General features: G+C 61.4%; 57 protein-coding genes and 1 pseudogene (1 of these 58 cut by a window edge). 42 read left to right on the forward strand and 16 right to left on the reverse strand.

The window, feature by feature from the left end; translation table 11 throughout:
* The 19 genes and pseudogenes from GR138_RS26930 to GR138_RS27015 all read left to right on the forward strand — a co-directional run.
* Positions 1–1,197, forward strand: a 1,197-nt coding sequence (locus tag GR138_RS26930; RefSeq protein ID WP_210253455.1) for a nucleotidyltransferase family protein, incomplete at its 5' end; no start/stop codon positions are given.
* Between the two features lie 119 nt (positions 1,198–1,316).
* Positions 1,317–3,935: a hypothetical protein gene (locus GR138_RS26935; protein ID WP_160862354.1), complete on the forward strand. Its 2,619-nt coding sequence runs from the start codon at positions 1,317–1,319 to the stop codon at positions 3,933–3,935.
* The gene (locus GR138_RS26940; RefSeq protein ID WP_160862355.1) at positions 3,932–4,981 is read left to right on the forward strand and encodes an N-acetylneuraminate synthase family protein; all 1,050 of its coding nucleotides are present in this window, start codon (positions 3,932–3,934) and stop codon (positions 4,979–4,981) included. Before GR138_RS26935 ends, GR138_RS26940 begins: the two co-directional genes overlap by 4 nt.
* Positions 4,978–5,625: an acetyltransferase gene (locus GR138_RS30990; protein WP_160862356.1), complete on the forward strand. Its 648-nt coding sequence runs from the start codon at positions 4,978–4,980 to the stop codon at positions 5,623–5,625. Before GR138_RS26940 ends, GR138_RS30990 begins: the two co-directional genes overlap by 4 nt.
* Before the next feature lie 3 nt (positions 5,626–5,628).
* Positions 5,629–6,570, forward strand: a complete 942-nt coding sequence (locus GR138_RS26950; RefSeq protein WP_160862357.1) for a GNAT family N-acetyltransferase — start codon at positions 5,629–5,631, stop codon at positions 6,568–6,570.
* 10 nt (positions 6,571–6,580) lie between these two features.
* Positions 6,581–7,750: a UDP-N-acetylglucosamine 2-epimerase gene (gene neuC / locus GR138_RS26955; RefSeq protein WP_160862358.1), complete on the forward strand. Its 1,170-nt coding sequence runs from the start codon at positions 6,581–6,583 to the stop codon at positions 7,748–7,750.
* Positions 7,747–8,430 (forward strand): PIG-L deacetylase family protein, encoded by a 684-nt coding sequence (locus tag GR138_RS26960; protein ID WP_160862359.1) that lies wholly within the window; start codon positions 7,747–7,749, stop codon positions 8,428–8,430. Before neuC ends, GR138_RS26960 begins: the two co-directional genes overlap by 4 nt.
* Positions 8,431–8,599: 169 nt before the next feature.
* On the forward strand, positions 8,600–9,823 hold the full coding sequence (locus GR138_RS26965; RefSeq protein ID WP_160862360.1) for a glycosyltransferase family 29 protein: 1,224 nt from the start codon (positions 8,600–8,602) through the stop codon (positions 9,821–9,823).
* Complete coding sequence (locus GR138_RS26970) at positions 9,820–10,773, forward strand: Gfo/Idh/MocA family oxidoreductase (protein WP_160862361.1); 954 nt, start codon at positions 9,820–9,822, stop codon at positions 10,771–10,773. Before GR138_RS26965 ends, GR138_RS26970 begins: the two co-directional genes overlap by 4 nt.
* Complete coding sequence (locus GR138_RS26975) at positions 10,758–11,747, forward strand: Gfo/Idh/MocA family oxidoreductase (RefSeq protein ID WP_160862362.1); 990 nt, start codon at positions 10,758–10,760, stop codon at positions 11,745–11,747. The genes GR138_RS26970 and GR138_RS26975 overlap by 16 nt, the downstream gene beginning before the upstream one ends.
* Positions 11,744–12,757, forward strand: a complete 1,014-nt coding sequence (locus GR138_RS26980) for an NAD-dependent 4,6-dehydratase LegB (protein WP_160862363.1) — start codon at positions 11,744–11,746, stop codon at positions 12,755–12,757. The genes GR138_RS26975 and GR138_RS26980 overlap by 4 nt, the downstream gene beginning before the upstream one ends.
* A 1-nt stretch (position 12,758) precedes the next feature.
* Positions 12,759–13,934: a LegC family aminotransferase gene (locus GR138_RS26985; protein ID WP_160862364.1), complete on the forward strand. Its 1,176-nt coding sequence runs from the start codon at positions 12,759–12,761 to the stop codon at positions 13,932–13,934.
* Entirely contained in the window at positions 13,931–14,917 is a 987-nt protein-coding gene (locus GR138_RS26990; protein ID WP_160862365.1) for an SGNH/GDSL hydrolase family protein, read from the forward strand. Before GR138_RS26985 ends, GR138_RS26990 begins: the two co-directional genes overlap by 4 nt.
* A gap of 8 nt (positions 14,918–14,925) precedes the next feature.
* Positions 14,926–15,810 carry a Gfo/Idh/MocA family protein gene (locus GR138_RS26995; protein WP_160862366.1) on the forward strand — a complete coding sequence of 295 codons (885 nt, stop codon included), beginning with the start codon at positions 14,926–14,928 and terminating at the stop codon, positions 15,808–15,810.
* A complete protein-coding gene (locus GR138_RS27000) occupies positions 15,807–16,520 on the forward strand; it encodes an acylneuraminate cytidylyltransferase family protein (RefSeq protein ID WP_160862367.1) in 714 nt (237 codons plus the stop codon). The genes GR138_RS26995 and GR138_RS27000 overlap by 4 nt, the downstream gene beginning before the upstream one ends.
* Positions 16,517–17,323 (forward strand): SDR family oxidoreductase, encoded by an 807-nt coding sequence (locus GR138_RS27005; RefSeq protein ID WP_160862368.1) that lies wholly within the window; start codon positions 16,517–16,519, stop codon positions 17,321–17,323. The genes GR138_RS27000 and GR138_RS27005 overlap by 4 nt, the downstream gene beginning before the upstream one ends.
* A 112-nt stretch (positions 17,324–17,435) precedes the next feature.
* Positions 17,436–17,801, forward strand: a pseudogene (locus GR138_RS27010) (IS3 family transposase); the annotation flags it as partial.
* Between the two features lie 18 nt (positions 17,802–17,819).
* Positions 17,820–18,011, forward strand: coding sequence for a hypothetical protein (locus tag GR138_RS30380; RefSeq protein ID WP_202402883.1), 192 nt, complete (start codon positions 17,820–17,822; stop codon positions 18,009–18,011).
* Between the two features lie 170 nt (positions 18,012–18,181).
* Complete coding sequence (locus tag GR138_RS27015) at positions 18,182–18,370, forward strand: YegP family protein (protein WP_069059796.1); 189 nt, start codon at positions 18,182–18,184, stop codon at positions 18,368–18,370.
* Between the two features lie 59 nt (positions 18,371–18,429).
* Here the strand turns inward: GR138_RS27015 and GR138_RS27020 are convergent, their stop codons facing one another.
* Positions 18,430–18,978: a cupin domain-containing protein gene (locus GR138_RS27020; RefSeq protein ID WP_160862369.1), complete on the reverse strand. Its 549-nt coding sequence runs from the start codon at positions 18,976–18,978 to the stop codon at positions 18,430–18,432.
* A gap of 143 nt (positions 18,979–19,121) precedes the next feature.
* On the opposite strand from GR138_RS27020, the gene aptA reads away from it, so the two are divergent.
* Together aptA and GR138_RS27030 are read left to right on the forward strand one after the other, a co-directional pair.
* The gene (gene aptA, locus GR138_RS27025) at positions 19,122–20,459 is read left to right on the forward strand and encodes an omega-aminotransferase AptA (protein ID WP_160862370.1); all 1,338 of its coding nucleotides are present in this window, start codon (positions 19,122–19,124) and stop codon (positions 20,457–20,459) included.
* A 58-nt stretch (positions 20,460–20,517) separates the two neighbouring features.
* Positions 20,518–20,877, forward strand: a complete 360-nt coding sequence (locus GR138_RS27030; RefSeq protein ID WP_160862371.1) for a winged helix-turn-helix domain-containing protein — start codon at positions 20,518–20,520, stop codon at positions 20,875–20,877.
* A gap of 16 nt (positions 20,878–20,893) precedes the next feature.
* Here the strand turns inward: GR138_RS27030 and GR138_RS27035 are convergent, their stop codons facing one another.
* The 5 genes from GR138_RS27035 to GR138_RS27055 form a co-directional block, all read right to left on the reverse strand.
* Complete coding sequence (locus GR138_RS27035) at positions 20,894–21,301, reverse strand: VOC family protein (RefSeq protein ID WP_160862372.1); 408 nt, start codon at positions 21,299–21,301, stop codon at positions 20,894–20,896.
* A gap of 130 nt (positions 21,302–21,431) precedes the next feature.
* Positions 21,432–22,505, reverse strand: a complete 1,074-nt coding sequence (gene modC, locus GR138_RS27040; protein ID WP_160862373.1) for a molybdenum ABC transporter ATP-binding protein — start codon at positions 22,503–22,505, stop codon at positions 21,432–21,434.
* Positions 22,502–23,203, reverse strand: a complete 702-nt coding sequence (gene modB, locus GR138_RS27045) for a molybdate ABC transporter permease subunit (protein ID WP_160862374.1) — start codon at positions 23,201–23,203, stop codon at positions 22,502–22,504. The genes modC and modB overlap by 4 nt, the downstream gene beginning before the upstream one ends.
* A 227-nt stretch (positions 23,204–23,430) precedes the next feature.
* On the reverse strand, positions 23,431–24,204 hold the full coding sequence (gene modA / locus GR138_RS27050; RefSeq protein WP_160862375.1) for a molybdate ABC transporter substrate-binding protein: 774 nt from the start codon (positions 24,202–24,204) through the stop codon (positions 23,431–23,433).
* A gap of 167 nt (positions 24,205–24,371) precedes the next feature.
* Positions 24,372–26,039 (reverse strand): chemotaxis protein, encoded by a 1,668-nt coding sequence (locus GR138_RS27055; protein ID WP_160862376.1) that lies wholly within the window; start codon positions 26,037–26,039, stop codon positions 24,372–24,374.
* 420 nt (positions 26,040–26,459) lie between these two features.
* On the opposite strand from GR138_RS27055, the gene GR138_RS27060 reads away from it, so the two are divergent.
* From GR138_RS27060 to GR138_RS27105, 10 genes are all read left to right on the forward strand, one after another.
* Entirely contained in the window at positions 26,460–26,786 is a 327-nt protein-coding gene (locus GR138_RS27060; RefSeq protein ID WP_160862377.1) for a hypothetical protein, read from the forward strand.
* Entirely contained in the window at positions 26,786–27,154 is a 369-nt protein-coding gene (locus tag GR138_RS27065) for a response regulator (RefSeq protein ID WP_160862378.1), read from the forward strand. Before GR138_RS27060 ends, GR138_RS27065 begins: the two co-directional genes overlap by 1 nt.
* The gene (locus GR138_RS27070; protein ID WP_160862379.1) at positions 27,151–29,145 is read left to right on the forward strand and encodes a chemotaxis protein CheA; all 1,995 of its coding nucleotides are present in this window, start codon (positions 27,151–27,153) and stop codon (positions 29,143–29,145) included. The genes GR138_RS27065 and GR138_RS27070 overlap by 4 nt, the downstream gene beginning before the upstream one ends.
* A complete protein-coding gene (locus tag GR138_RS27075; protein WP_160862380.1) occupies positions 29,142–29,660 on the forward strand; it encodes a chemotaxis protein CheW in 519 nt (172 codons plus the stop codon). Before GR138_RS27070 ends, GR138_RS27075 begins: the two co-directional genes overlap by 4 nt.
* 16 nt (positions 29,661–29,676) lie before the next feature.
* Positions 29,677–31,377 carry a methyl-accepting chemotaxis protein gene (locus GR138_RS27080; protein WP_160862381.1) on the forward strand — a complete coding sequence of 567 codons (1,701 nt, stop codon included), beginning with the start codon at positions 29,677–29,679 and terminating at the stop codon, positions 31,375–31,377.
* Positions 31,378–31,570: 193 nt separating this feature from the next.
* A complete protein-coding gene (locus GR138_RS27085; protein WP_160862382.1) occupies positions 31,571–33,379 on the forward strand; it encodes a methyl-accepting chemotaxis protein in 1,809 nt (602 codons plus the stop codon).
* A 2-nt stretch (positions 33,380–33,381) separates the two neighbouring features.
* On the forward strand, positions 33,382–33,876 hold the full coding sequence (locus tag GR138_RS27090; RefSeq protein ID WP_160862383.1) for a chemotaxis protein CheW: 495 nt from the start codon (positions 33,382–33,384) through the stop codon (positions 33,874–33,876).
* Positions 33,877–33,892: 16 nt separating this feature from the next.
* Positions 33,893–34,744: a CheR family methyltransferase gene (locus tag GR138_RS27095; protein ID WP_160862384.1), complete on the forward strand. Its 852-nt coding sequence runs from the start codon at positions 33,893–33,895 to the stop codon at positions 34,742–34,744.
* Positions 34,744–35,832, forward strand: a complete 1,089-nt coding sequence (locus GR138_RS27100) for a protein-glutamate methylesterase/protein-glutamine glutaminase (RefSeq protein ID WP_160862385.1) — start codon at positions 34,744–34,746, stop codon at positions 35,830–35,832. Before GR138_RS27095 ends, GR138_RS27100 begins: the two co-directional genes overlap by 1 nt.
* A gap of 159 nt (positions 35,833–35,991) precedes the next feature.
* Positions 35,992–36,699, forward strand: a complete 708-nt coding sequence (locus GR138_RS27105; protein WP_160862386.1) for a ParA family protein — start codon at positions 35,992–35,994, stop codon at positions 36,697–36,699.
* A 424-nt stretch (positions 36,700–37,123) separates the two neighbouring features.
* Here GR138_RS27105 and GR138_RS27110 read toward each other — a convergent pair whose 3' ends face one another.
* Together GR138_RS27110 and GR138_RS27115 are read right to left on the reverse strand one after the other, a co-directional pair.
* On the reverse strand, positions 37,124–37,270 hold the full coding sequence (locus tag GR138_RS27110) for a DUF1127 domain-containing protein (RefSeq protein ID WP_160862387.1): 147 nt from the start codon (positions 37,268–37,270) through the stop codon (positions 37,124–37,126).
* 178 nt (positions 37,271–37,448) lie between these two features.
* Positions 37,449–38,585: an aminotransferase gene (locus tag GR138_RS27115; RefSeq protein ID WP_160862388.1), complete on the reverse strand. Its 1,137-nt coding sequence runs from the start codon at positions 38,583–38,585 to the stop codon at positions 37,449–37,451.
* 76 nt (positions 38,586–38,661) lie between these two features.
* On the opposite strand from GR138_RS27115, the gene GR138_RS27120 reads away from it, so the two are divergent.
* Positions 38,662–39,219, forward strand: a complete 558-nt coding sequence (locus GR138_RS27120; protein ID WP_246200750.1) for a helix-turn-helix domain-containing protein — start codon at positions 38,662–38,664, stop codon at positions 39,217–39,219.
* Between the two features lie 4 nt (positions 39,220–39,223).
* On the opposite strand, the gene chrA is transcribed toward GR138_RS27120, so the two are convergent.
* Complete coding sequence (gene chrA / locus GR138_RS27125; protein WP_160862390.1) at positions 39,224–40,624, reverse strand: chromate efflux transporter; 1,401 nt, start codon at positions 40,622–40,624, stop codon at positions 39,224–39,226.
* 130 nt (positions 40,625–40,754) lie between these two features.
* On the opposite strand from chrA, the gene GR138_RS27130 reads away from it, so the two are divergent.
* From GR138_RS27130 to GR138_RS27140, 3 genes are read left to right on the forward strand one after another with little or no spacing between them, the layout of a single operon-like run.
* Positions 40,755–41,096, forward strand: coding sequence for a metalloregulator ArsR/SmtB family transcription factor (locus GR138_RS27130; protein WP_160862391.1), 342 nt, complete (start codon positions 40,755–40,757; stop codon positions 41,094–41,096).
* Between the two features lie 11 nt (positions 41,097–41,107).
* The gene (locus GR138_RS27135; protein ID WP_160862392.1) at positions 41,108–41,566 is read left to right on the forward strand and encodes an SRPBCC family protein; all 459 of its coding nucleotides are present in this window, start codon (positions 41,108–41,110) and stop codon (positions 41,564–41,566) included.
* Between the two features lie 10 nt (positions 41,567–41,576).
* Positions 41,577–42,002, forward strand: a complete 426-nt coding sequence (locus GR138_RS27140; RefSeq protein ID WP_160862393.1) for a GFA family protein — start codon at positions 41,577–41,579, stop codon at positions 42,000–42,002.
* Here GR138_RS27140 and GR138_RS27145 read toward each other — a convergent pair.
* Positions 41,965–42,465, reverse strand: a complete 501-nt coding sequence (locus tag GR138_RS27145) for an SRPBCC domain-containing protein (protein ID WP_160862394.1) — start codon at positions 42,463–42,465, stop codon at positions 41,965–41,967. The genes GR138_RS27140 and GR138_RS27145 overlap by 38 nt on opposite strands.
* Positions 42,466–42,640: 175 nt before the next feature.
* Here GR138_RS27145 and GR138_RS27150 point away from each other — a divergent pair, with 175 nt between their 5' ends.
* The 3 genes from GR138_RS27150 to GR138_RS27160 all read left to right on the forward strand — a co-directional run bounded on the left by GR138_RS27150 (position 42,641) and on the right by GR138_RS27160 (position 47,020).
* Positions 42,641–43,579: a GlxA family transcriptional regulator gene (locus GR138_RS27150; protein WP_160862395.1), complete on the forward strand. Its 939-nt coding sequence runs from the start codon at positions 42,641–42,643 to the stop codon at positions 43,577–43,579.
* 93 nt (positions 43,580–43,672) lie between these two features.
* On the forward strand, positions 43,673–44,275 hold the full coding sequence (locus tag GR138_RS27155) for a glutathione S-transferase C-terminal domain-containing protein (protein ID WP_160862396.1): 603 nt from the start codon (positions 43,673–43,675) through the stop codon (positions 44,273–44,275).
* Between the two features lie 183 nt (positions 44,276–44,458).
* The gene (locus GR138_RS27160) at positions 44,459–47,020 is read left to right on the forward strand and encodes a GcvT family protein (RefSeq protein WP_160862397.1); all 2,562 of its coding nucleotides are present in this window, start codon (positions 44,459–44,461) and stop codon (positions 47,018–47,020) included.
* A gap of 301 nt (positions 47,021–47,321) precedes the next feature.
* Here the strand turns inward: GR138_RS27160 and GR138_RS27165 are convergent, their stop codons facing one another.
* From GR138_RS27165 to GR138_RS27180, 4 genes are all read right to left on the reverse strand, one after another.
* A complete protein-coding gene (locus tag GR138_RS27165) occupies positions 47,322–48,521 on the reverse strand; it encodes an amidohydrolase family protein (protein WP_160862398.1) in 1,200 nt (399 codons plus the stop codon).
* A 91-nt stretch (positions 48,522–48,612) separates the two neighbouring features.
* Positions 48,613–49,317: a L,D-transpeptidase family protein gene (locus tag GR138_RS27170; RefSeq protein ID WP_160862399.1), complete on the reverse strand. Its 705-nt coding sequence runs from the start codon at positions 49,315–49,317 to the stop codon at positions 48,613–48,615.
* Positions 49,318–49,332: 15 nt separating this feature from the next.
* The gene (locus GR138_RS27175; RefSeq protein WP_202402877.1) at positions 49,333–50,376 is read right to left on the reverse strand and encodes a L,D-transpeptidase family protein; all 1,044 of its coding nucleotides are present in this window, start codon (positions 50,374–50,376) and stop codon (positions 49,333–49,335) included.
* Between the two features lie 267 nt (positions 50,377–50,643).
* Complete coding sequence (locus GR138_RS27180; protein ID WP_160862400.1) at positions 50,644–51,150, reverse strand: hypothetical protein; 507 nt, start codon at positions 51,148–51,150, stop codon at positions 50,644–50,646.
* A gap of 106 nt (positions 51,151–51,256) precedes the next feature.
* Between GR138_RS27180 and GR138_RS27185 the strand changes: the two genes are divergently transcribed.
* Positions 51,257–51,673, forward strand: coding sequence for a MerR family transcriptional regulator (locus GR138_RS27185; protein ID WP_160862401.1), 417 nt, complete (start codon positions 51,257–51,259; stop codon positions 51,671–51,673).
* On the opposite strand, the gene GR138_RS27190 is transcribed toward GR138_RS27185, so the two are convergent.
* The gene (locus GR138_RS27190; protein ID WP_160862402.1) at positions 51,670–52,239 is read right to left on the reverse strand and encodes an SCO family protein; all 570 of its coding nucleotides are present in this window, start codon (positions 52,237–52,239) and stop codon (positions 51,670–51,672) included. The genes GR138_RS27185 and GR138_RS27190 overlap by 4 nt on opposite strands.
* Positions 52,236–54,506: a heavy metal translocating P-type ATPase gene (locus GR138_RS27195; RefSeq protein WP_160862403.1), complete on the reverse strand. Its 2,271-nt coding sequence runs from the start codon at positions 54,504–54,506 to the stop codon at positions 52,236–52,238. Before GR138_RS27195 ends, GR138_RS27190 begins: the two co-directional genes overlap by 4 nt.
* A 173-nt stretch (positions 54,507–54,679) precedes the next feature.
* Between GR138_RS27195 and GR138_RS27200 the strand changes: the two genes are divergently transcribed.
* The 3 genes from GR138_RS27200 to GR138_RS27210 all read left to right on the forward strand — a co-directional run.
* Positions 54,680–54,919 carry a hypothetical protein gene (locus GR138_RS27200; RefSeq protein ID WP_160862404.1) on the forward strand — a complete coding sequence of 80 codons (240 nt, stop codon included), beginning with the start codon at positions 54,680–54,682 and terminating at the stop codon, positions 54,917–54,919.
* Between the two features lie 116 nt (positions 54,920–55,035).
* Positions 55,036–56,136, forward strand: coding sequence for a carboxynorspermidine decarboxylase (locus GR138_RS27205; RefSeq protein WP_160862405.1), 1,101 nt, complete (start codon positions 55,036–55,038; stop codon positions 56,134–56,136).
* Between the two features lie 32 nt (positions 56,137–56,168).
* Positions 56,169–56,197, forward strand: partial view of a saccharopine dehydrogenase family protein gene (locus GR138_RS27210; protein WP_160862406.1) — the 5' end (the start) only. It continues 1,210 nt past the right edge of the window; the window shows 29 of its 1,239 coding nt (coding positions 1–29); it begins with the start codon at positions 56,169–56,171; its stop codon lies off the right edge, out of view.

A 56,197-nucleotide genomic window follows, 5' to 3' on the forward strand; every position in this document is an offset into this window, starting at 1 on the left:
CGTCTGAGGCAAGACTGCCTGAAATTCGATATCGACAGTTGCAATTGCCTGGATATTTTGAGAAGTGACGGGGTAAATGACCATTTGGTGAGGGATGCAATGCACGATGATCAGTCTTTGAAGCCGGTCTTGCACTCGGCCGAGTCGCTTCTGATGAAACCGAATGCAAGCATCTTGGACGCCATCCGCGTCATCGATGCGGGAACGCAGCAGATTGCTATAGCCGTCGCAGAAGATGGGCGTCTCTTGGGCGTCGTGACCGATGGCGATATCCGAAGGGCAATCTTGCGGGGTATCGACCTTTCAGAAAAGGTATCTCAGATACTCAACAACAAGCCGACCATATGTAAACTCGCGGCAACTAGAGAACAGCTTGCCAGAACCCTGTTGAGCCAGCAGCGTATTACGCGCCTGCCCGTTGTCGATAATGACGGATTTGTGGTTGGGCTGTATCGGACTGAAGACCTTGTTGCCAACCCGCTAAGCCACGAATTCCCGGTTGTCTTGATGGCCGGTGGGCTTGGAACCCGTCTGCGCCCGTTTACCGACACCATGCCCAAGCCGATGATTGATGTCGGTGGGCAGCCTATCCTCGAACACATCATCCAAAGGTTTGTCAGCCAAGGGTTCAAGCGCTTTTATATTTCCGTCAATTATCTTTCCCACGTGATTAAGGACCATTTCGGTGACGGCAACGCATTCGGCGCGGAGATCGTCTACCTCGAGGAAACGGAGCGTCTTGGCACTGCTGGCAGCCTTCGCCTACTGCCAAGGGATTTCGACGGGCCGTTTTTCGTCATGAACGGAGATCTGTTAACGGCCGCGAATTTCGGAGCCATCGCGAACTACCATCTGGAAGCCGGCGTCGATGCGACGATGTGCCTGCGTGAATACACTGTACAAGTGCCCTACGGAGTAGTAGAGCAAGCCGGTGGGCGCTTTGTCGGGATCGAGGAAAAGCCGATGCATCGCCACTATGTGAACAGCGGCATCTATGTGCTAGATACAGCGATAATAGACTTGCTGCCGGACAGCGGCTACTTCGACATGCCTTCACTTTTCGGCACCCTCATGCAGAAGGATCCAAGCTCCGCTGCCGTATTCCCTTTGCGGGAGTACTGGTGCGACATTGGCCAAGTTTCCGATCTGGAGCGCGCACGACGGGAAATTGCCAAAATTTCCGATTATAAAAGCTGAATGGCGGTCAGGGCGCGGCCAGTACTGCTATGCAGATAGTTAAATCTGACTGTATTCCGGTTGCGGGTTCAGCATCAACTTGAACCGCAGCGCGACTACATGGGAAAAGGTGCCAGAATTTGAAATCAATAGTTGCTCATCTGGGTAGATTTGAACGACGCTTCTCCCAGTCGACTCTGGCTATCATACTTACCTTGCTTGGTGCAAGGGCAGCCGAACAATACCTCAGCCATTCGCCAATCGTTCGCCGGACTCAAGCCCGCATTCTCTGGCTCCACAAGCGTATTTTGTTGCGCAAGGGACGGGATGCGGCGGATAGGTTTGCGATCGACTATCTCTCCGCTCGGCCAAGAGTTCAGGATTACAGCACCATTTTGGTGGGAACTGGGGAAGCCTCCCTGACCACCGATAGACTCACGGCATCTCTGCCGGCGATCACGACAGTCGCCAGAAAAAGCGCCGCTACATATATAGCGTTAATTTCAACCCTCCTTGAGCGCGGCGAAATCGAGCTCGTATCCGAGCAAATAAATGACGCGCCCAGCAATTCGTCCGCGGCCTGGCATTCGTTGCTTATGTCGCTCACCCCCCAACCTTTATTTGGGACCGAGGCCAGCGACGGCGACGTGGTGACCGCGAAGAATCTGCAACCGCCCCCGTGCAAGAGCCGGCTGATCATTATGGACGAGGAGCTGTCGCCGGCTACCATCAGAAGCCTTGCAGACGGGGCCGAAAAAGTCACACTCCTGCAATACAGGGATCTTTATGGGCGAATCGATCTCAACGCCATTCAGACCGAGTTGCCAGACTGCGAGATATCGATCGAGCATGCACGCTCCCGGGTGGACCGCTTCCACCAACGATATTTCGAATTGCATCAAAAGACGCTTAATGCGGCGGAAACACTGAGCCGAAGCTTTATCCAGAAAACACCCTGGCTTAGAGAGCTTGTTCCCGGCCTGAAGGATCTTGACAAAGACCTGACACTCGAACTCGCCGACAAGCTGTTTTTCAAGGCATTGCGCCTGGAAGGGGTGCATCGGGCGGTGCTCGATCCGTCGTTCGACAGCGTTATTGTTTCTTTCGGCGATGGATTTGAACTGTATCGCTTGTTCTATTCTGACCCAGCACTCTGGCAAGATCCGCGCATCAAAGGCTGCTGCCGCTCGAAAAAGATCAAGACTGTAAGAAAGTTCGCCTCGCGCATTTCCGGAATGCAACACCGAGCGATCGTTGGAAGTACGGCACCGATACTTGGGCATATCGCATCGCTGAAGGAAAACGGGCAGACAACTGCCAGCCAATTTCCACCGGAAGACGTGGCCCGCTACCTGAAATCTGCAAGCAAAATCCCAAGCGCAACGAGATCGAGCCATCTGCCGGACCACCAGACCATAGCATTCGTCGCCCAGGAGGGCCGCGCCTATGGTTCTACAGCCGTTCAACTGGCCACTCATCTCCACGCGAAATATAATGTAGACATCATCCTCACGCTTGGTAGCGGAAACAGGCTTCAAAAATCCGTGTCTTCTGCGCAGGAAGACCCTTACTTGCCAATCCAGGCGAGAGGTCGTCAGCCGAGTTATTTAAAGTTCGCGGCCCCTGCCCCTAGCCAGGCAGCAACTGGAGTTTTCTCTCGCCAATTTAATGTAACCTTGCAGGACACGATCACGACGCTGCTTTGGGCCAACCAGCAAGATCTTGCCGTGTATTCAGCGCTAGATTTCTTGCTGACATCCGGTTTGCCAGAGGCCATTTTGAGCGTATTGGCCAATGCGCGTGCTGTCGCTGCCCTGCTGGAGCGGGAAAAATACGCAGCAATTGCTATATCACCGATACGAACCCCACGTAATGCCCAGTTCACGACGCTTGCACGCGAAGCTGGAATACCCTCGATCGCCGTGGAACCGCATTGCCTGAATGCAGCCTATTGCCGCTACGGCACGGTCCTCAGTGACTATGCCGCCGTCTATTCCGACTATTATTCCGAAGAATACGATCGCCACTTTGGTATCTCCAAGGCTCGCTGCTACCTATTTGGCTCACCACGAATCCTGCGACCGATCGGCTATGACCCGATCGCCTCTCGCATGAACGCACGTCGACGCATTGGCCTGCATCAGGGGGATCCGCCAGTGATTGCAGTGCCGACACAGCCCATGCCCACCGATTACATCCTTGGGGTTTGGAGAATGATCATTCGTGCGGCTAAGTCGCTCGATATGCCGATGCGAATCTTACTTAAAACCCATCCTGAAGAAGGCGCCGGCCACATCAACCGCTACCGTCAGGTAATCGCGGAGGAAAATGCGATGCATCTTTGCTCCGTAGCCGACGTAGACATAAAGGACCTATTGATGGCTAGTGAGCTCGTGCTTACCGCCTACAGCGTTACGGCTCTGGAAGCGACCGTGCTTGAACGGAATGTGGCGATCGTCGGAAAGGCTGGGGTTGCCTATCCCACGGAGTACGACAAGATACTGGGCATTCCATTTTGTGACACGGAGCAGAAAACGAAGGATACTATCCTGGAGGCCTTGAGCTTGGGCCGGGACGCACGATCCGGGGCGAAGGACTTCATTGCAGCGAATCCGTATCTATTCAATAATTCATCCTTCGACCGTCTCGCCAGCGCGCTAGAAGACATTATAGCCAAGGGCCCCGACGGCATCCGGCGCCACGAGGATTTGCCCTCATCGCTTTTCGTAACCGCCCCATTCCAAGAGTATCTGGTATGAACAAGTCATTTTCGATTGCCGATAGAACTATTGGCCAGCGCCAACCCTGCTTCATCATTGCCGAGGTTGGCGTTAACCATAATGGCAACCCGGACCTCGCTGCCAAACTGATCAGTGCGGCTCGCCACGCCGGCGCCGACGCGGTGAAGTTCCAGACTTTTAAGGCCGATCAACTCGTGGTGCGCGCCACTCCAACGGCGGCCTACCAGAAGGCCAATACCAATCTGACCGACCAGCATGCTATGCTCGCCGCGCTGGAACTGAGCGAGGGTGCACATCTGGCCCTGCTTGAACAATGCCGCGCCGAGGGTATTATCTTTCTCTCTTCGCCGTTCGACTTGGAAAGCATTGACATGCTCGATCGGCTGGATGTACCGGCCTTTAAGGTTCCGTCACCCGATTGCGTCTCGCAATCCTATCTGTCGCATATGGGCTCGAAGCAGCGCCCCGTCATCCTCTCAACCGGCATGTGCGACATGGAAGAGGTCGCCTTTGGCGTGAACACTCTTCGCCATTCGGGCAGCCCCGACATAGCACTCCTACACTGCACGAGTTGCTATCCGGCTCCGCCCGACGAACTCAATCTCCGCGTCATTCCTGCACTCGGCGACGTGACGGGATTGCCGGTCGGCTATTCCGACCACACGGATGGGATCGCGGTTTCGATCGCCGCCGTGGCTCTTGGTGCCTGCATCATCGAAAAGCATATGACTCTCGACCGCAATCTCCCTGGCCCGGACCATAAGGCCTCTCTGGAGCCAACCGAGTTCGCCGCGATGGTTGCGGGAATCCGAACTGTGGAGCAGGCACTCGGAAACTCGATCAAGGCTGCCCAATTGTGCGAAGCCTCGGCCCGGCAACTAGGCAGGCGCAGCGTGGCCGTCAATCGAGACCTGCCGGCCGGGCACAGGCTCACGCCCAACGACCTCATCCTGCTGCGGCCCGGTACGGGGCTTTCACCGCGCTTGGAAGGCTTGATGGCCGGCCGCATACTTGGCCGGCCGGTGGCTGCAAATACGCTTTTGGCGATCGAGGATTTAACATGAGCTCACCAAACAGTCTGATTCTGCTTGGAGCTGGCGGTCACGCCAAGGTCGTTTCTGAGGTCGCACGCTCGGCGGGCTGGCGGATTGCAGGTTTCCTGGCGCCGGAGTGCGGTAGAGGAGAGCAAAACCTCTGCGCGCCGCTGCTAGGCAATGGCTTGGACCTAACCGCAAACCCTACATGGCTGGAGCAAAACGATCTATTCCCAGCCATCGGCCAAGGAGAGATTCGCTGGCGGGAGTTTGTGCGCCTCGCCGCCGCCGGAGCACGCGTCCCCTATCTAGTCCACCCGAGCGCACTCGTCTCGCCATCCGCGCAAATCGAGGCCGGCGCCGTAGTCATGGCCGGCGCCATCATTCAGGCCAATAGCGTGATAGGTCCCGCCGCTATCATTAACACTGGAGCACAAGTGGATCATGACTGTCACATCGGCGCCGGTACTATGATCGCACCGGGCGCGGTCCTATGCGGCGACGTTCATGTTGGAGATCACGCTTTCGTGGGCGCCGGCGCAGTGATTGTGCCTCGCATTCGCATCGGCAGAGGCGCATTCGTTGGGGCCGGGACAACCGTAGTCAATGACATCATGGACGGCAGCCAGATCAAGGCATCTCGGCGCTCCCATATCGTTCCGAGACCTGAGTAAGCGATGTTTGAGTTTAGACCTTACCGCAACGGAGATGAGCCAGAGATCACGGCCCTGTTCGAGACTGTCTTTGGGCAGCCGATGAGCTTGGAATTCTGGCGCTGGCGCTTTCTTGACCATCCCGCGGGCGGTCCTCTCGTCATGTTGGCCTTCGCTGAGGACAAACTCGTCGGGCATTACGCAGCAAGCCAAGCTCCCTTATGCATCGGTGGCCAGTACTATCCCGCCGCGCTTTCCATGACAACGATGACTCACCCGAACTGGCGAGGCAAGCGGCTGTTCGAAAGAACTGCCGAGGCTCTCTACTCGACCCTTCCAGGGCATGGCATACTCGCGGTTTACGGTTTCCCAAATGCTGCGGTGCACGCCCTGCGTATTATGCGGGCCGGTTGGCACGACAGCTACGAAGTACCAACGCTCGCGCTCGACATGGCTTCGCTACGTCGTCCTGCCCAACCCGACTCTGCCGTCAAGATTGCTGATCGGATTGACGGCCGCTTCGGCCACTTCTTTGCTAAAATCTCCAAGGAGCTGCCAATTGCAGCACACCGGGACAGCCACATCCTTTCCTGGCGCATCGATCACAATCCCCACAATAGCTACAGACGCTTAGTACTGGAGGAAGGCAATGAGATCGCTGGATATGCAGTGACCAAGTCTTATGGTGTGGATATGCTTGATCTCGTAGAATTACGTTGTGCCGACGGGGCCGCCGCGCGTGCGCTAATTGGCACCGTGGTGGCGCATGCAGCAACCGAAGGCTGTTCACGCATCTCCACATGGTGCCTGCCGAACGACCTCCACCGTATGCCGCTGGAAATGGCGGGCTTCAAGGCTTCCGCACCGGTTACCTATTTTGGTGGCAGGACTTTCACCGCGCCTCCTGTCGACCTGACGGATGGCCGCCTCTGGCGCCTCTCCATGCTGGATTCCGACCTTTACTGAGTAGATGAAAATGAACAGAACTGTCCACTTCCTAACCGGTATTCGCTCCGAGTACGACATTCTCGCTCCTGTAATCGCTGCTGTGGACGCGCAGCCGGACCTTGATGCCAAGGTCATCGTAACGGGAGCCCATCTAACCGGCCTGCATGGTCATTCCGTCCGGCAGATCGAAGCAGACGGCTATCATATCGCCGCGCGTATCGAATCTCTGCTGGCCTCCGATGGTCTGGGTGGACGCGTTAAGGGAATGGCCCTTCAACTGGCGGGGCTATCCGATCTCTTCACCCGCGAGAAACCAGATTTCCTTGTCGTGATGGGAGACCGCGAGGAGGTCATGACGGGTGCTGTGGCCGCCATCTATCACCACATTCCCATCGTACATATCGGTGGTGGCGATCATGCTGACGACGGCAATGTCGACAATCTGGTACGCCACGCGGTATCGAAAATGGCCCATCTGCACATGGCCACTACCGAGTTAAGTGCCCTCCGCCTGCGTGGACTCGGAGAGGAACCTTGGCGTATTCATGTCACCGGCGCATCCGGTCTCGACCGCATCATGGCGACTCCCAACTTGAGCCGTACCGATCTTGAAAAGGCTCTTGGTGTCGACTGGCATGGTGAACCCTATGCGGTGCTACTGTACCACCCAACAATTACCGATTTCGCCGAAGCGAGAGCGCACATGGCGTCGATCACGCGTGTGCTTGAAACGACTGGCCTGAACATCGCCGTGATGGCGCCCAATTCTGATCCTGGCAACCAAGCGATCACCCTGGAGATCAACGCACTGATCGCCCGTTATCCCAAGGCAAAAGCATTCACCTTCCTCGAACGCACTGTGTTCATCAACATGTTGCGCCACGCGCGTGTCATGGTTGGCAACTCGTCGGCAGGCATCCTTGAAGCGCCAAGTATGGGTCTCCCCGTGATCAATATTGGCATCCGCCAGAGAGGGCGAGAGCACGGTGATAACGTTATTTTCACCGATTATGATGCTGGAGAAATTGCTGCCGCCGTCAACAAGGCCACCACGGACGAAGATTTCCGCACCCTAGTGGCGCAGAGGCGTACGCCGTATGGCGACGGCAAGGCTGGGCAGCGAATTGCCGAGGTCTTGCGAACTGTCGAACTCGGCCGCAGCCTGCTCGACAAGAAATGGATTCAGGGAGTAAAATGATGCTATTGGAACGCGACGGTGGCCCGATTTTGGTCATTGCCCCTCACCCGGACGACGAAACGCTCGGTGCAGGAGGCCTGTTGCTGCGTGCCCGCGCTGCGGGCCGTGCGATCCACTGGCTGATCGTCACCGGCATCACGGAGCAGGATTGGCCGGTCGAGAAGGTAGTGCGCCGTGAGACTGAAATCGACACAGTCACCAAGGCTTTCGGCTTCGCTGGCGTACACAGGCTGAACCTGCCATCGGCAAAACTTGAAACCCTTCCGCTCGGCGAGATAATCGGTAGAATCGGCAAGGTGGTCAATACGATCAAACCGGAGATGATTCTCATTCCTCATCGCGGCGATGCTCACTCCGACCACCACGTGGTCCATGCGGCAGCAACGGCATGCGCAAAATGGTTCCGCTATCCCTCAGTTCGCTGGACGTTAGTCTACGAGACGCTGTCCGAGACCGATGCCGGCCTGTTTTCCAGCGATCCGTTCATTCCCAACATCTTCGTCGACATCAGCGAGCACCTGGAGGAAAAGTTGCACATTACGACGATGTTCAACGACGAGATCGGCGAGTTCCCCTTCCCTCGCAGCCTTGATGCCATCCGCGCCCTAGCGATGACGCGGGGAGCGGCTTCGGGAACCCGTGCCGCAGAGGCCTTTATCTTGCTTCGAGGAAGCTTTTGAGGCGGGCAATCGTTGAGGCCACCTCAATCTGCACGCCTCCTGAGTCTTGCTACTTCGTGATGAGTCCACTAGGTATCGGCGCGCCGAGAGGATGCCCAACTGGCCTGAGCGGATATTTGCCACAAGCGAAGCCGCAAACTCTGTTTAGGCAAAAGGATTTCTGGACACCATGGCTTCCGTTCACCCTCATAGACGCCACGAATTTGGACTGGAGGGCAGATTACGCAAGATCGCTCAGACCGTCCGATGGTGGATGGAGGGCGCACCGGGCCGGTACAGCCGCAGGCAGTATCTGAAGCTTTATCACAGCGGTCAGTTTGAGGAGGCTGCCGTGGCTTTGCGGACTGCTCTTCAGGCGACACCGAACGACTTCCAATTGATGTTTCAGGTTGCCAGCCTTTCGCGCTTCGGCCTGCTACCGCTTGATGAGTCGCTGCTTCTGCTGCAAAGGATTGTTGCAGAGGCGCCGTCAGTCACGGCGCGGCATGCAGCCATTCATCTCGTCAACCTGCTTTGGGAGCGCAAAGGCGCTAATGCAGCGATGGAATGGCTACCGCGCCTGATTCAGGAGGGGGAAAGGTCGCCGCGCCTCCTTCTGCGCGCAGCCGCGCTGGCCCATGAGGCAGGAGAAACAAAGGACGCCTTCGACTTGCTGGTCCAAGTTGGACGAAAGCGTCCTTCCGCTTTGTCATCGATGGGTTACCTCGATCTGATTCTGGCGGCGGCAGAAGACGGAGCAGCGAAGCTGCCCCAAGCGGAACGCGCGCGCGTTGTTGCCAACCATCTATCCCGTTTTACCGGTCGGTTCACACAGATGATCGAGCGCTCCGCTGGTAACGTGGCCGTGGTCGCGAATGGACCATCCCTTGAGAGACTTCGTCTCGGTAGCACCATCGATTTGCACCAACTGGTGGTTCGCTTCAACAATCATGCAGCGTGCCCAGGATCGGTCGACCAAGGGGAAAAGACGGATATCTGGATCCGCCCGCCCGAATTCACCTACGTGCCGATGCGGAGCATGACCGCTGACGGGCTTCTCATTCTGACTGGCTCCAACATTCGGAACCGAAATTCGACCGGCCTGCATCTGCTGGAGCCCTATGTTCGGGAAAACCTACCGATCGAACTCGTCCCCAAGGAATTGTATGCGCGTCTGTTTGCTGCGCTCGACGCCTCTCCGAGTGCCGGCCTAGTCGGCCTCGTCTGGACGCAAGAGGCGATGGGGCGAACATTGTCATCCACGCAGGTTTTCGGCTATGCGTTGGACCGAAATACATCCGCAGTCTCCCACTACCACGGTAAGCACCACACGGGTTCCTGGCCGAGTCGCCATAACTGGCAGGCGGAACACGCTCTTTTCCAGTCACTGATAAATAGGGGCACATCCGCATGAATCCAACAGTCCTAGTCGTTGGCTGCGGCAACATCGGCCGCCGGCACATAGAGGCGCTCGCCGCCGCCGGTCGCCCAATGCGCGTGATCGGCGTTGAACCCGTTGAGGCAGCGCGCGCCCAAGCCGAAGCACTTGTCGCCTCCTTTGAGAACGGATCGAAGGTGCTTGCAAACATGGACGACGTGCCGGAGGCTGTGGATCTGGCAATCATTGCCACTTCGGCAGCTCATCGCCGAACCGCCTTTGAGAGAATGCTTTCCCGTTGCGTGCCGAAGGCCGTAATCTTTGAAAAGGTGCTGTTTACTACCCGCACCGACCTAGACGCCGTGGGTAAACTCCTAGCATCCCACGCAATCCCCGCCTTCGTCAATTGTGGCCGTCGGGGCTTCCCCTCTTATAACCGGCTGCGCAACCTCCTAACCACGCAACGCGGCTTGTCGATGAAGGTCACGGGAGCAGGCTGGAACCTCGGCTCCAACGCCATTCACTTCATCGACCTTGCCGAGCATGTTCTTGGAGATCAGACCGTTGCGCTAGACGAATCTGATCTAGATCCCAACCCCGTTCCCGCACGGATCGCAGGATGCGTCGACCTGTTCGGCACGCTGCGTGGTACCCTGGCAGGTGGTGGTACGATTGCCATTACCCAAGAGCGCGCACCCGGAAACCCGGTTTCAATCACCTTCTTTGGTGGCGGGGAAAGCTGGTGCATCGAAGAGGCAGCGAACAGGCTCATTCACCGCAATGTCGCTGGTGAAGAGAATTTGCAGGTCTTCGAAACGTTGTTCGTTAGCGGCATGCCCTATCTCTACACCGATATATTCGACGGTAAGGGGTGCTGCCTGACGCCTTATGAAAAGTCGGCGGCGCAACACGCGCTGTTCCTCGACGCCTTGCGTCGCCGCCTTGGCCTTTCCATTTCGGAGGATGTGCAGTGCCCGATCAGTTGAATACCTTGCTCCTTGTCGGTACCGGCGCCATGTCGGCAGCCTATGCCAAGGTGCTGAAGGCCCTCGGGCAGCCGTTCATTGCAGCCGGTAGGGGTGCTGAACGGGCCGAGGCCTTTGCTCGTGAATGGGGTGTAGAGGCCGGGCAAGGCCCGCTGCCTGAACAAATCTCCCGATTAAAGGAAGTACCCCAAACCGCTATCATCGCCGTTAGCGCGGCAAACCTTGCCGAAGCCACTGCACAGTTGGTCGAGGCGGGCGTGCGCCGGCTGCTGGTCGAAAAGCCGGCAGCCCTCAACCAAGCCGATGCCGAATCGCTGGATGTCCTGGCGAGGAATGCAGGCGCCGAAGTCTATGTCGCCTATAATCGCCGCTTCTACGCATCTGTCGAGGCCGCACGCACGCTCATTGACGCCGACGGCGGAGTTCTCTCGTTCAAGTTCGACTTTACCGAGGCGCGTACACGCATCGAAGCGCTGAACAAGGATCCCGCCGAACTTGCGGGCTGGCTCTACGGCAATTCGACCCACGTCATCGATCTGGCCTTCTTCCTGGGCGGCCATCCCAAGACAATTGTCGCACAGAGCCGCGGTGGTTTGGCCTGGCATCCGTCCGGCGCGATCTTCTCCGGCTGCGGCACGACGGACAAAGGCGCCGATTTCTCCTATCACGCGAACTGGCTTGCGCCGGGTCGCTGGGGGGTCGAAGTGATGACGGCCAAGAGTCGCCTTATTCTGCAGCCAATGGAGCAACTGATGTTGCAGAACCTGCAGAGTTTTGCGGTGGAGGCCGTTGCCATCAACGATACCTTGGACAAGGACTTCAAGCCTGGCCTCTACCGGCAGACGGAGGCGTTCCTGTCCGGCAAACCCGATCCCCGATTGATGAGTCTGTCGGAACAGGCCAAGTCTTTCAAAGATTACACCGTCATCCGAGACGGTAACCATTCGAACTTCGTAGGAGAAAACCGGCTATGAGCAACTTGTCTGGCAAAACCGTTCTTGTGACCGGCGCCGACGGCTTCATCGGCTCGCATCTGGTCGAGCATCTAGTGCGTCAAGGCTTCAAGGTCCGCGCCTTCTCACTTTATAATAGCTTCGGCACCTGGGGCTGGCTCGATCGCATCGCCCCCGAGGTACAGGGTTCGTTCGAGGTGTTCAGCGGCGACATTCGGGACCCGAACGGAGTGGCGACCGCCATGCGCGGCTGCGATCTCGTGCTGCATCTCGCTGCTCTGATTGCTATCCCCTATTCCTACCATTCGCCCGATACCTATATCGACACAAACATTAAGGGCACCCTCAATATCCTACAGGCGGCACGCCTCCTTGAAACGGAGCGTATCGTCCATACCTCCACCAGTGAGGTCTACGGTACAGCCCAGTTTGTTCCGATAACCGAGGAGCATCCGCTCGTCGGCCAATCACCCTATTCGGCCTCGAAGATCGGCGCGGACCAGTTGGCCCTGTCGTTCTACCGTTCCTTTGGCACGCCGGTAACCGTGATCCGCCCCTTTAACACCTTCGGCCCACGCCAGTCGACGCGCGCGGTGCTGCCAACGATCATCACCCAGCTTGCAGCCGGCAAGAAGGAGGTCCGCCTCGGCAAACTCAGCCCGACGCGCGACTTCACCTATGTCGCCGATACCGTCAAGGCCTTCCAAGCCATGGCCGAAAGCCCGAACGTGCTGGGCGAAGTCGTCAATTTCGGCAGCGGCTTCGAGATCTCGATCGAAGACAGCGTCAAGACGATTATTGACATCATGGGCGTCGACGCCAAGATTGTTTCCGAGGAACAGCGACAGCGTCCGGAACTTAGCGAAGTCGATCGGCTGTGGGCAGGCATCGATAAGGCCAAGCGCCTCACGGACTGGAAGCCTGATTATTCGGGCCACGAAGGCTTTGCCCGGGGCGTTCGCGAGACCATCGAATGGTTCAGCAATCCAAGCAATCTGGCCCTTTACAAGGCCGAGACCTACGGTATCTGACATGGCGAAACTAGATGTTCAAAGCGCCGTCAAGATCCTACGTGAGATTGCGGCGCCCGCCGGCAATTCTGTCGCCCTGCACGAGCCACGCTTTGCCGGCGCGGAATGGGACTATGTCAAGGACTGCCTCGACACCGGATGGGTCTCCTCAGTCGGCGCCTATGTCGACCGTTTTGAAAAGGAACTGGCGGAGGCCTTCGGTGTTCATCGCGCAGTCGCCGCCGTCAACGGCACGGCCGCCCTTCATATCGCCCTGATGCTCGTCGGCGTGAAGCCGGGCGATGAGGTTCTTATCCCGGCACTGACTTTTGCGGCAACGGCCAATGCAGTGGCCTATTGCGGTGCCATTCCCCACTTCATCGACAGCACCATGGAAACGCTGGGGCTTGATCCTGACGCGCTCGATGCCTGGCTCTCGGAGATTGCCGATCCGGGAGAGAATGGTCCAATCAACAGAGAGACCGGCCGTCGACTAGCAGCCGTCGTACCGATGCACGCCTTCGGCCATCCGATGGCAATCGTCCGGCTGCTCGAAGTCGGGGAAAAATGGGGCATTCCGATCGTCGAAGACGCCGCAGAATCGCTCGGCTCCCTGCTGAACGGACGTCCGCTCGGTGGCCGGGGCAAGATCGGCATCACCAGTTTCAACGGTAACAAGATTATCACCACTGGCGGCGGTGGAGCGATTCTGACCAATGACGAAGAACTCGGCGCTCGCGCTAAGTATCTGACGACGACCGCCAAGCGTCCTCACCGCTGGGCCTTCTGGCACGATGAACTTGGCTACAACTACCGCCTGCCTAACCTCAACGCGGCGCTCGGCTGCGCACAGTTGGAACAGTTGCCGACCTTCCTCGCTGCCAAACGCCGCCTCGCCGAGCGCTATAGACAAGCGTTCGAAGGTGTCGAGGGGCTTCGCTTTTTCGTCGAACCCGAGGGTTCGAAGAGCAATTACTGGCTGAACGCTGTCATTCTTGATGAGGCCGGTGACCGCGACAATTTCCTCGCCGTGACCAACGATGCTGGTTTGATGACACGTCCCTGCTGGGCCCTGATGTGTGACCTTCCGATGTACGTATCGAGTCCCTCTATGCCCCTGCCGGTTGCCCGCGCCATAGAACAGCGCCTAGTCAACATCCCTAGCAGCGCGATACTTGCTTTGGAGAGTGATGAATGAACGAAGCATCGCCTATTTTGGCGTCAGCAGCCGAGCTGTCGTTCCCCGATGGAGTCGGAACCGTCATAGCCGCAGCGCACGCAGCCGCAGGAAAAGGCAGGATGGATGAAGCCGTGCGGTGGTTTGACCTATGTCGCAAGCTTCTGACGACGATCGCGCCGGCAGCCGCGTTGAAAAAACGAATTGTAGCCAATGAGCAGGGGCGACGGCGTGAAGCTATCAAGTTCCACAAGGCAATTATGGATCGCGGCGCGCGCGATGCCGGGACGCGTGTAGCAATATTCGCCGACTCGCTTGCCTTGCCTCGACCGGAGGAAATGGATGCCTTTCCTGGAAATCTTGAGCAGACCTATCCCGGCATCATCAATGCCCGTTTGCAAGCGGCGCCGACCCTTCAGGGGGCCTCCGTCTGGGCTCACTGCGAACGCTATTTCACGACGGACAACCTAGTAGGGTTGCTATCTGAATATCCAGAATCTGTAAGAGATGCCCATGTGCTGGTGCATCTCGGCCTCAATGATTGTGCAATTCGGATGTATATGGATGAGCAGCGACTCGCGGTCGGTCTGTTACCGGACGACATTTCCAAAGAAGTTTTGGCTTTCAGCAATAAATATCGAAGTGCTCTCGTCGAAGCCTTTCCAAATTTTTCCTATGTCCCGATTCAGAAATTCACCGCGAACCTCCACCAGATCGCACAAATAACGAGATCCGCGAATGCAAAAAGTCTCACCTTTACGACGACGATCGTAGTTCCGGAGAGGTTCTGGCCGGCAACTCCGGGGATCTGTCAGAACTTTACAGCATACAACCTGGAAACGATGAATGTCGCGAACCAAGTCGGGGCCAGAGTATTGGATGTTGACCGACTTATGTGGGGCAGAAGCACCGGAGCCACCTTAAACAAGGATGGGATGCATCTATCGCCGGTCGGCCACGAGCTGCTCGCAACGTCCTGGCTGAAGTCCACATTCAAAATCTAGGCAAATTTATGCGAATTCTGATTATCGGCAATGGCTCGATCGGGAACCGCCACGCCCGCCTTCTGGCATCCGCTGGACACGACATAGCCATACTGTCCACCCGACCAGTCGAAAAACATCGCAGCTTCACGGTCCTCAATGAAGCGCTGGCGGATTTCTTGCCGGACTTTGTGATTGTCGCGAGCGTGACGAGTCGCCATGGCGCAGATATTGATGCCCTCTTAGAGCGCGGGTATACCAAGCCGATTTTGGTGGAAAAGCCGCTTCTTGCAACAGTCCCCGCAGGTGATATCCCGGAGCCACGTCCTTCAGTCCGGGTTGCTTATAATCTCAGGTTCCATCCAGTGATTATAGCCTTGCGAAAGGCGTTGGAGGGAAAAAAGGTTTTCGCGGCCAACATTGTCGCCGGCCAGCATTTGTCCCAATGGCGCCCTGGGCGAGACATGCTGTCCACCTATTCCGCAAGCAAGGAGAGGGGAGGTGGCGTGGTGCGGGATCTTTCGCATGAGCTTGATCTAGCGCAGCATGTATTCGGCCCGCTTTCGCTCATAGCAAGCCACAGCGCGCGGGTAGGTTCCGTTACGATCGATAGCGAGGACGTAGCCACGGCCATCCTGTCGTCAGCTTCATGTCCCTTGATCACGATCCATTTAAACTATCTTGATCGGCAACCCCGCCGGCATTGGGTGGTGATAACAGATACCGGTACAATCGAGGCGGACCTGGTCAAGTCCATAATCAGCATCAATGGAGAGCACGAGACCATTCCAGTCGCCCCCGATGAGACCTATAAACGACTGCACCAAGCGGTGCTGGCCGGCGAAACCGGCCCGTGCAATTGGGATGAAGGAATTGCCGCCGTGACATTGGCTGACAGGATAGCCCCTCTATGACCGAGACGCCGAAATTCATCTGCACCATCTGCGCCCGCGGAGGCTCCAAAGGGGTTCCGGGCAAGAACATTCGCATGCTGATGGGAAAGCCGTTGATCGGCCATTCAATCGCCCAGGCCAAGGCGACAGGGCTTTTTGCAGCGATAGCGATCAGCAGCGACAGTGAAGAGATTCTCGGTGTTGCGCACGAGTATGGTGCCGACTTGCTCATCAAGCGCCCCGACGAACTGGCATCCGACACCGCTGGCAAATTGCCGGCAATACTTCATGCCCTGGCAGAGGCTGAGGCCCGCCTAGGTGTCGAGGCTGATTATCTGATCGATTTGGACGCAACCTCGCCCCTAAGATTGCCGGAGGATATTCAGGCCTGCGCCAACCTGCTGATTGAGACCGGCACAAGCTGCGTTATCACCGGCACGCCAGCCCATCGCTCCCCCTATTTCAATCTCGTTGAACGAACGCTGGACGGAACCGTCCAGCTAAGCAAGCAGCTATCGAAACCGGTCCTGCGCCGTCAGGATAGCCCGGAATGCTATGATATGAATGCTTCGATCTATGGTTGGCGACGCGATGCGCTAAGCAAAGATCCGAAGGTATTCTATCCAGATACCCAACTCTACGTCATGCCGCGGAATCGTTCCGCTGACATCGATGAAGAAATGGATTTCGCCATCGTAAAGATGATCATGCAGCAAAGGGAAGCGAAATGAGTTACTTTCCAGCCCAGTTCGATCTGAGCGACAGAGTGGCCGTTGTCACTGGGGGAGCGGGTTTTCTCGGCCGGCATTTCTGCCACGCCCTGGCCTCCGCGGGAGCGAACGTGGTGGTTGCCGACCGTAGTCAGGAGGGAGCCGATGCGGTCGCCCATGAACTCCCGGGAAACCCACTTGCCATCGGCATTGATCTGGCCAACGAGGATCAGATCGTCGCAATGGTGCAAAAGGTCACCAGCTACTACAATCGGTTAGATATTCTTCACAATAATGCCGCAACCAAACCGAACGAGTTGCGCCGATTCTTCGACCCGGTGGAAGCCTTCTCCATGGACGTCTGGCACGAAGTCATGCGTATCAATCTGGATGCCATGTTTATGGTGGCTCGGAACTGCGGTGGATACATGGCTAGGCAGGGACGTGGCAGCATCGTCCAGACCGCATCGATCTATGGGGTTTATGCTCCCGATCCTCGCATTTATGAAGGTTCCGACTACCTCGGGGGACCGATCAATACTCCAGCCGTCTACAGTGCCTCCAAAGCTGGGGTTATTGGACTGACGAAATACTTCGCGACTTATTGGGCACCTCACGGCGTGCGAGTGAACGCCCTGACGCCCGGCGGCGTCGAAAGTGGCCAAAACGATGTCTTCCGCGAAAAATACAGTGCTCGCGTGCCGCTGGGACGCATGGCCAAGCCGGAGGAAATGACCGGTGCTCTGCTCTTCCTCGTGAGCGATGCAGCCAGCTACGTTACCGGGCAAAACATCATTGTCGATGGTGGGCTGAGCGCCTGGTGAAGCCACGCCGACTTACTGCAAAGTCTCCAGCTTAAACAAATGCGGCCATCGGAAAAAAGTTCGCACTCCGAAACTCGCGGAGTGCGGCGATGATTCTGAAGACAATGCCAAGAATGCCAACATGACGGCACGGCTCGTCCCAGATGCGCTGATCGTGGCAATCTGGCGTCGAGAAAAGCCAGAAAGGTTGCTGCACCATTCCCATCAGGGAAACCAACAACCAATAGACAAACGAGTGGTTCCAGATCCACATACGACCAACACATTGCCTGCTCGATGCGTCGCTCTGGAAATGTCTGGGACCACGCCGCAATGGAGAGTTGCTGCTCATCATTGAAAACGATGAGAACGGCGTGAAAGGTTACCGCACGAGGAACGACGCCAGAGCGGATGTGTTGGATGACATCGAGCTGTTCTGAAACCGAAGCGCCGCCATTCGACACTGGGCTATATCAGCCCAAAGGAATTTGAAACCAAACGGGATGAGCTTAACCTCGTGTCCGACAAACGACATCAGGCCAGTCTGGAGAGGTTGCAGAAGAGCCTCTGCGAGGATTGCGATCTGACGGTGAAACTCCTGCTGACGTCGCCCGTTCCAGTGCTGCAGGATCAGGCTTTCGATGGTCGAGCAGCGGGAACACTTTACCGTTCTGAAGCGCTCGCCGGGAGCCAGAACCCCACGGAATAGGCTCTCGTCGGCAGCCGATTGTGTGGAAGGGTCAAATGTCTTCGCGGGCCAGTCGAATAGCACGGCAAGCTGCGAGTGGCTTTACAGGGTATGGCCTGTCCGCCCCTCTTGTCAGCCGTTTACTCGACTGGCACTTTGCACAGGTGATTCACCTGCAGGGAGAAACGTCCATGGCGCACAAGTTCGAGATCTACAAGGACAAGGCTGGCGAATATCGCGTTCGCTTCAAGTACAACAGCGAAGTGATGTTCGCGACGGAAGGCTATTCCAGCAAGGCCAGCGCACAGAACGCCATCGACTCGATCAAGAAGAACGGCCCCGGCGCGCCTGTCGAAGACAACACGACGCCGCAGGCCTGATCCGGTCCAATCTTTGAAAAGCCCGCCTCCGGCGGGCTTTTTGCATTTTATGAGGCTGCTCAGAAGGTCGGCGGGGTGCAGGCGCTGATGACCTCGCAGGGCACCGGGCCGACGCAGCGGAAGCGGTGCGGGCGGCGGCTTTCGAAATAGTAGGCGTCGCCCGGGCCGAGGATGCGGCGCTCATCGTCAACGGTCACTTCGAGGCGGCCCGAGAGCACGATGCCGCCCTCCTCCCCGTCATGCGCCAGCGGCACCTTGCCGGTGTCGGCGCCGGGTTGGTAACATTCCTTCAGGATCTGCAGGCTGCGGCCGAACAGGTTGTCACCGATCTGGCGGTACGAAATTCCGCCCTTGCCGATCTCGGTCAGTTCGTCGACACGGTAGAATGCCTTCTTCGGACGGTCCGGCTCGAAGGCGAAGAATTCGGCAAGGCCGATCGGAATGCCGTCGAGGATGCGCTTCAACGCGCCGACGGAGGGGTTTGAGGCGTTCGATTCGATCAGCGAGATCGTCGAATTGGTGACGCCCGCGCGTTTGGCGAGTTCGCGCTGCGAGAGATTGTGGGCCATGCGCAGGTGACGCAGCCTGCCTCCGATATCGACCGACATGGCATTTCCTGTTCTAGATGTTCGAAATAGCGAAAACCTCGCTCTCCATATCCTTTATTTTCAATCGCTTGGCGTCAACCAGAAAAGGACTTGTTCGGCATCGCAAATCATGGCGTCAATCGCCCCAATCAGAGGAGATTGCCATGAACGTTCACAACAAGCCCAATGAACCGGTGCTCGACAGCTACTGGATGCCCTTTACCGCCAACCGCCAGTTCAAGGCAGCACCGCGCCTGCTCGCCAGCGCCGAGGGCATGTATTACACGAGCGCCGATGGTCGCCAGGTCCTCGATGGCACCGCCGGCCTCTGGTGCGTGAACGCCGGCCACGGCCGCCGGCAGATCGCCTCCGCAGTCGAGCGCCAGCTGACGCAGCTCGATTTTGCGCCCTCCTTCCAGATGGGCCACCCGATCGCCTTCGACTTCGCCGAGCGCCTGGCGGAAATCGCACCCGGCCCGGACGGCGCCAAGCTCGACCGCGTGTTCTATACCGGTTCGGGTTCCGAATCGGTCGATACGGCCTTGAAGATGGCCATCGCCTATCAGCGCGCCATCGGCCAGGGCACACGCACGCGTCTGATCGGCCGCGAGCGCGGCTATCACGGCGTCGGCTTCGGCGGCATCTCCGTCGGCGGCATTCTCAACAACCGCCGCGTCTTCCCGCAATTGGCGGGCTCGGACCATCTGCGCCACACGCATGACCTTGCCAAGAACGCCTTCGTGAAAGGCCAGCCGGAGCATGGCGTGGAGCTTGCTGACGATCTGGAGCGGCTGGTTGCGCTGCACGGCGCGGAAACCATCGCGGCCTGCATCGTCGAGCCGGTCGCCGGATCCACGGGCGTGCTGATCCCGCCGAAGGGCTATCTCGAAAAGCTGCGTGCGATCTGCGACAAACACGGCATCCTGCTGATCTTCGACGAGGTCATCACCGGCTTCGGCCGTCTCGGCGCCGCGTTCGCCACCGACTATTTCGGCGTGACGCCCGATCTCGTCACCACCGCCAAGGGCCTCACCAACGGCGCGATCCCGATGGGCGCAGTGTTTGCCAGCCGCAAGGTGCACGATGCGCTGATGCATGGGCCGGAAAACGCCATCGAACTGTTCCATGGCTACACCTATTCCGGCCATCCGGCCGCCTGCGCCGCCGGCATTGTGACGCTCGACATCTACCGCGACGAGGGCCTGCTCACCCGCGCTGCCGACCTCGAGGACGACTGGCAGACGGCGATGCATTCGCTGAAGGGCCTGCCGCATGTCATCGACATCCGCACGATCGGGCTGATTGCCGGCATTGAGCTGGCCTCGCGCGACGGCGCACCGGGCACCCGCGCCTATGACGTCTTCGTCGATTGCTTCGAGAAGGGCCTGCTGATCCGCGTGACCGGCGACATCATCGCCTTCTCGCCGCCGCTGATTGCGGAGAAGAAGCATTTCGAGGACATCGTCTCGATCCTCGGCGATGCGCTGAAGCGCGCGGCCTAAGCTTTCCTCGGCCAAAAACACTGTTATATCTGGGCCCGTATTCATACGGGCCCTTTTCATGTCAGCACTTGCCAAAAGCCAACCGACGCTCATCTTCCGGCTCCAGTTCGAGCCGGAGGGACGGATCGGACGTGGGAAAATCGAGCTTCTTGCGCATATCCGGGAGACCGGCTCGATTTCCGCAGGCGGGCGGGCGATGGACATGTCCTATCGCCGCGCCTGGCTGCTCGTCGATGAGATGAACCGGCTGTTCAAGGAGCCCGTGGTGGAATCGCAGCGTGGCGGCAAACAGGGCGGCGGCGCTGTGCTGACACCCTTCGGCGAGGCGCTGATCACCCATTACCACGCGATGGAAGAGAAGGCGCGCGCGGCGCTGGCCGACGATATCGGCTGGCTCGTCGCCAACCTGGCCGATTGATTTTTTTTCAAGCGCGTCATTCTCGGTCGGCATCGGAGGCGGCGACAAATTCAACCTTGATCCGATCCGGATCTTCGATGAACAGCGCGTAGTAATCGCTTCCGCCATTTGCGAACGGGTATCGATCGTCATAAAGGCAGGAAACGCCGTTCTCCCGGCAAAAATGCCTGAGCCTGTCGACCGTCTCCCTATCCTCTACGCGAAAAGCAAGATGGTTGAGGCCAACGCCGCTTCGGTGATAGGGCCGAAGGGCATGCTTTTCCGCCACCTGCACGAATGTCAGATAGGCATCGTTCCCATGGCCGAGCGTGAAACCATCCTCCCAACGACCACTTTCTTCATAGCCGATCTGTGCGAGCAGGGACGTCCAGAAAGTTCGCGAGGTATCGAGGTTGGACACATAGATCTCAACGTGATGGAGCATCGGCTCGTCTCTCCGAAAGCAGGCTGTTCGTCACCATAAGCTATCGGTTCTCCGCCCTGATCGCCATCCACCTCTTCACGTTCGATGACAAATCTGGTGGAAGGGTTCGAGGCTCACGTCTGCAACAATTCTATTCCAGCGCTACCGTCTTGATGACGGCATGAACGGCAAGGCCGAGCACGAGACCGAGGCGCTCGACGGAGAGCGCGGTGATGCGGGCACGTACGTGATCCCCACCGCAAGCGATGCGCAGGCTCGCCATGCCCTCCCCGTCCGGTTCGATAGCCTCGACCATGCCCTCGAGAATGTTGAGCGCGCTCAAGCCTTCCGGACGCACCGTCGCCACCATGACATCGCGGGCGGGGATGCGCACACGCACCGTCTCGCCGGGCGAGACGGTGGCGCCGGGCACGAGGATGGCGGCACCGCCGTCGAGGCGGATGGTGGCGAGGCCATGGGCGGCGTCGCGCGTCTCCACGCGGCCGGTGAGCACGCTGCCGGCCTCACGGCGTTCCATGGCCGAGGTGAGGCGCGGGCCGCCGAGCACGTCCGAGGCCGGGCCGATCGCCTCGATGCGGCCGCCGGCCATCAACACGACCTTGTCGGCAAGACGGGCGACTTCGGCGACGGAATGACTGACATAGACGATGGGAATGCCGACTTCGTCGCGCAGGCGCTCCAGATAGGGCAGGATTTCCGCCTTGCGCTCCTCGTCGAGAGCCGCAAGCGGTTCGTCCATCAGGAGGAGACGGGGGGAAGCGAGCAAGGCGCGGCCGATGGCCACACGCTGTTTTTCGCCGCCGGAGAGATTGGCCGGCTGCCGGCCCAGCAGGTCGCCGATCCCGAGCAGATCGACGATGCGGCCCGGATTTTCCGTGCGCGCGCTTTTCGGAGAGAACCAGCGGCCGTAATCGAGATTCTGGCGCACCGTCAGGTGCGGGAAAAGGCGCGCTTCCTGGAAGACATAACCGAAGCGGCGGCGGTGCGGCGGCACGAAGAGGCGACGAGACGTATCGACCAGCACAGCGTCGCCCAGCTGAACGCGGCCCTCCTTCGGGCGCGTCAGGCCGGCGATGATACGCACGAGCGAGGTCTTGCCCGAGCCGGAGCGACCGAAGAGCGCGGTGACACCGCCATCGGAGGTAAAGGCCGCATTGAGCGAAAAATCGCCGAGCCGGTGGCGTGCTTCGACGATCAGGCTCATTCGAGGTGCACCTTGCGGCCGATGCGCTGGGCGAGAACCTCCGAGGCGAGCAGCGCGGCCATGGAAATGGCGATGGCGACCAGCGTCAGCCGCATGGCGCCGGCATCGCCGCCGGGCACCTGGGTGAAGGTGTAGATGGCGGCCGACAGCGTCTGCGTTTCGCCGGGAATGTTGGAGACGAAGGTGATGGTCGCGCCGAATTCGCCCATGGCCTTGGCGAAGGCGAGGATCATGCCGGCGATGACGCCGGGCAGGATAAGCGGCAGGGTGACGGTGAGGAAGACCCAGAGGGGACTTGCGCCGAGCGTGCCGGCCGCTTCCTCCAGTTTGCGGTCCACGGCCTCGATGGAGAGGCGGATGGAGCGCACCATCAGCGGAAAGCCCATGACGCCACAGGCAAGCGCTGCCCCCGTCCAGCGAAAGGACAGCACGATGCCGAACCATTCGTCGAGCAGGGAGCCGATCGCGCCGCGCCGGCCGAACAGGACGAGCAGCAGGAAGCCGGTGACGACCGGCGGCAGGATCAGCGGCATGTGGACGATGCCGTTCAACAGCGACTTGCCCCAGAAGCGGCCGCGCGCGAGGGCAAGGGCAACCAGGATGCCGAGCGGCAGGCTGACGAGAACCGCAACCGTCGAGACCTTGAGGCTCAACCGGATCGCCGTCCATTCCTCGTCGCTCAACGCAAGCCAGTCCACGCGGGGTTCCTTCGAAATACAAGTGGCCCGGGCATCAGGACCGAGCCAGACCGTCGACAAGGCCCGAAAACCTTCCCTCCGCCATGGTCGGGCTTGACCCGACCATCCATGCAACTGGCGCCGCGTGGATCCTCGGGTCAAGCCCGAGGATGACGAAGTGCGCGGGGTGCGATTTGTCAACACAACGAGCCCCGGGTTTAGCGCCCGGGGCTGTTGCGAGGCTCGTGTCACTTCAGGATGGTGAAGCCTTGCTCGGTGAAGAAGGGTGCGGCCTTGTCCGACTTAAGGAAATCGAGATAGGCGGCGGCGGCAGCGCTCTTCGATTCCGTCAGGATGGCGACCGGGTAGATGATCGGCGGGTGGCTGTCTTCCGGGAAAGTGCCGACGACGGCAACGCCCGGATCGGCGGCGGCGTCCGTCTGGTAGACGATGCCGTAGGGTGCCTCGCCGCGCGAGACGAGCGCGAGGGCCGCACGCACGCTTTCCGCACCCGCGACCTTGCCTTCGACGGCGGACCAGACGCCGAGCTTCTCAAGCGCCGCCTTGCCGTATTTGCCGGCGGGCACGCTGTCGACCGCGCCCATGGCGAGCTTGCCGTCACCGACGAGGCCGGCGAGGTCGAAACCGTCCTTGATCTCGACGGTCGTCGCCTTGTCCTTCGGCGCCACGAGAACGATGCGGTTGCCGAGCAGGTTGGAACGGGTGTCGTCCTTGATCAGCTTCTTTTCGGCGACGTAATCCATCCAGGCCAGGTCAGCCGAAATGAACAGGTCGGCAGGCGCTGCCGCCTCGATCTGCTTGGCGAGCGCCGAGCTTGCAGCATAGGAGACCGTCGTTTCGTTGCCGCTTTCCTTCTGCCAGGCGGCATTTGCCGCATCCAGCGCGTTTTTGAGGCTCGCGGCGGCGAAGACGGTGACCTTTTCCGCGGCCGCGGCCGGCAGGGCGAGCGGGAAGCTGGCAAAGGCGGCGACGACAAGTTTCAGAAGCAGGCGACGGTTCATTTCTGTTCTCCCTTTCCTGCCTGTCCGGCAGCGTGATATCTCCTTGAATATATCGACATTTGTGGCTTGGCCAGCGGTATATTTTCAAAAATACAATGAAACTGACTGCGGCAGATCGATCGGAAAGACCGGCCGGGGAAACGGTGCGTCGATGCCGGATCAGGCGCCTAGAACAGGGCGTCGTCGAAGAGGTCTTCGTCGCTCTGGGCGACGGCGGGTGCCGGGGGCGTCTCGACCGCCGTTCCGAAGATGCGGGCATGCACCTCGCGCTCGGACACCATGGTATAGGTGCGCGCGATGCGGCTGCCGAGATCGGCAAGCGCATCTTCGAGGCCGGCCGTGTCAGGCAGGTCGTGGCCGGCCAGCTCGCCCGCGCGCGCCGAGCAATCGGCCAGCACGTCGCCGAGTTCGGCGTTGAAGTCGAGGTCGCCGATGATCCGGCCCGCCTTGGCGGACATATCCGCGCCGCAGGCGCGCAAGGCCTCCATGTCCTCCTCCATGCGGTCACCCGCACGGCGGATATGCTCCAGCACCTCTGCGAGATGCGTATCAAGCGAACCGCCTGCGGTGGCGCCCGCCTCGCCCAGCTTGCAGGCGTCGCCTTCCAGCGATTGCAGCGTCGTCAGGATGCGCTCGGCTGTATCGTCGAGCTGACCGGAGAAGGTGCGCAACTCCGCCGTCACGACATTGATCGCCCGCCCCTCTTCGCCGAGCTTGCCGCAACGCAGGTTGGTATTGAGCGCCATGTAATGGATGTCGGTACGCACGAGCTGAATGGTCTTCACGCCCTTCAGCAGTTCCTGCACGGTCTCGACCGTATTGGAGCCAAGCGCATTGGCCTTGTCGGCCGCCTGCTCGATATCTCCCACCACGGCGCGTGCGGCGGTGATATCAGCTTCCAGCGTGCGCATGGCGCGGTCGGCAGAACGGCCGTCGCCGGCATCCATGTCGCCGTGAAGCACCATCAGGCCATCGATATCCGCCCCGAAGCTGTGGATCGTGCCGACGACGGTTTTGCATTCCCGTTCGAAATCGCTGGCGATTTCGATGAGTTGTTCATGCACGAGGTGACGCACCAGCGCGGTGAGACGCCCGGCCGCCGCGGCATCCAGCGCGCACGCCTCAAGATACTCATCGAGGAAGCTGAAGGCGGACTGGCAATGTTCGATGCGCTGGCGCGTGATGTCGCCGATCTGCATGGACGAGAGCGTGGTGGCCACCTTGCCCTGCACCCGGCGCGCCGAGGCGCCGACCTTGCCGGCGAGCTGCGACAGATGGCGGCGCTGGGCGGTAAGGTCCGCCGCGTTGCGCGAGAGGTTTCCGGCAATGTCGGGAACGCTGCGATGGAAGCGCTCCAGCGCCTGCCCGCCTCCGGCCGAAGCGGCGTCGATCACGCTGCCGAGCGTGCCGATCTTCGTGCCGAGCGCACTGACCGCGCCGGAACCGAACTGGATGCGTTCGAGAATCTCGTCCGCGAAGCCGGAAAAATCCGGAATGGCGGCGCCGGTGATCTTTGCGGTGGTCGCGAAGGTGCGCAGATAGCGCAACGTCTCCTGCATGTCGGCGATGTAACCGCCAAGCGACTTTTCCGTGACGGCGATGCTGGCGAGGCGCTGCTGGCGCGTTTCTTCGATGCCGGGCAGTGCCGTCAGCTGGTCGATGGTCGCGACAAGCCGGGCGATCGTCGCCTCGGCGGTTTCGTCGTCGAGGGAGCCGGAGAGTTTTTCCAGCGATGCAACCATGCGGTTCAGGAGATCGAGCGCAGAGAGCAGCACCACGCCGCCATCGAGGAACCGCTGCTCGATGCGGGAACGCGCCCCTTCGAGACGGGACACGAGCTCTGACTCCGCCGTCTGCCGCTCGATGCGAACTGCGCTCGTTGTTCCTGACACGCTATACCCCACTCACAAGAATCCGTGAAAGCACCCTAGGGAGAACAATGTAACGCCCAGTAAATTCGCTTTTCCTTATGGAGTAAAATCCGGCGACATCGAGGCCTTTTTCGCTCCACTACCCGAAGATGTAGCCATCCCTAGAATTAGGGATTTAGAAATAATATCTATCGTGTCTAAATTTCTAATTTTATTTTTAAAACAATAATTTAGCTTATTTACCTGCCGTTGCGGGAGCCGGTGTATTTTTTCAAACGGACTACCAATGGGTGAATTTAGCAACCGCGCTTTACCGTTCATTAAGCCTGACCGGGGAATCTGTCGCGGGAAATACTTTCCTCAAAAACGCATCTCGAGGTCTCCATGTCATCGCCCCTGCCCGGTGACGCGCCGTTAACCTTACCGGCGACGCTCACCATCAAGAATATATTGGCAGTCCAGGAGTTGATCTTGGATTTTCTAAATAAAAATACGACCACCGTTCTGGATATTGATGAAGAGGCGCAGATCGACCTCAGCTTTGTCCAGCTCGTGACGGCCGCGCGCAAACAGGCGGAAATGAAAGCAGGGCGGGTTCTACTTGCCCGGCCCGCGACGGGAGACCTTTACGACGTGCTGAAGCGTGGCGGTTTCCTCGATGACATGACGCCCGAGGCCGCACATTTCTGGTTGCATCAGGAGACGAATTGATGTCCGCGAAAATCTTGACCGTTGACGATTCCGCCAGCATCCGGCTGACGACACGGGTCACCCTCAGCAATGCCGGCTATGCGGTAACCGAAGCGGTCGATGGCCTCGACGGCCTGAACAAACTCAAGGCCGGCGAATACGACCTCGTCGTGACCGACCTCAACATGCCGAACATGGATGGCCTGACCATGATCCGCGAGCTGCGCAAGCTGCCCGCGCATACCGGCGTTCCGGTCATCTTCCTCACCACCGAATCCGACGGCGAAATCAAGGCCCAGGCGAAGGCAGCCGGCGCCACCGGCTGGCTCACCAAACCGTTCGATCCGGAAAGCCTGGTCAAGATCGCCAAGAAGGTTCTCGGCAAATGAACAACCCGGACCCGATCTCAGTCTTCCGGACAGAAGCGGCCGAACTGCTGGAACAGATCGAGTCCGGCCTGCTGGATCTCACGCGCAGCCTCGAAGACCGCGACCAGATAGACGCGGTCTTCCGCGGGCTGCACACGCTCAAGGGCTCCGGCGCGATGTTCGGCTTCGAGGCGCTCGCGGCCTTCACCCACCATTGCGAAACCGCCTTCGACCGGGTGCGCAAGGGCGATGTGCCCGCAACGCACGAACTGGTCTCGGCGGTGCTGTCCGCACAGGACCATATGCGTGCGCTGCTCGAAACGCCGAACGGCGACCATGACGCGATGAGCGCCGCCCTGCTCGATAACCTGCACCGCGCGGTCAACGGTGCCGGCTCCCCTACCCCCATCACCACCGTCATCGCGACCAATCCGGTTGTCGAAAAGGCGGGCGGCCTGCGCGAATGGCGCATCCGTTTCAGTCTGCCGGCCAACGCCATGGCGAACGGCACCAATCCGCTCGGCCTGCTTGATGAGATGCGCGACCTCGGCGACTGCCGGATCATCGCCGACACGACGAAGGTGCCGGAGCTTGCCACCCTCGACCCGCGCGGCATCCACCTTGCCTGGGATGTGACGCTGAAGACCGAAAAGCCGCGCAGCGATATCGAGGACGTGTTCATTTTCGTCATGGACGACATGGCGCTGGAGATCATGGAAGTCGCCGTGGATCCGCCGGCTACTGCTCTTGTCGACATGCCGGTCGCAAAAGCCGTGGTCGTCACCGAGCGCGAAGCGCCGGCCGTGCAGGCCGCCAACGATTCCAAGCAGGCGAAATCCGCGGAAAACGTCCGCGTCCCGGCCGAGCGGCTCGACGAGATGATGGACCGCGTCGGCGAACTTGTCATCGCCCAGTCCCGCCTCACCCAGCTTGCCGGCACGGCGGCCGATCTCGGCCTGCGCTCCGTTTCCGAAGAAATCGAGCGGCTGTCCGGCGAATTGCGCGACACGATGATGGTGCTGCGCATGATGCCGGTCGCCAGCCTTTTCAGCCGCTTCCGCCGCCTCGTGCACGATCTTTCGCGTGAGACGGGCAAGGAAATCGAACTCATCACCGAGGGCGAGAGCACCGAGGTCGACAAAACGGTCATCGATCGCCTCGCCGATCCGCTCGTGCATCTCGTGCGCAATTCGATCGACCACGGCCTTGAACAGCCGGAAGAGCGCCTTGCCGCCGGCAAGGAGGCCAAGGGCAAGGTCATTCTCTCGGCGCACCAGACGGGCGGCGAGGTCATCATCACCATCAAGGACGACGGCCGCGGCATCAACCGCGAGCGGGTGCGCGCCAAGGCGGAAGCCTCGGGCATCATCCAGCCGGGCGCGACGCTGACCGACCAGGACCTGCTCCAGCTCATCTTCCAGCCGGGGTTTTCCACAGCTCAAACCGTCACCAACCTCTCCGGCCGCGGCGTCGGCATGGATGTGGTGAAGAAGACGGTGGAGGCGCTGCGCGGCACGATCGACATTACCAGCAAGCCGGGCGAAGGCTCGACTGTCGCGTTGCGCATCCCGTTGACGCTTGCGATCATCGAGGGCCTGCTCGTCCGTGTCGGCCAGGGCTGCTACGTCATCCCACTTTCGGCAGTGGAAGAATGCCTGGAACTGTCGCTCGAAGACGACCTGCGCTCGCGCGGGCGCAGCTTCATCTCGCTGCGCGACAGCCTCGTGCCGTTCCTCCGGCTGCGCGAACTTTTCCGCACCGGCACGCAACCCGATCCGCACCAGAAGGTCGTCGTCATCTCGACCGGCTCGGAGCGCGTCGGGCTCGTCGTCGACCAGATCATCGGCGATCACCAGACAGTCATCAAATCCATGTCCAAGCTGCACCATGACGTCGTCACCTTCTCGGGCGCGACCATCCTTGGCGATGGCAGCGTCGCCCTGATCCTCGACGTCACCCATCTCGTCGCGGCCGGACAACAGCAGGAGGCGCAATTGCGGGCGGCAGGATGAGCGAAGCGGCACGAAAAATCGACTATGACGCCATCTGGGGCGAGGAGGAGGACCTCTCGGTTCTCACCTTCAATCTAAACGGCGAGACCTTCGCCATCGAGGCGACCGTCGTGCAGGAAATCCTCGATCTCCTGCCGGAGACCCACGTGCCGGGCAGCAAGCCCTTCGTATCCAGCGTCATCAACTTCCGTGGCAAGGTCATCCCGCTTGCCGACATTCGCCTCGCCTTCGGCATGGATGCGACGGAAACGACCATCGACAGCCGCATCGTCGTCATCGAACTCGATCTTGACGACGAGGCAACGCTGATCGGCATCCGCACCGACAAGGTCAACGAGGTCACCACGCTCCCCAGGCTCGCCAGCGAGCCGCCGCCGAGCGTCGGCATGCGCTGGCGAGCCGACTACATCAGCTGCCTCGTCAAGCGCGGCGGCGAATTCATCATCGTCCCGAACCTGCACGCGATCTTCTCCTCCCAGAGAGACCGCACCGGCACGGCCACAGCGCCGAACTAGGCACCAGGAGAGATCCATGCGCTTTACCATCAAACTCAAGCTGTTCCTGACTTTCGGCTTCATGCTTGCCGTCCTCATCGGCACCGCGGCCTATGGCATCATGAGCCTTGGCGGCCTCAACACGACGCTCGGCGACGTGCTGAACGGCCCGGCCGAGCGCCTGAAACTCGCCCAGACACTGAACAATCTGCAACTTCAGCAGATCCGCCAGCAGAAGAACATGCTGTCCTCGACCAGCCCCACCGAGACCAACCGCTATGTCGGCCTGAGCGACGACGCCCGCAAGGAATTCGACGCGACCTTCCAGGAGGTTCTCGGCAAGGCGACGGAACAGGGCAAGGTGCTGTGGAACAAGCTCGACGGCTTCACCGCCGACTTCCGCCGCGACGACGACCGTATCCGCACGCTGGCGCTGGCCGGCGACATGGCCGGCGCCACGCGCGTTTCGACCACGGATGCCCGCGCGGTGACCAACGAGATCGACAAGCTGCTCGACGAGGTCGTCAAGCTCGAGGCCGGCCGCCTGAACGATGCGGAAACTGCGGCCGAAGCGCAATACCAAAGCACCCGCACGATCATGGTGACGGTCGCGACCATCGCGCTCATCGTCGCCACCATCGCCGCGATCTGGATCGTGCTGTCGATCAACCGTGGCATCGGCCGCGCCGTCGGCGTCGTGCAGAATGTGGCGGATGGCGACCTCACCCGCTTTGCCGAGATTTCCACCAAGGATGAACTCGGCGATCTGCTTGGTCACGTCAACACGATGATCGAGCGCCTGCGCGGTGTCGTGGCCGATGCGCTGTCGGCCTCCGACAACGTCTCGTCGGGCAGCCAGGAGCTTTCGGCAAGCTCGGAGGCGCTCTCGCAGGGCGCGACGGAACAGGCATCGTCCGCCGAAGAAGCCTCCGCCTCGATGGAGGAAATGGCCTCCAACATCAAGCAGAACGCCGACAACGCCGCCCAGACCGAAAAGATCGCCCGCCAGTCGTCCAAGGATGCGGAGGCTTCCGGCCAGGCCGTCGGCCGCGCCGTTGGTGCCATGCGCACCATCGCGGAGAAGATTTCCATCGTGCAGGAAATCGCCCGCCAGACCGATCTGCTTGCCCTCAACGCTGCCGTCGAGGCCGCACGCGCCGGCGAACATGGCAAGGGCTTTGCCGTCGTCGCCTCGGAAGTGCGCAAGCTCGCCGAGCGCAGCCAGGCGGCAGCCGCTGAAATCAGTGCACTCTCCGGCGAGACGGTCTCCGTCGCGACCGAAGCGGGCGAAATGCTGAACCGGCTGGTGCCGGATATCCGCAAGACCGCCGAACTGGTGTCGGAAATCTCCGCTGCCTGCCGCGAGCAGGACATCGGCGCCTCGCAGATCAACGAGGCGATCCAGCAGCTCGACAAGGTGACGCAGCAGAACGCCGGCGCCTCGGAAGAGATGTCGGCGACCTCCGAAGAACTTGCCGCCCAGGCGGAAGAGCTTCAGGCCTCCATCGCCTTCTTCCGCGTCGACAATGCGTCGCGCAGGGAGCAGCAGGACCATGCCGGCAAGCTGCGGGCCACCGCCGCGAAGATGGCGACCCCCGTCGCCGCCAAGCGCCCGGTCGCCACGGCAGCCTATCGCCCGGCACCGACGGCCGCCAAGGCCCGCGGCAATGGCTTTGCCCTCGACATGTCGATGGGTGGCCCGGATGCCGACGACGCGGATTTCCGCGAAAGCGCCTGATCAGGAATATGGACGGCGCGCCCGGTGATGGGTGCGCCGTCAGATCGACCCGGCGTGTGTAGGCGCTGGCAAAAGGACCGCCTTCCCGCGGTCCGCGGAAGGGTGAATGTATCGGTCTTCGCGCATAACGGGCCCCGTCGTCTCGGGTGCCCTGCCAACCATACGGCATCTGCGACCAAAGGAGCCCTTCGAAATGCGCTTTACCATCAAACTCAAACTGGCGATCGCCTTCGGCGTCATCATCCTGATGATGGCCGGCACGGCGGTCTACGCCATTATGAGCCTGTCCTCGCTCAACCAGGCGATCACCAACATGATCGCCGGCCCGTCCGCCCGTCTGGAGGCGGCACAGAACCTTGCCAATTACCAGCTTCGCCTGGCCCGCGCGCAGATGAATCTTGCACTTTCCAGCAATCCCCGCGAGGCCGCGATCCATATCGAATCCAGCGACCGCAACCGGCAGCATTTCGAGGAAACCCTCGCAACCCTGGTCAACCTGTCGACCGATCCGGTCGCCATCCAGCAATGGCAGGCCATCGGCGAAAAGGAAAAGCAGCTCATCCGCATCGACGACCAGGTGCGGTCGCTGGTTGCCGCCGGCAATTCGGCCGAGGCCGTGCGCCTCGTCGGCAGCGAAAGCCGCCGCCTGATGGACGAGATCGAAGAGACGATCAATGTCCGCATCGACAGCAACAAGGGGCTGATGAAGCAGGCGGACGAGGATACCGAAGCGCAGTATGCCACGACCCGCAATCTCATCCTTGCCATATCCGGCGTTGCCCTGTTGCTCGCCATCGGTGCTGCCGCCTGGATCGCGCTCAGCATCAATGCCGGCCTGCGCAAGATCCAGTCGGCCGCGCAAGCCGTCGCCATCGGCGATCTCAACCAGACCGTCGAGGTCAAGACGAACGACGAGATCAAGGACCTTGTCAACACGATCAATGTGATGACCGCAAATCTGCGTACCACCGCGTCGATTGCCGACCAGATCGCCAATGGCGACCTGACCGTGACGCCGAAGCCGCTGTCGGACAAGGACACGCTGGGCATTTCGCTGGAAAGCATGGTCGAGCGTTTGCGCGGCGTCGTTGCCGATGCGCTTTCGGCCGCCGACAACGTGTCCTCCGGCAGCCAGGAACTGTCGGCAAGCTCCGAACAGCTCTCGCAGGGCGCGACGGAACAGGCGTCCTCCGCCGAAGAGGCCTCCGCCTCGATGGAGGAGATGGCCTCCAACATCAAGCAGAACGCCGACAACGCCGCCCAGACGGAAAAGATCGCCCGTCAGTCCGCCAAGGACGCCGAGGCTTCGGGCGAAGCGGTGGGCCGCGCCGTCGGCGCCATGCGCACCATCGCGGAGAAGATTTCCATCGTACAGGAAATCGCCCGTCAGACCGATCTGCTCGCCCTCAACGCTGCCGTGGAAGCAGCGCGTGCCGGCGAACATGGCAAGGGTTTTGCCGTCGTCGCCTCGGAGGTGCGCAAGCTCGCCGAGCGCAGCCAGGCGGCAGCCGCCGAAATCAGCGCGCTTTCCGGCCAGACGGTTTCCGTCGCCACCGAAGCGGGAGAAATGCTGAACCGGCTGGTGCCGGATATCCGCAAGACAGCCGAACTGGTGTCGGAAATCTCCGCCGCCTGCCGCGAGCAGGATATCGGCGCCTCGCAGATCAACGAGGCGATCCAGCAGCTCGACAAGGTGACCCAGCAGAATGCCGGCGCCTCGGAAGAAATGTCCGGCACCTCGGAAGAGCTTGCCGCCCAGGCCGAGGAATTGCAGACCTCGATCGCCTTCTTCCGCGTCGACCGCGCTTCCACCGCCTCGACAGTCGCCCAGCGCCGCCCGGCACCAGTTGCGGTCCGCCCGATCGCCAAGTCCGTCGTCGCACCGGTTCGCAAATCCGACAACAGCGTCAACAGCCAGCAGGCGCGCGCCCGCGGCTTTGCCCTCGACATGTCGATGGGCGGCCCGGATGCCGATGACGCAGACTTCAGGGAAAGCGCTTGATCATGGCCGGCACATCCTCCGAATCCCAGTTCGTCACCTTCAGTCTCGACAACGAGGTCTTTGCCGTGCCGGTCTCGGTGGTGCGGGAAATCCTCGACCATGAGGATGCCTTCAAGATCCCGCACGGGCCGGACTACCTGCTCGGGCTTCGGGATGTGCGGGGCCAGGGTGTGCCGGTGATCGATCTGCGTCTTCGTCTCGGCATGACGAAGACGGAGAAGACGCCGCACACGCGGGCCCTCGTGCTCGATGTGCCGATCGGCGACAAGACCCTCACGCTTGGCCTCGTCGCCGACCGGGTCTTCGAGGTCATCCCTTTCCGCGAGGAGGAAATCGAGGGTGCGCCGGATATCGGCGTGCGCTGGCGCTCCGACTACATTGCCGGCGTGGTGCGCCGGAACGGCGGCTTTGTCGTCATCGTCGATCTTGCGCGCCTGTTTTCCGGCGCGGAGGTCGCGATGATGGGCACCGCCAACCGCCTCGCCGCCACGGCATAATTTCAGGAGAACGGGCGTGGGAGCAGCATTGCGCGCGCATGGGGCAGACGAAGGCTTGAGCAGCCGGAACTTCGACGCCCTGTCGCGCTACATCTATGACTATAGCGGCATCAAGATGCCGGTCACGAAGCTGACGATGCTGGAAGGCCGCCTGCGGCGACGGCTGCGGGCGACCGGCATCGCCAACTTCAACGACTATTGCGACTATCTTTTCAAGCACGGCGGCATCGACAAGGAGGCGATCTTCCTCATCGATGCCGTGACGACCAACAAGACCGATTTCTTCCGCGAGCCGAAGCATTTCGAGTACATGGCCGAGACCGGCCTGCCGGAAATGGTGGCCGCCGGCCACAAGCGGCTGCGGCTGTGGAGCGCCGCCTGCTCGATCGGCGCGGAGCCCTATACGATGGCGATGGTGTTGCAGGATTTCATCGATGGCCAGTCCGGTCTCGACTACCGCATCCTCGCCACCGATCTTTCGACCGACGTGCTGCAGGCGGCGCGACGCGGCGTCTATCCGCGCGACATGGTCCAGCCCGTCCCTGCCGACATGAAGCGCCAATATGTCATGACATCGCGGGATGCCGCGCGCGGCGAGGTGCGCATCCATCCGCGCCTGCGCTCGACGATCGGCTTTGCGCGGCTGAACCTCATGGATAGCGCCTACAAGGTCGGCGAGCCGATGCACATGATCTTCTGCCGCAACGTGCTGATCTATTTCGACAAACCGACCCAGGCAAAGGTGCTGTCGAGGCTGTGCGATTGCCTCGTGCCCGGCGGCTTCCTCTATGTGGGCCACTCCGAAACGGTCACCGGCATCACGCTGCCGGTGCGCCAGGTCGCCAACACGGTTTTCAAGAAGATCTGATGCCCCTTCCGGTCAAGAAAATCCGCGTTCTCATCATCGACGACTCGGCCAGCGTGCGCCAGGCGCTGACCCACGTGCTGGAGCAGGATCCGGAGATCGAGGTGATGGGGGCCGCCTCCGACCCTTTCATGGCGGCGAAGAAGATCCAGGAAGAGATCCCCGACGTCATTACGCTGGATGTCGAGATGCCGCGCATGGACGGCATCACCTTCCTGCGCAAGCTGATGTCGCAGCGGCCGATCCCCGTCGTCATGTGCTCGTCGCTCACCGAGGAAGGCTCCGAAACCTTGATGCAGGCGCTGGAGGCCGGCGCCGTCGATATCATCCTGAAGCCGAAGATCGGTGCTGCCGACCATCTCGCCGAATCCGGCACGCGCATCCGCGAGGCGGTCAAGGGTGCTGCCGTGGCGCGTCTTGGCCATGGCCGGCGCTCGGCTGCTGCAAGCGGCACGACGGCAAAACTCACGGCTGACGCCGTTCTGCCACCGCCAAGCGGCCGCGCCATGGCGAAGACGACGGAAATGGTTGCCTGTATCGGCGCTTCGACCGGCGGCACCGAGGCTTTGCGCGTGCTGCTCGAGCAATTGCCGGCGAATTCTCCCGGTATCGTCATCGTGCAGCACATGCCGGAGAAATTCACCGCCGCCTTCGCCAAGCGGCTGAACAGCCTTTGCGAAGTCGAGGTCAAGGAGGCCGTGCATGGCGATCCGGTGCTGCGCGGCCATGTGCTGATCGCGCCCGGCGACAGACACATGATGCTGGAGCGGCAGGGCGCGCGCTATCACGTCGCGGTGCGCGAAGGTCCCCTCGTCTCCCGACACCGGCCATCCGTCGATGTGCTCTTCCGGTCCGCCGCCCGTTCGGCCGGCGGCAATGCAATGGGCGTCATCATGACCGGCATGGGTGACGACGGCGCGCGCGGCATGGCCGAAATGCACCAGGCCGGCGCCTATACCATCGCGCAGGATGAGGCGACTTCGGTGGTTTTCGGCATGCCGAAGGAGGCCATCGCCCATGGCGGCGTCGACCGCATCCTGCCGCTCGACCAGCTTGCCCGCGAAATCCTTGCGGCCGACCGTCGGCGATAGTCTATCCTTTTGTTTTTGCGCCGTTCCGGGCGCAAACCGCATCGCGAAAACACCAGATTTTCACGCGCCATTAACCATAATTGGCGAGGATGACGAAGCACCATGCGGGGTGCGCTGTGATGAGCGATGACCGGCTCACGAACCGATCCGGGGACCATCATGCCTGTCATCACCTTCGCCAACACCAAGGGCGGCGCCGGCAAGACCACCGCCGTGCTGCTGCTCGCGACCGAACTCGCCCGCCTCGGCTTCCGTGTCTCGGTGCTCGACGCCGATCCGCAACACTGGATCACCCGCTGGTATGAAAATTCCGAGGGCCTGCTCGGCAACCGCCTGAACGTTGTGCCCTATGTCACCATGAGCACGATCGACCGGCAGCTCCAGGAAGAGAAGGCCCGCGCCGATTTCGTGCTGATCGACCTGCCGGGTTCGCGCAGCTCGCTGCTGGCCAAGGCGGTTGGATATGCCGACTATGTGCTGATCCCCGTGCAGGGCTCCGCCATGGATGCGCAAGGCGGCGCAAACGTCATCGAACTGCTGCACTATCTTGAAGACAAGGCTGATATCCGCATTCGCCATTCCGTCGTGCTCACCCGCGTCAATTCCATGGTGACGACGCGCGCCATGACGGCCGTCAAGGATCTGCTCGCCGCCCGCCGGGTGCATCTGCTCGAAACGCCGATCATCGAACGCGCGGCTTTCCGCGACATGTTCGGCTGCGGCGGCACGCTGTATTCGATGGACGCGAAACGTGTCAGCAATCTCGACAAGGCGCAGGAGAATGCCCGGGCGCTGGCGCTGGAGGTGCTGAAGCAGATTCCCGCGGCCCAATATGCCGGCGCGCCGAGCCTTCGAAGCGTCGCCTGAAAGCGTCTTCGTACCGTCGATTTCGAGAGGCCGTGGTTTCCGCGGCCTTTTTCATTTTGGAGAAACGAGGGTCCAGAAATGGAAAAGCCTGCCGCGGGAGGAGGTGCGGCAGGCTTTCCGATAGAACCGAATGACGACTGGGAGGAGGAGTGTCGCCATTCCCGCAGTCGGCCCTGGGAGGAGGAGTGGGCCTTCTGCAACATCGAAGCTTCGTGGGAGGAGGTACGTTGCTTCGATAAATATGACTATATGCGATTCTTGATCATTTCATAGGCATTGTTTTGCAAAGCAGCTATGCGTTATGCGCGTATCGAATATCTCAACTTGCCGAACCAATCCCAGCTCGAGAGTTTCTCTTCGCACATGCGAAGACGCCCGCCGAGGGGCGGGCGTCTTCAAATTCTGCCGGTAGACAGCGCGTCGATCAGAAGCCGACGGCGGCGCGGGCGACCGACTTGATTTCCGAGCGCTCGATGCCGAGGTCGCGCAGTTCGCGTGCGGTCATGCGGTCGAGTTCGTTGACGGTCTGACGGTATTTGCGCCAATTGCTGAAGGAACGTGCCATGTTCATGATGATCCCCTTTCGTGAGGCTCTCTGTTCGGCACCTTTCCGTGGCGCCGCGTCTTTCGATGGCCGTTTTATAGCTCCATGCTGCAATGCGGAACAGCGCTAAGCCGACACGCCACCCATGCGATTGGCGCATGGGTCTTTTAAGCTTTCCTTCAGGAAACGAGCGAAAAATCAGCCATCAGGCCGCTAAATTGGCCCTTTCCTCTGCCAAAAAGGCCGAAATCCGCTGCAAACCCGCGCGCAACACGTCTTCGCCGTTCGTGTAGCCGATGCGCAGGTATCCCTCCATGTCCATGGCGATGCCGGGTGTCAGCATGACGCCGGTGCGCTCCAGGAGCCGGATGCAAAAAGCCTCCGAGGTGATCGGCAGGTCGTATTTCAGCAATGCCGTCGTGCCCGATTTCGGCTTGACCCAGGAGATCAGCGGCTCACCGTCCACCCATTCGGCAAGGATGGCGAGGTTGGTGCGGGTGATGGCGTGGCTGCGGGCGAGGATCTTGTCGCGGTTTTCCAGCGCGATGGCGGCGAAATGATCGTCCAGCATGCCGACACTGATCGTATTGTAGTCGCGGTGGATCGAGACGGCGTGTAGCAGGTCCTTCGGCCCGACGATCCAGCCGAGGCGCAAGCCCGCCAGGGAATAGGTCTTCGACATGCTGCCGGTGCTGATGCCCTTTTCGTAGAGATCGGCGATCGAGGCGGTGATGCCGTTGCCGTGCTGGTCGGTGCCGCGATAGACCTCGTCGCACAGGATCCAGGCGCCGCAGGCCCGCGCGATCCCGACGACCTCGAGCAGGAAATCCCGATCCATCAGCGCGCCGGTCGGATTGTTCGGGTTGTTGAGGCAGATGAGCCTGGTGCCGGGCGTCGCAAGGCGGCGCAATTCCGCCAGGTCCGGCAGGAAGCCGTGCTCTTCCGCCAGCTTCAGGATCTGCACGTCCGCGCCAAAACTTTCCGGAATGGAATAGTGCTGCTGGTAGGTGGGCAGGACCGAGATAACCCGGTCGCCCGGTTCCACCAGCGTCTCGTGCACCAGCGCATTGGCGCCGATCGCGCCGTGGGTCACGACGACATTGTCCGATGCCTGTTCTTCATACATGCCGGCGATCAGGCCACGCAGCCGCTCGCTGCCTTCGATGGCGCCGTAGGTCAGCTTCATCGGCAGGAGTTCGGCGAGGATATCGTCCCGCTTGCCGGCCATATCCAGGAGTTCCGCAACGGTCAGCGATTCCACGCAGGTTTCAGCGAGGTTCAGCTCGCAATGGTTCTCGTAGCGGTTCATCCAGATTTCAACTCCGAAATCGCGTATCTTCATGGCCGGGTCCTTTCGGGTTAGAAGGCGGCATGCGGCAACACCGCCCATTCAATATCGGGACGATATGAGCAATATATTGCACAGTCAAGAACGCGGCGACGTGCTCGCCCATGTCTCCGGCAACCTGCGGCGCCTGCGGCAGACGGCCGGACTCAGCCAGGCGGCGCTCGCAGAAGCGTCCGGCATCAGCCGGCGCATGATCGTCGCCCTCGAAGGCGGGGACGCTAATATCAGCCTGTCCAGCCTGGACAAACTCGCCGGCGCGATCGGTGTCGGTTTCGTCGATCTGGTGCGCGATCCCGCTCAGGCCACTTCCGCCGAGATCAACGAGGTGACGTGGCGGGGCGCCGATCCTGCAAGCACTGCGGTGCTGCTCGGCTCGGCGCCGGCGACAAAGGAGACACAGATGTGGCTCTGGTCGCTCGGACCCGGCGAGCGCTACGATGCCGAGCCGGATCCGGCAGGCTGGCACGAGATGGTGTTCGTGACGGAAGGCACGCTGCAACTGGAGCTCTCCGGCACCGCGAAGCACTATGCCGCCGGCACATTCGCCGTCTACGGCACCGACCGCAGCTACGCCTATGCCAATCCCGGCACCGAAACGGTTCGCTTCATACGCAACGTGATTTCTTGACGCCTCAGCCGGCCAGCAGCGTCCAGGCCATCCCGGCAACGGCGCACAGGCCGAGCGTCAGCAATACCGACGCCTTGAGACGGAAGAGCGCGAAGGCCGCAGCGACCGCCAGCAGGGCGGCGGGCAGGATGATCGTCGCGACGACTGGCAACTCGACATGCAGCGGCCCGGCGGCAAACACCGTCACGCCGGCAAACAGCGTGTGCACGGCCAACCAGACCGCGAGGTTGAGGATGACGCCGACGACGGCCGCGGTTATGGCCGACATGGCCCCTGACAGCGCCACATTGCCGCGCAGCCGTTCGATGAAGGGCGCGCCGAGGAAGATCCAGAGGAAACACGGCACGAAGGTGACCCAGGTGGTGAGGATCGCCGCCAGCGTCGCGGCCGTCATGGGATCGAGACTGCCCGGATTTCGATAGGCGCCGAGGAAGCCGACGAATTGCAGCACCATGATGAGCGGCCCCGGCGTCGTCTCCGCCATGCCGAGCCCGTCGAGCATTTCGCCGGGGTTAAGCCAGCCGTAGTGCTGGACCGCTTCCTGCGCGACATAGGCGAGTGCTGCATAGGCCCCACCGAAGGTGACGACCGCCATCTTGCTAAAGAAGGTGCCGATCTCTGCGAAGACGCTGTTTCCGCCGGCGAAAAACCAGATCAGCAGGACAGGCCCGAGCCAGAGACAGACAAGTGCGGCCGAAATCTTCAGGGACCAGGCGAGGTTGGGACGGGCATGAGCAGGCGTGGCCTCGCCCAGCAGCGAATCACGATCCTGAAGTACGGCCCCCCTGGCGGCCGCATGACCGCTCAGGGTGCGGAAAAGCCGCGACCCGGATTTCGAGCCCAGATAACCCACAAGGGCGGCGACGAGAACGATGAGCGGGAACGGCACCTTGAAGGCGAAGATGGCGACGAAAGCGGCCGCAGCGATGGCGATCATCGCTGGATTAGCGAGCGCCCGGCTGCCGATGCGGAACACCGCCTGCACGACCACTGCCAGCACCGCCGCCTTGAGGCCGAAGAACAGGCCCTCGACCAAACTCGCATCGCCAAAGATGACATAGATGTAGCTCAGCGCCAGGATGGCAAGAAAGCCCGGCAGGATGAACAGCAGGCCGGCGGCGATGCCACCGGGCGTGCGGTGCATCAGCCAGCCGATATAGACGGCGAGCTGCTGGGCTTCCGGCCCCGGCAGCAACATGCAGTAGTTCAGGGCGTGCAGAAAACGGCTCTCGCCGATCCAGCGTTTTTCATCGACGACGATGCGGTGCATGACCGCGATCTGCCCTGCCGGGCCACCGAAGCTGAGGGCCGCGACACGCGCCCAGACGCGCAACGCCTCGCCGAAGGGCACGCCGTGGCCGGCCGGTTCCGTTGGATCGGCCGGCGAGGCCCCGCTGTTGCTCATCAAGAAATCCCTCTTGCCGTCGCGATCAATCGCAGCGGCCCCCTCCCCTGTCAAGTCGCGGCCGGGCTTGACGGATTGGCGCGATGGCTTTATTAAACTCATAAGCTAATTAACCTGATGGATAAATAATGTGAGCGACCCGCTGAGCTTGACCTTCGCCGCCCTCGCGGACCCAACACGCCGGGCTATCCTTGCACGACTTTCCGAAGGGGATGCGACAGTCAACGACATCGCCGCACCTTTCGCCATGAGCCTCCCGGCCGTCTCGAAGCACCTGAAGGTGCTGGAAACGGCCGGCCTCATCACCCGCAGCCGCACGGCCCAGTGGCGTCCTTGCCATCTCGAGGCCGCACCGCTGAAGGACGCGAACGGCTGGATTTCCCGCTACCGGCGTTTCTGGGAGGCGAGCTTCGACCGGCTAGACGATTATCTCGCGGAATTGCAGGCCGGCGACCCGGACAAGAAGAGCTGAGGAGGAAGACGATGCAACAGACCGCCAAACCCACCGAACCGATCGGCCTTGTCATCGAGCGCCTGATCGACGCGCCGTCTTCCCTCGTCTTCAAGGTCTGGACCACGCCGGAGCACATGGCCCGCTGGCTGGGGCCGAAGGATTTTTCGTCCCATTCGATCCGTCTGGATTTTCGCCCGGGCGGCGCCTGGTCGGCCGTCATCCGCTCACCAGAGGGCGAGGACTACCCGATGGGCGGCACCTATCGCGAGATCGTCGAAAACCGCCGCATCGTCTTCACCTTCCGCTGGACCGGGGAAGACGGGCCGGACACGCTGGTAACCGTCACCTTCGACGATCTGGGAACAAGGACGCGGCTGACCTTCGCGCAGACGCCCTTCGATACCGTTGAATCCCGCGACAGCCATGCAGAGGGCTGGGGCGAATGCCTCGATCGGCTCGTTGCCTACATCCTGGAAAACCGCACCTGAGGAGGAAGCGATGAAGAAGACCTATCACGGCAGCTGCCATTGCGGCGCCATCCGCTATGAATGCGTGCTCGATTTCGACGAGGGTCTGCGGCGCTGCAACTGCTCCTTCTGCCGGCGCACGCGCATGCTGAAAACCTTCACGAAGCGCGAGGATTTCAAGCTGCTTTCCGGCGGGGATCACCTCGTCAGCTACCGCGCCGACACATCAGGCTGGCCGGTCGGCGACGTCGACCACTATTTCTGCAAGCGCTGCGGCATCCGCCCGTTCTCGCGCGGCTACCTCAAGGATTTCATGGGACATTTCTATTGCATCAATGCCGGCACGCTCGACGACGTCTCCGAGGAAGAGTTCAGCGCAGCACCCGTCATCTACGAGAACGGCCTGGCGGACGACTTCTTCAACCCGCCGCCGGAGAACCTGAGAGCGCACCTGTAACCCCGGCGCGTGCCGTGCGCTGGAGGTAACCATCCATCGCCTCCAGCATGGCCCGCCAGCCGTCGCGATGGTCGTCGGCCTTGTCGCGGCCATCGAAATAGCTGCCCTGCTCGACAAACCGCATGCGCGTGCCGCCCTGCACCGTTTCGAAGGTGACCACCACCGTGCCCGCGAAGGTGAGCGTGCCACCCTCGCGCAGCAGGCTGGCATAGACGATGCGTTTCTCCGGCATGATTTCCAGACAACGGTTTTCGTTGAGATAGGTCGGACCATCCTTCGAGCCGAACCGGCAGATATCGCTTTCGCCGACAGTGAAGCGGAAGCGCTCGAAATGCATCTGCCAGTCCGGGCCGGGATCGCCCCAGGCCCGCTGCGCGGCCTCTTCCGCCCAGGCCGAAAAAACCGCCGCGGCTGGCGCTGCGAAGGTTTTGGTGATGTCGATGGTTCCCTGTTCGATGCTCATGTTATCCTCTCCTGTGCGATTGGTGATGACGCAGCATGGCGTAGTGGACGCCCACCGCGTAGAGACGTTCTCGACATATTCGGGGCAAATGTGCCAAACTCCGACCATGCCATCACGCCCCAGACCAACCGCCCCCCTGACCGTTGCCATCCTTTCGCTTCCCGAAAGCGGAACCATGGCGTCCTATGGCCTGCACGAGGTTCTGGGCGAAGCCGGCCGCGGTCCAAACGCATCGCACAGTCTTCGCCCCACGCTCGTTGCAGCCAAGACGGACGCCTATGAGGCGGGCGACCGGCTGCGCGTGACACCGCAGCGGGGACTGGACGGCCGCACCGCCGATATCGTGATCATCTGCGACATTCATCTCGATCCGGGCATGTCGCCGGAGGGCCGCTGGCAGGAGGAAATCGGTTGGGTGCGTCAGCATATCGAAGCCGATGCGCTGGTCTGCTCGGCGTGCAGCGGCGCGGTATTGCTGGCCGAAGCCGGCCTGCTCGACGGCGCGGAGGCGGCGTCGCACTGGATCATGGCGGACCTGTTTCGTGACCGCTATCCGGCGGTGAAATTCCGGTCGGAGCGCATTCTCTGTGACAGCGGGCGCGCCGGGCGGCTGATCACGACCGGCGGCGCCTCGTCCTGGCAGGACCTAGCGCTCTATCTCATCGGCCGCTTCTGCGGCGCGGAGGAAGCGGCACGCATCGCGCGGCTCTTCGTCATCGGCGACCGACGCGAAGGCCAGCTTCCCTTTGCCGCCATGGCCCGGCCGCGCCAGCACGGCAATGCCGCCATCGCCGACGTGCAGACCTGGCTCGCCGACAACTATGCCAGCCCGAACCCGGTGACGGCGATGGTCGTGCGCTCTGGCATGGCGGAGCGCACCTTCAAGCGGCAGTTCAAGGCCGCGACGGGTTATGCACCGGTGGACTATGTGCAGGCAATGCGTATCGAGGAAGCCAAGCAGATGCTGGAAACCGAGCCGACCGCCATCGAAGACATCGCCGTTGCGGTCGGCTACGAGGATCCGACCTTCTTCCGCAAGCTCTTCCGCCGCCACGTCGGGGTGACGCCGGCACAATACCGCCAGCGCAACCGGTTGCGCACGCTCGGCGATTAATGGCCTGTTTGCCCCGAAGACAGCCGATTTGCCTCTAACGTCTCCGCACAATCGCCGTCAGATTGGTTTCATCACAAACCGAGGAGACGCGTGATGGACTTCTACTATTCCCCAACCGCCTGCAGCCAGGCCGCCCATATCCTGCTGCACGAAACCGGCCTGTCCTTCCGGCCGCACAAGGTCGATATCTACCAGGGCAAGCTGGAGGACGGCAGCGGCTACACTGTGGTCAACCCGAACGGCTATGTGCCGGCACTCGTCTTCGACGATGGCATGCTGCTGACGGAGAATGTCGCGCTGCTCGACTGGATCGCCATGCAGGGCGACGGCCTTGTCCCGGATGGCGCCTTTGGCCGCACGCGTCACCTGCAAATGCTGGCCTTCATCTCGACGGAACTGCAAAAGCCGTTCGTGCGGCTGTTCTTCGCCGAAGGCGAGGAGGACAAGGCGTTTCTTGCCGCAGCACTTACCCGGCGGTTCGACTGGATCGCCACCCGCATCGAAGGCACCTATCTGTTCGGCGACCACTTCTCCGCATCTGACGCGTTTCTCTATGTGATGCTGCGGTGGGCGGCAATGTGCGGCCACACCGTGCCGGCCGCTCTGCAACGGCTTGCGGGCCGGATCGAAACACGTCCGGCGGTGCGCAAGGTGCTTGCAGGGGAAGCGGTCGAACCGCTTGGCATGGCGGCATAACGCCAGCGAAAAGCGTTGCGCCGGCCGGGTGATCCTTTAGGGTCTCGCCGCCGGCGCAGGATATCGCGGCCCGCGCCTGTTCCGGCGACTGTCGGAACTGGTCGCGGACCCGTCGCAGACAGGCTGCACTGGCACCGAACGAGGCCCTAAAATCGGCCGCAATATTTCATCGGGGTCCAGCACATGGCAGAGTTTCCGCAAAAGGCGAAGGTCGTCATCATCGGTTTGGGTGGCATCGTGGGCGCGTCGATCGCCCATCATCTCATCGAGCGCGGATGGGACGACATCGTGGGCATCGACAAGTCGGGCATTCCGACCGACATCGGTTCGACGGCGCATGCCTCGGACTTCTGCTACACGACGAGCCATGACTATCTCTCGGTCTGGACCACCCAGTACTCGATCGATTTCTACGAGAAGATGGGCCACTACGCCCGCATCGGCGGCCTGGAAGTCGCCCGCACCGGCGATGACACCTGGATGGAAGAGATCAAGCGCAAGCTTTCCTCCGCCAAGGCTTTCGGCACCCGCGCGCACTACGTCTCGCCGGCCGAAATCAAGGAGATGTTCCCGCTGATCGAGCAGGATCAGGTGATGGGCGGTATGTTCGATCCGGATGCCGGCCTCGTCGTGCCGCGCTCGCAGACGGTTGCCGGCAAGCTGGTCGATGCGGCCGAAAAGTCCGGCAAGCTGCAGGTCTACGGCAACACGCCGGCCCAGTCGCTGATCGTCGAGGGCGGCCGCATCAAGGGCGTCGTCACCCATCGCGGCACGATCATGGCGGACCACGTCATCGTCTGCGCCGGCATCTGGGGTCGCCTGATCGCCGCAATGGTCGGCGAGGACCTGCCCGTCATGCCGGTCGACCATCCGCTGACCTTCTTCGGCCCGTACAACGAATTCGAAGGCACCGGCAAGGAAATCGGCTATCCCTTGCTGCGCGACCAGGGCAACTCCGCCTATATGCGCGACACCGGCGACCCGAAGACCACCGAGGGCGGCCAGATCGAATGGGGTTACTACGAGCAGACCAATCCGCGCCTCTGCCATCCGCGCGACATTCTCGAAAAACATGAGGCGCGCCTGTCGCCCTCGCAGCGCGACCTCGACATGGAGCAGATCCTCGAGCCGCTCGAAAAGGCCATGGAGCTGACGCCGATCCTCGGCGAGCTCGGCTACAACGAAGGCCATTCCTTCAACGGCCTGCTGCAGGTTTCCGCCGCCGGCGGCCCGTCCTGCGGCGAGAGCCAGAAGGTACGCGGCCTGTGGTACTGCGTTGCCATCTGGGTGAAGGACGGCCCCGGCTACGGCAAGCTGATTGCCGACTGGATGACCGACGGCCGCACCGAGATCGACCACAACTCGATCGACTACTCGCGCTTCTACCCGCACCAGCTGACGGAAGAGTTCATCGAGGGCCGCTCTTACGAGGCTGCCCAGAAGATCTATTTCCCGGCCGTACACAACCGCGAACCCTATGCCTCCGGTCGCGGCGCCAAGCGCTCGCCCTTCCATGAGCGCGAAAAGGAACTCGGCGGCTACTTCATGGAACTCGGCGGCTGGGAGCGTGCGCACGGCTACGCCGCCAACGAACACCTGCTGGAAAAATACGGCAACCGCGTTCCGGTGCGCGAAAACGAATGGGACAGCCGCCATTTCTGGCGCGTGTCCAACGCCGAGCATCTGGCGATGAGCGAGGATTGCGGCATCGTCAACCTCTCGCATTTCCACATGGTGGATATCGAAGGCCCTGACCATGTCGAGCTGCTCGAATGGCTCTGCGCGGCAAAAATCGGCGGCGACGGCAATATCGGCAAGGGCGTCTATACCCACTTCCTCGACGACGAGGGCATGGTGCGCGCCGACTTCACGGTCTTCCGCATGGCCGACCGCTGCCGCCTCGTCAACGGTGCGGACGCCGGCCCGCGCGACTTCCATTATATGAAGCGCGTTGCCGAGGATCGCGGCCTCGACGTCACCATCACCGACACCTCGGAAAAGTACATCACCATCGGCATCTGGGGGCCGAACGCCCGTGAGAACCTGAAGAAGGTGGTGGCGGATCCGGCCGGTCTGGACCAGGAAAACTTCGCCTTCGCCGCGATCAAGCAGATCGAAATCGCCGGCAAGAATGTGACCGCCTTCCGCATCTCCTATGTCGGCGAGCAGGGCTGGGAACTGCATATGAAGTATGAGGACGGCCTTGCCGTCTGGGATGCGCTGCGCTCCACCGGCGTCATGGCCTTCGGCGTCGAGACCTATGCCAACTCGCGCCGCATGGAAAAGAGCCTGCGCCTGCAGAATGCCGACCTGCTGACCCAGTACAACCTCATCGAAGCCGACCTTGCCCGTCCGAAGGTCAAGGAAGCCGATTTCCGGGGCAAGGCCAAGCATCTGGAATACAAGGCGCGCGACCACCAGCCCGCCATGCTCTGCACGCTGGTCATGACCGAAAACACAGACAAGGCTGGCGTAAAACGCTACCCGCTCGGCAACCTGCCGGTCATGGATCCAGAAACCGGCGAGGTGTTGATCGACGAGCTCGGCCGCCGCTCCTACACAACCTCGATCGCCTTCGGCCCGACCATCGGCAAGAACATCGCGCTGGCCTATCTGCCGCACGCCTATTGCCAGGAAGGCCGCAAGCTCAACATCGAGTACTTTGCCGAGACCTACCCGGTCGAGGTGGTCGGCATCGGCTACAAGCCGCTGTACGACCCGGAGAACTCGAAGCCGCGGACGTAAGCCATTTCAAGCAGCAAAAAGAAAGGGCGTGCCGATGGCACGCCTTTTTGTTTTGAATGGCTTGGATGCTTTGGATGCCTCTGCATCCTCCTTCCGGTTCCCTCCACATTCGTCTCCTTCGTCATCCTCGGGCTTGACCCGAGGATCCATCCACACGCGCTGAGTTTGCCGCGTGGATCCTCGGGTCAAGCCCGAGGATGACGGAGGAGAGCTAAGCGGTCATTTGAAGGGTAATAGACGAGGCACGATCAGGCCGAGAGCTACCAAACCTCACCAATGCCAGCTTTCTTCGAGAGGGTGTCTACCGGATCACATGTCCATTCTCCGCAACCAACCGCCCGCCCTTGAACACCCGCCGCCCCTTCGGCACCGCGACCACCGCTTCGGGCACATGCTCCGCCGCAAGCGTCACAAAATCGGCCTTGGCCCCGACCGCGATGCCGTAGTCTTCGACGCCGAGCGCCTTGGCGCTCGCTGCGGTCACGACATCGAACGCAGCAGAGAGCTCTTCGTCCGTGTAGAAGCCGGAGCGGTAGCCGATCATCATCGCGCGGCCGAGCATGTCGCCGTCGCCATAGGGCCACCAGGAATCACGGATGTTGTCGCTGCCGGCGAAGACGGTGACGCCCTCGGCACGCAGCAGGGCAACCGGCGGGAAGGCGTGATCGCCGGGCGCATTGGTCATGATCGAGACGCCGGCAGCGGCGATCTTCGCGCCGATGCGGCGGGCAGCGTCCGCATCGAGATCGCCGAGGCCATAGGCGTGGCTGATCGCCACCTTGCCCTGCATGCCGAGCGCCACGGTGCGTGCGCAGATTTCCTCGACGGTGAAGGCACCGAGCGAACCGAAATCGTGCAGGTGGATATCGACGCCGACACCGCGGTTGTCCGCCACGCCGAAGACCACGTCGAGATGGCCATTCAGGTCGCGGTCGAAGCTTGCCGGGTCGAGCCCGCCGACGAGATCGGCGCCCATGCCAATCGCCTCGTCCAGCAATTCGCGTGTGCCAGGGCTTTTCAGGATGCCGCTCTGCGGGAAGGCGACAAGCTGGATATCGATGATGCCGCGATATTCCTCGCGGATTTTCAGGATCGTCTCCAGCGACGCCAGCCCAACCGAGCCATCCACCATGACGTGGCTGCGCATGTGGAGAGAACCGTTGGCAATACAGAGTTCGAGCTGCTTGCGGGCGCGCTCCTCCATGGGCGCGGCGGTAGCCATGTTCTCGGCCTGGAAGGCAACGCGCTCGTGGACGTCAAAACCGTTGGTGCAGGGTTTGTGCGGGATCCATGTGTCGCCGTAGAAGCTGGTATCGAGATGGATATGCCCCTCGACGAAGCCCGGGACAAGCAACGCGCCGGCGATGTCCACCTGTCTTGCCGCGCCCGCCGTCGCACCGGCGTTCTCGATCGAAACGACGCGGCCCGCGGCAACGCCGATATCCTTCAGCGAGCCATCCGCCAGTTTCGCATTGGTGAAAAGCGTGTCGATCCTGGCCATGATGTCGCATCTCCATTTGCGCACAGCTTGACCCGCCGCGCAAAGGGCGGGTCAATGATTGTACGCAATAACGCGCGAAAATCGTATGCAGTCAATAGGCGGCGGCAACCGCCGCATTGCCCAGCACTACGATGGGCGTGCCGTTCTGCACGCGGTTGAACAGATCGACCACGTCCTGGTTGATCATGCGCACGCAACCGGAGGAGACCGACTTGCCGATCGTCCACCATTCCGGCGAACCGTGAATGCGGTAAAGCGTGTCCTCGTTGTTCTGGAAGATATACATCGCGCGAGCGCCGAGCGGGTTCTTCAGGCCCGGTTCCATGCCGCCATTGGCGATGCTGTAGGGCTGCAGCTCCGGCTGGCGGGCGACCATTTCGTCCGGCGGCGTCCAGCGCGGCCATTGCCGCTTGTACTGGATGACGCCGCGGCCGGCCCATTCGAAGCCCGCGCGGCCGAGACCGACGCCGTAACGCATCGCCTGGCCATCCTCATAGGTCAGGTAGAGGAAGTGGTTCGCCGTATCGACGACGATCACGCCCGGCCGCTCGCCGGTCGGGTTCTGCACCATCTGGCGATAGAAGCGCCGGTCGACCTTCTGGTAGGGGATCGCCGGCAGCGGAAACTGCTCGTCCGGCTTCGGCCCGTACATGGTGGCATAGATGCTGGTATCGACCGGCTCCGGCGCGACGACGACCCTCTCACGGACCGGCGTGGTACAGCCGGCCAGAACCGTGGTTGCCAATCCCGCGCTGCCGAGCAGGAAGGATCGGCGGCTTACGCTTTCACCCGTCAATACAGACCTCACATGTCAATGATCATAGGGATCGGCCAGCGCGGCTTCGGGCCGGCTGACCGGATATTTGGTGCGCGAGATCCGGGCGGCAAGGCCCTTGGCACCCTGCTGTTTCAGCAGCGTGCGGAAACTCGGATGCATGCCGCCGTCCGCATAGGCAAAGCTCGATACGGTCGTGGTGGTCGCGATGGCAGCATCCAGTTTCTTCTGTTCCTCGCCGATCTTCGCCATCAGGTCACCTTCGGATCCGCCGACGACGGCCGGGCATTGCGCCAGCGGATCGTCCGGCTCGCCGTCGACAAACTCCTTGTTGAAGACGTAGCGGCTGCCGCAGACGGAGACCTTCGGCTGGCGCTTCGTGAAGGCGAAGGCGTCATAACCTTCCTTCAGCGTGCGCCAGAACGGCATGTTCGGGTCGCCCTTGTGCTTGGCCATGTTCTCCGTCGTCATTCGGAAGGGATAGGCCTGCACCTGGAAACGCTGCTGACCGCCATCCAGAGCCTTCTGCACGATGGCATAGATTTCGCCCACACCCTGGTCGGTCATGGCATAGCAGCCGGAGGACGAGCAGGCGCCATGCACCATCAGCGCCTCACCCGTATAGCCGAGCGCGGATTCCAGGCGGTTCGGATAACCGAGGTTGAACGAGACGTAATATTGCGAGTTCGGGTTCAGCATGCCGGCGGAGACGTGGTAAAACCCTTCCGGCGCCTGACGGTCGCCACTCTTGGTCTTCGGCCCGAGTTTGCCGGACCAGCGGCACATCGGGTAGGTCTTGAACAACGCATATTGGCCGCTGGCATTGACCTTCCAGACTTCCAGCTCGCTTTCCTGCTTGAAGATGCGCACCAGCACCGGGCTGGTCGGGCTCATCTTCTTTTTCGCCATCTCCCCCTTCACCTTGCTGGAAAGCTGCGGCGCCTCGGCGAGCGAGGCGACATCCATGGCCATGCAGCCGGCAAGCAGACCACCGGCGACGGCTGCTGCGGCAAGCCGCGCGACGAGCGCGAGGCGGGGACGGGCGTTTTGAAGAAAAGGACGGTGGCGAAGCGCAAACATGGGTCGTTTTCGGTTGTTAGGGGTCCGTGGCGCGCCGCATGGCAAACGGCGCATCTCGGGCTTAGAGTCCAAGCGATTGCTTAGAACTTCGTTAATCTTATGGCTGCCATCGGCCTCATGCCGTCTTTGGCAGCCGAATCCGAGGCTCCAGCCAATGCAGGCGAGCATAAAACCTCAAGCCGCTTGAGCATCAAGCCCCTCATTTCCGGTTTCCTGCGCCAAACGATCACGAACGGACACGCAGCGAACAACAAATCGTTAGCAGCGCTACTCGAAATCCCCGATGCCGTGATGATGCGACGTGCGCACGCCGCCCGGCGGGTGCAACTTCACCGGAACCGTCAGAATGTTTCCATCGTCGAACGTGGCGGACATCATCCGCTCGCCGGCGACGTCCAGCGTTTCGTCCATTTCCAGGAAAAACGAATCCGTCGCCATGTACAGTTCCGCCTGTCGCGGGATGACGAGGAAGGCATCCGCGACCGTGAGGGTTTCATACATCCCGGCATCCCGGCGCTTGACGATCGGCGCGCTGAACCCATCTGCGGAAATGGCCATGATGCGTTTGCCGGCGGTGCCGGCATTGTAGATGGTCAGGTAGGCGCGCGCAGGCGCATTCTGCGTGCCCGGGACGATATCGGCATGTTCGACGACAAGCCCGGACAGCACCGCCTCATGCGGCACGATCCCGCCGGCAGCCCCCATCGGCGCGGCAACCACCGGGGTGGCGGCGATGAACAGGAGCAGCGACAGAAAGCAGGCTTGATTTGACACGATTGTCCTCACATTTGTGTGCGGGCACTGTAGAGCCCTTGCGCAGGACGACACTTCAGGATTTCGTGAAGGTCGAAAATGTCGCGGTCGCGACGAGGAGCAAAAGATGCTGACGATCGGAGATCTTTCCAAAACCACGGGCGTCAAGGTTCCGACCATCCGCTACTACGAGCAGATGGGCTTGCTCTCTCATGCCGAACGCTCCGAGGGCAACCAGCGGCGCTACTCGAACGAGGAGCGCGAACGCCTCGCCTTCATCCGGCACGCCCGCGATCTCGGGCTGACCATCGATGCCATCCGTGAATTGATCGTCCTCAGCCAGCACCCGGAGCGCCCCTGCCACGATGCCGACCGTATCGCCGCCGAGCAGCTTGCGACCGTGCGGCGCAAGATCGAGCGTTTGCAGAAGCTGGAGGCGGAGCTGGTGCGCATCACCAGCCATTGCCACACCGACCAGGTCCGCGACTGCTATGTCATCCGCGCGCTTGCCAACCACGACCTCTGCCACGACGAGCACGATTAGGACGCGGCAAGCAGCTTCAGCTTCTGGAGCTGCGTTTCCCGCGGCTCGTGCATATCCAGCATGCCCTGGAGCCGGCCATCCGCGCGGATGAGGAAGAGGCCAGCGGTGTGGTCCATCGTGTAGCTGTCCGAGGCCGTTGGCACCTTCTTGTAGGTGGCCGAAAAGGCATCCGCCGCCGCCTTCGTCTCGGCCGCATCGCCGCGGAGCGCGATGATGCGCGGGTCGAAGGACGTCATATAGAGTTTCAAAAGCCCAGCCGTGTCGCGCTCGGGATCGATGGAGATGAAAAGCGGCGTGATGCGGTCCGCCGCCGGGCCGATGTCCTTCAACAACGCCGTCAGCTCGAAAAGTGCCGTCGGGCAGACATCCGGGCAATGTGTGAAGCCGAAGAAGACGAGATAGGGTTTTCCGGCAAGATCGGCCGAACCGAAGGCCTTGCCATCGACCGTCTGCAAGGCGAAGACCCGCCGTTTCGGCCTCTCCCTTGTTGGGACCTGTGCCGCGACCGTCGCCCCGACGATCGCGGCCAGCACACCTGCAAGACCGATAAATGTCCTGCGCTTCATTTGATCGGCCGCAGCAGGCGCAGCGCGTTCAGCGTGACGAGCACGGTGGCGCCGGTATCGGCGAGGATCGCCGGCCACAGGCCGGTTATGCCGATGATGGTCGTTACCAGGAACACGCCCTTGAGGCCGAGCGAGAGGACGATGTTCTGAACGATGTTGCGCATGGTGCGCTTCGACAGGTCCGTCATCAGAGCGACGTCGCCGACGCGGCCGTGCAGGATGGCGGCGTCCGCCGTTTCCAGCGCCACATCCGTGCCGCCGCCCATGGCGATGCCGATATTGGCGGCCGCGAGTGCCGGCGCGTCGTTGATGCCGTCGCCGATCTTGCCGACGACAAACCCTTCGCGCTGCAGTTCGCCGACGATGCGCTGCTTGTCCTCCGGCATCAGTTCGGCGCGCACCTCGATGCCGAGTTCGGCGCCGACGGCCTTTGCCGTACGGGCATTGTCACCCGTCAACATGATCGTCTTGATGCCCGCATCCTTCAGGGCCTTGAGACCGGCCGCCGCGTCGGGGCGCGGCTCGTCGCGCATCGCAACGGCACCCACGAGCATGCCGTCGACGACCAGCATGGAAACGGTCTTGCCGTCATCGTTGAGCGCGGCCGTGGCGGCCTTGACCTCGTCGGAGAGCGTAACCTGTTCGGCAACCGCCTTCGGCGAACCGAGGAAGACCTGCCTGCCCTCGACGGTGGCTGTGACGCCCTTGCCACCGAGTGCCCGCGAGCCGCTCGCCACCGGCGGCACGATGCCGTCTTCGGCGGCCTTGCCGAGGATGGAGAGCGCCAGCGGGTGGCTGGAACCGGCTTCGAGGGCGGCGGCGAGGCGCAGCACCTCGTCGGCCGGCTGCGCGAAAGCGACGATGTCGGTGACCTTCGGCTTACCTTCCGTCAGCGTGCCGGTCTTGTCGAAGGCGATGGCGGTGAGCTTGCCGAGGCCTTCCAGCACCGCGCCGCCCTTCATCAGCAGGCCGCGGCGGGCACCGGCGGAGAGCGACGCGGCGATGGCCGCAGGTGTGGAGATAACCAGCGCGCAGGGGCAGCCGATCAGGAGAACGGCGAGGCCCTTGTAGACCCATTCACTCCAGATGCCGCCGAGAAACAGCGGCGGGATGATCGCGACGAGGGCGGCAACGACCACCACGCCGGGCGTGTAGTATTTGGAGAAGCGGTCGATGAACCGCTCGGTCGGCGCCTTCGATTCCTGAGCTTCCTCGACCAGCTTGATGACGCGGGCAATGGTGTTGTCCGCCGCCGCCGCGGTGACACGCACGCGCAACGCCGCATCGCCGTTCACCGTGCCGGCGAAGACGCTGTCGCCGACTTCCTTGTTGACCGGCGTGCTTTCGCCCGTAACCGGGGCTTCGTCGATGGCGCTCTCGCCGTCGATGATCACGCCATCGGCGGAAATGCGGTCGCCGGGGCGCACGAGGATGACAGCACCGACGGCGAGCGATTCAGCCGGCACTTCCTTGGTGCGGCCGTTTTCTTCGAGAAGCGCGGTCTTCGGCACGAGGGCGGAGAGCGAGCGGATGCTGTCGCGCGCCTTGCCGGCGGCGACCCCTTCCAGCAGTTCGCCGACGAGGAAGAGGAAGACGACGGCGGCCGCCTCTTCCGTCGCATTGATGATCACCGCGCCGACGGCGGCGATCGTCATCAGCATCTCGATGGAAAAGGGCGTGCCGGCGAGTGCGGCCATGATGGCGCGTCGCGCGATCGGCAGCAGGCCGACGAACATGGCGATGACGAAGGCGTAGGTTTCGATGGCCGGGAAGAGATGGCCGATGCCGTAGGCGATCACCAGTGACGCGCCGGCGAGAATCGTCAACCGGCCCTTCTTGCCCTTCCACCACGGACCTTCGGACGGGCCGTGATCGTGGCCGTGCAGTCCCTCGACGACCGCAGCCTTCGGCTTGTGGTCGTGGCCAGCATGATCGTGGTCATCGTGATCATGGTCGGCGTGATCATGGGAATGGTCGTGCCCATGGCCATGATCGTGGCTGCAACCGGGGCCATGTTCGTGCTTCGCGGCCGGCTTTTCCGCGACCGCTGCCGCCGGTGTCACCGCATAACCGAGGCCCGAGACTTTCTTGCGGATCGCCTCCAGGTCGCTCGTCACGTCGTGCTGCACGCGCATGGTGCCGGCCGTCACGGAGACCGACACATCGGAAACCCCCGGCATGCGGCGCACGGCCGTGTCGATCTTGCTGGCGCAGGAGGCGCAATCCATGCCGCCAACCCGAAAACGCGTCTCTTTCACATCGGACATCATACAATCCTCTTCAGTCTGTCGAGGCTGTTCTACGACCTCTAGCGACTAGAGGTGCAAGAGGGGATACGAAAAAAATGCGGACAAAGAGGCGCATTGATATTTCCCGCCCCGCCATGTTAGAGAGCGCCGACTTTATTTGCAGGTTTCATCTGCTGGTTGGGGAGGACGCCATGTCTTGGCATACCCTCTTCCAATCGGGGATGGGCGCTCTTGATGCCCCCCGAACGGAAGAACGCTTTTTGATGGGTGCCCTTGTGGCACAGTCGGGCTATCACGCCGCTTCGCCGTCGGGCTCGCTCACGCCCGTGAAGGCACCCCGCCTGCCCGCCCTTTTCCCGCTCAAGCACCGCGACCGTGGCAACAGCGCAAAAGCGCTGTCACATCGCCGTGCCCGTACGGCGATACCGTAACATCGGTCTCCCCTTTTAGCCGTTTGAAGCAGGAGGTTTGCGCCTCCGCTTTGCGCGTTGCTATCGCGCTGCCGGCCCGACCGGCGCCACTCCACACGCCAAGAAGACAGGTCCCTATGTCCCTCACGACCCCCTATTATCTGATCGACAAGTCGAAGCTCCTCGCCAACATGGAGAAGGTCGCGCGCCTGCGTGACCTTTCCGGCGCCAAGGCGCTGCTGGCGCTGAAGTGCTTTGCGACATGGTCCGTCTTCGACCTGATGCGCGACTACATGGACGGCACGACCTCGTCGTCGCTCAACGAGGTGCGTCTCGGCCATGAGCGTTTCGGCAAGGAAACGCACGCCTATTCCGTCGCCTATGCCGACTACGAGATCGACGAGGTCATCAGCCACGCCGACAAGATCATCTTCAATTCGGTGAGCCAGCTCGACCGTTTCGGCGACAAGGCATCCGGCATCGTACGGGGGCTCCGCCTCAACCCCGGCATCTCCTCCTCGACCTTCGATCTCGCCGATCCGGCCCGCCCGTTTTCCCGCCTCGGCGAATGGGACGTGAAGCAGGTGGAACCGGTGATGGACCGCATCTCCGGCTTCATGATCCACAACAATTGCGAGAACGGCGATTTCGACCTGTTCGACCGCATGCTCGGAACGATCGAGGAAAAATTCGCACCGCTCTTGAAGAAAGCCGAATGGGTGAGCCTCGGCGGCGGCATCCATTTCACCGGCGAGACCTATCCGCTGGAGAAATTCGCCGAGCGGCTGAAACGCTTCTCCGGCGAATACGGCGTGCAGGTCTATCTGGAACCGGGCGAGGCCTCGATCACCAAGTCCACCACGCTGGAAGTGACGGTGCTCGATACGCTGAACAACGGCAAGGACCTCGCGATCGTCGATAGTTCGATCGAAGCGCACATGCTGGACCTGCTGATCTACCGGGAGAATGCGAAACTTCTCCCCAATACCGGGCCGCACCGCACCATGGTCTGCGGCAAGTCGTGCCTCGCCGGCGATATTTTCGGCGAGTTCAATTTCGAGGCCCCGCTGAAGGTCGGTGACCGCATCTCCATCCAGGATGCCGCCGGCTACACCATGGTCAAGAAGAACTGGTTCAACGGTGTGAAAATGCCGGCGATTGCCATCCGCGAACTGGACGGCAGCATCAGAACGGTCCGCGAATTCACCTACGCGGACTACGAAGAAAGCCTCTCCTGAGGCGATACGGGTAGAAGGAGATATCCCCCGACATGAAAAAGAACGTGCTCATCATCGGCGC

Source organism: Shinella kummerowiae, from assembly GCF_009827055.1.
Lineage (GTDB): Bacteria > Pseudomonadota > Alphaproteobacteria > Rhizobiales > Rhizobiaceae > Shinella > Shinella kummerowiae.

What these genes read in the sequence shown, in the direction of transcription:
- GR138_RS26940 (WP_160862355.1), top strand. Translation starts at nt 3,932, where the DNA reads ATGAACAAGTCATTTTCGATTGCCGATAGAACTATTGGCCAGCGCCAA.
- GR138_RS30990 (WP_160862356.1), top strand. Translation starts at nt 4,978, where the DNA reads ATGAGCTCACCAAACAGTCTGATTCTGCTTGGAGCTGGCGGTCACGCC.
- GR138_RS26950 (WP_160862357.1), top strand. Translation starts at nt 5,629, where the DNA reads ATGTTTGAGTTTAGACCTTACCGCAACGGAGATGAGCCAGAGATCACG.
- neuC (WP_160862358.1), top strand. Translation starts at nt 6,581, where the DNA reads ATGAACAGAACTGTCCACTTCCTAACCGGTATTCGCTCCGAGTACGAC.
- GR138_RS26960 (WP_160862359.1), top strand. Translation starts at nt 7,747, where the DNA reads ATGATGCTATTGGAACGCGACGGTGGCCCGATTTTGGTCATTGCCCCT.
- GR138_RS26965 (WP_160862360.1), top strand. Translation starts at nt 8,600, where the DNA reads ATGGCTTCCGTTCACCCTCATAGACGCCACGAATTTGGACTGGAGGGC.
- GR138_RS26970 (WP_160862361.1), top strand. Translation starts at nt 9,820, where the DNA reads ATGAATCCAACAGTCCTAGTCGTTGGCTGCGGCAACATCGGCCGCCGG.
- GR138_RS26980 (WP_160862363.1), top strand. Translation starts at nt 11,744, where the DNA reads ATGAGCAACTTGTCTGGCAAAACCGTTCTTGTGACCGGCGCCGACGGC.
- GR138_RS26985 (WP_160862364.1), top strand. Translation starts at nt 12,759, where the DNA reads ATGGCGAAACTAGATGTTCAAAGCGCCGTCAAGATCCTACGTGAGATT.
- GR138_RS26990 (WP_160862365.1), top strand. Translation starts at nt 13,931, where the DNA reads ATGAACGAAGCATCGCCTATTTTGGCGTCAGCAGCCGAGCTGTCGTTC.
- GR138_RS26995 (WP_160862366.1), top strand. Translation starts at nt 14,926, where the DNA reads ATGCGAATTCTGATTATCGGCAATGGCTCGATCGGGAACCGCCACGCC.
- GR138_RS27000 (WP_160862367.1), top strand. Translation starts at nt 15,807, where the DNA reads ATGACCGAGACGCCGAAATTCATCTGCACCATCTGCGCCCGCGGAGGC.
- GR138_RS27005 (WP_160862368.1), top strand. Translation starts at nt 16,517, where the DNA reads ATGAGTTACTTTCCAGCCCAGTTCGATCTGAGCGACAGAGTGGCCGTT.
- GR138_RS27015 (WP_069059796.1), top strand. Translation starts at nt 18,182, where the DNA reads ATGGCGCACAAGTTCGAGATCTACAAGGACAAGGCTGGCGAATATCGC.
- GR138_RS27020 (WP_160862369.1), bottom strand. Translation starts at nt 18,978, where the DNA reads ATGTCGGTCGATATCGGAGGCAGGCTGCGTCACCTGCGCATGGCCCAC.
- aptA (WP_160862370.1), top strand. Translation starts at nt 19,122, where the DNA reads ATGAACGTTCACAACAAGCCCAATGAACCGGTGCTCGACAGCTACTGG.
- GR138_RS27030 (WP_160862371.1), top strand. Translation starts at nt 20,518, where the DNA reads ATGTCAGCACTTGCCAAAAGCCAACCGACGCTCATCTTCCGGCTCCAG.
- GR138_RS27035 (WP_160862372.1), bottom strand. Translation starts at nt 21,301, where the DNA reads ATGCTCCATCACGTTGAGATCTATGTGTCCAACCTCGATACCTCGCGA.
- modC (WP_160862373.1), bottom strand. Translation starts at nt 22,505, where the DNA reads ATGAGCCTGATCGTCGAAGCACGCCACCGGCTCGGCGATTTTTCGCTC.
- modA (WP_160862375.1), bottom strand. Translation starts at nt 24,204, where the DNA reads ATGAACCGTCGCCTGCTTCTGAAACTTGTCGTCGCCGCCTTTGCCAGC.
- GR138_RS27060 (WP_160862377.1), top strand. Translation starts at nt 26,460, where the DNA reads ATGTCATCGCCCCTGCCCGGTGACGCGCCGTTAACCTTACCGGCGACG.
- GR138_RS27065 (WP_160862378.1), top strand. Translation starts at nt 26,786, where the DNA reads ATGTCCGCGAAAATCTTGACCGTTGACGATTCCGCCAGCATCCGGCTG.
- GR138_RS27070 (WP_160862379.1), top strand. Translation starts at nt 27,151, where the DNA reads ATGAACAACCCGGACCCGATCTCAGTCTTCCGGACAGAAGCGGCCGAA.
- GR138_RS27075 (WP_160862380.1), top strand. Translation starts at nt 29,142, where the DNA reads ATGAGCGAAGCGGCACGAAAAATCGACTATGACGCCATCTGGGGCGAG.
- GR138_RS27080 (WP_160862381.1), top strand. Translation starts at nt 29,677, where the DNA reads ATGCGCTTTACCATCAAACTCAAGCTGTTCCTGACTTTCGGCTTCATG.
- GR138_RS27085 (WP_160862382.1), top strand. Translation starts at nt 31,571, where the DNA reads ATGCGCTTTACCATCAAACTCAAACTGGCGATCGCCTTCGGCGTCATC.
- GR138_RS27090 (WP_160862383.1), top strand. Translation starts at nt 33,382, where the DNA reads ATGGCCGGCACATCCTCCGAATCCCAGTTCGTCACCTTCAGTCTCGAC.
- GR138_RS27100 (WP_160862385.1), top strand. Translation starts at nt 34,744, where the DNA reads ATGCCCCTTCCGGTCAAGAAAATCCGCGTTCTCATCATCGACGACTCG.
- GR138_RS27105 (WP_160862386.1), top strand. Translation starts at nt 35,992, where the DNA reads ATGCCTGTCATCACCTTCGCCAACACCAAGGGCGGCGCCGGCAAGACC.
- GR138_RS27110 (WP_160862387.1), bottom strand. Translation starts at nt 37,270, where the DNA reads ATGAACATGGCACGTTCCTTCAGCAATTGGCGCAAATACCGTCAGACC.
- GR138_RS27115 (WP_160862388.1), bottom strand. Translation starts at nt 38,585, where the DNA reads ATGAAGATACGCGATTTCGGAGTTGAAATCTGGATGAACCGCTACGAG.
- chrA (WP_160862390.1), bottom strand. Translation starts at nt 40,624, where the DNA reads ATGAGCAACAGCGGGGCCTCGCCGGCCGATCCAACGGAACCGGCCGGC.
- GR138_RS27135 (WP_160862392.1), top strand. Translation starts at nt 41,108, where the DNA reads ATGCAACAGACCGCCAAACCCACCGAACCGATCGGCCTTGTCATCGAG.
- GR138_RS27140 (WP_160862393.1), top strand. Translation starts at nt 41,577, where the DNA reads ATGAAGAAGACCTATCACGGCAGCTGCCATTGCGGCGCCATCCGCTAT.
- GR138_RS27145 (WP_160862394.1), bottom strand. Translation starts at nt 42,465, where the DNA reads ATGAGCATCGAACAGGGAACCATCGACATCACCAAAACCTTCGCAGCG.
- GR138_RS27150 (WP_160862395.1), top strand. Translation starts at nt 42,641, where the DNA reads ATGGCGTCCTATGGCCTGCACGAGGTTCTGGGCGAAGCCGGCCGCGGT.
- GR138_RS27155 (WP_160862396.1), top strand. Translation starts at nt 43,673, where the DNA reads ATGGACTTCTACTATTCCCCAACCGCCTGCAGCCAGGCCGCCCATATC.
- GR138_RS27160 (WP_160862397.1), top strand. Translation starts at nt 44,459, where the DNA reads ATGGCAGAGTTTCCGCAAAAGGCGAAGGTCGTCATCATCGGTTTGGGT.
- GR138_RS27165 (WP_160862398.1), bottom strand. Translation starts at nt 48,521, where the DNA reads ATGGCCAGGATCGACACGCTTTTCACCAATGCGAAACTGGCGGATGGC.
- GR138_RS27175 (WP_202402877.1), bottom strand. Translation starts at nt 50,376, where the DNA reads ATGTTTGCGCTTCGCCACCGTCCTTTTCTTCAAAACGCCCGTCCCCGC.
- GR138_RS27185 (WP_160862401.1), top strand. Translation starts at nt 51,257, where the DNA reads ATGCTGACGATCGGAGATCTTTCCAAAACCACGGGCGTCAAGGTTCCG.
- GR138_RS27190 (WP_160862402.1), bottom strand. Translation starts at nt 52,239, where the DNA reads ATGAAGCGCAGGACATTTATCGGTCTTGCAGGTGTGCTGGCCGCGATC.
- GR138_RS27195 (WP_160862403.1), bottom strand. Translation starts at nt 54,506, where the DNA reads ATGTCCGATGTGAAAGAGACGCGTTTTCGGGTTGGCGGCATGGATTGC.
- GR138_RS27200 (WP_160862404.1), top strand. Translation starts at nt 54,680, where the DNA reads ATGTCTTGGCATACCCTCTTCCAATCGGGGATGGGCGCTCTTGATGCC.
- GR138_RS27205 (WP_160862405.1), top strand. Translation starts at nt 55,036, where the DNA reads ATGTCCCTCACGACCCCCTATTATCTGATCGACAAGTCGAAGCTCCTC.